This is a genomic window from Brucella sp. IR068 (assembly GCF_049065885.1).
Classification (GTDB): Bacteria; Pseudomonadota; Alphaproteobacteria; order Rhizobiales; family Rhizobiaceae; genus Brucella; species Brucella intermedia.
Window position 1 is genome coordinate 230,687 of record NZ_JBAKHE010000004.1, and the last position, 57,671, is coordinate 288,357.

The following is a 57,671-nucleotide window of genomic DNA, read 5'->3' on the forward strand; positions in this document are numbered from 1 at the left end:
TTGCCGTTGATTGAGATGTCCCCGGAAGTGATGGGCTCAAGCCCAGCAATCGTGTTGAGCAGCGTGGACTTGCCGCAGCCGGACGGCCCGACGAGAACCAGAAAACCGCCTTCGTCGATCTCGATATTGATATCCTTCAAAACCGAAACATTGCCGTAGGACTTGTAGAGGTCGGATATTTTCAGAAAAGACATTTGCAACTTATCCCTTAACGGCGCCGGACATCAGGCCTCGTACAAAATAGCGGCCGGAAACAATGTAGACGATCAGCGTCGGCAGAGCAGCGAGGATGGCTGCTGCAAAATGGACGTTGTACTCCTTGACGCCGGTGGAGGAGGAAACCAGATTGTTGAGTGCTACCGTCATCGGGGTAGAATTCGCACCCGAGAAGGAAGCACCAAACAGGAAGTCATTCCAGATATTGGTGAACTGCCAGATCACGGAAACGACAATGATCGGTCCTGAGGATGGCAGCAAAATCCGCCAGAATATCTGGAAAAAGCTTGCCCCGTCGATCTGGGCTGCGCGAACCAGTTCCGTTGGAAAAGCCTCGTAGTAGTTGCGGAAATAAAGCGTCGTGAACCCGATACCGTACACCACGTGCACGAGGATCAGCCCCCAGATCGTGCCGGCAATTCCCAGGAAACCAAGAACGCGCGCCATAGGAATGAGCACGATCTGAAATGGGATAAAGCACGACAACAACAGCAGGCTGAAGAAGATATCTGAGCCGCGAAATTGCCATTTGGTCAGTACGTAGCCGTTCAACGCGCCAACAATGGTCGAAATAGCAACCGCCGGCACGACCATAAGGATCGAGTTGATGAAGAACGGCTTCAACCCGGTAGGCTGCACCCCGATCTGGGCAGTGGACCAGGCCGATAGCCATGGCTCGATGGTCCACTGTTGCGGCAGGTTCAACATTCCCCCTTGACGGATTTCCTCGAGGGGTTTGAACGAGTTAACCAGCATCACATAGAGCGGCAGCAGATAGTAGAAAGCGAAGACCAGCAACGCGGTATAGATCAGCGCCCGTGTCAGCTTTCCACTGCTGATGGCATTGTCTTGCGATTGGGCGCTCATGACCGCGACCCTCCGCGAATTTCCGAATAAAGGTAAGGGATGATGATCGAGAAGATCATGACCAGCATGATAATAGCGGACGACGCGCCGATACCCATCTGGTTCCGCGTGAAGGTGTAGGAATACATGAAAGTTGCTGGCAGTTCCGTGGCCTGTCCCGGTCCACCGCCGGTCAACGCGATAACAAGGTCATATGCCTTGATCGCAAGATGAGCGAGAACCACGAAAGCGGATAGAAACACCGGGCGCATCAACGGAATGATGATGCGGCGATAGATTGTTCCGGTTGACGCACCGTCGATCTGGGCTGCCTTGATGATTTCGTTATCTACCCCACGCAAGCCCGCGAGAAACATCGCCATCACAAATCCGGAGGACTGCCACACCGCAGCAATCACCAGACAGTAGATTGCCATGGTATTGCTCTTGATCCAGTTGAAGGAGAAACTCTCCCAACCCCATAAATGCATTGTGTTTTCCAGTCCAATGCCTGGGTCGAGGAACCACTTCCATGCCGTTCCGGTAACGATGAAGGACAGGGCCATCGGGTAGAGGTAGATCGGCCTAAGGATGCCTTCGCCGCGTATCTTCTGGTCAAGAAGGATCGCCAGAAATAATCCGATCACCGAACAGATAATGATGTAGAGCGAGGCAAAAATCGCAAGATTGGTGATCGCACGCCACCAATGGGGCAAAGCCCATAATTTGGTATAATTCGCAAGTCCGACGAAACCAAAGGACGGCAGCATTCGGCTATTGGTGAGGGAAAGGATGCCGGTATAGATTATGAAACCGTAGACGAACACGAGCACTATCAAAAAGCTCGGTCCCAGAACCAGCTTTGGCACCAGTTCCTGTAATCGGCTGTTACGCTGCATATTTGCGCCACCCTGTTTACGTCGCCCGCTTAGCCCACATCAGCAGGCTGTCCGTCCGGACGTCTGTTTGATCAGCATTCCAACGCGTCAGCATTATGCGCAACAGAATGCACCCGATAAGCTCAGTCTGCCGCCGTCTCCGATGGAAACATGCAGACGTCCATCATGCAATTATTGTTTTGATTTCCGGCTCTTGCTGCCACCGCTTCCAACATCTGGAGCACGGAGATAATGGCGTCCGGGAACACTCCCGGACGCTCTCGCTGTTATTTCGCAGCTTCAACTGCCGATACGAGTTCCTTGACAGCGTCTTCAGATGAGAGCTGGCCGTTGAACTGACGTGTGACGACGTCATAGATGGCGTTCTTGACCGCAGCCGGGTTGGCGTAGCCGTGTGCCATGGAACCCAGCATCGTACCCTTTTCGCTCGCTTCCCTCTCGTCAGCGATGGCCTTCTTGCCGCAAGCATCGAAGTCGGTATCAGGTACATCGGTACGGGCTGGGGCAGAGCCCTTCACCACGTTAAAGGCCGATTGGAATGTCGGGCTTTCGATCGCGGACGCCATTTCCAGCTGCGCCGGGACCTTGTCATCCGAAATCTTGAACATTGCAAACATATCGGAATTGAAGGTGATCGCGCCCTGCGTGCCTGGATAGCGGATGCAGACGAAGTCTTCACCCGGCTTCTTGCCAGCCTTGACAAACTCGCCCTTTGCCCAGTCACCCATGAACTGAAGACCGGCCTTGCCTTCAATAACCATAGCGGAAGCAAGGTTCCAGTCGCGGCCAGAGAAGTTGTCGTCAACATAGGAACGAAGCTTCGTCATACGGTCGAAAGCCTGCTTCATCGTATCGCTGCCGAGCGTGTCGGGATCAAGATCGACGAAAGCTTTCTTGTAGAAGTCCGTACCGAAGGAAAGTACGACGGCATCGAAAATTGTCGCGTCCTGCCACGGCTGACCACCGTGAGCGACAGGCGTGATCCCGTGTTCCTTGAACTTGTCAAGCAGCGCGATCAGTTCGTCCCAGTTTGCAGGCTCCTTGCCGCCAGCCTTGTCGAGCGCGGCCTTGTTGATCCACATCCAGTTGGTGGAGTGGACGTTGACAGGCGCCGCAATCCAATGGCCGTCATACTTTGCGAATTCCTGCAGAGGAGCCGGAATAACTTTTTCCCATCCTTCCTTGGTGGCGATCTCGTCAAGATTGCCAAGAGCACCCTGCTCTGCCCAGTCGCGAATATCGAATCCGAGCATCTGCACAGCCGTCGGCGCGTTGCCTGCCGTGACACGTGCGCGCAACACCGTCATAGCTTCCGTGCCGCCGCCGCCAGCCACCGGCATATCGGTCCAGCTGATGCCCTTCTTTTCAAGATCCTTCTTGAGAACGTCGAGCGCGGCGGCTTCACCGCCGGCGGTCCACCAGTGCAGAACTTCAACATTCTGCTTATCTTGGGCGTTGGAAATCGGCGACATTCCAGCGAGCAAAGCGCAGGCGGCCGTACCCATCGCAGCGAGCTTCAAAAGTTTATGCATATCTACCTCCCGTAGAAACCAACAAAACTAACTAACGGATATCCGGGCAGGCTCTCGCTTCTGCGCGGCGATCCATCGCGTCATTCCCATCCGGGCCTCCTCGGCACGGATCCGAAACCGGCTGCTTCGCATATCCGGTTCCTCGCTTTTCCACTGCCGCAACAAAATGCGAAAGCTGCCGCTTTCGCCTGCGCCCAGCCACCCTCACGACGTACTAACCGAGATCCTCCATCTTACTCTTACGCCGCTTCACCCGAATTGACAACGTTGTCTTTATGGGACGCGAAGGTATCCCCAAGACAAGCTGTGACGCACAGGATAGGCCCAAACCCCATCGGCGTGTCAATATGCTCGAAAGATAAAACGGGAGAAATTCAATCGAATAAACCATGGGTAGCACTCCCTGCCTAGAAACTCCCTAGAAATTCAAGGATTAATTGCTTGAGACGCTGCAATTTTCCAAGGCGGATTCGACCATGAAATAACAGCGCGGAAATTTCTCACGCCATACTGGACAAGACCGCGAGGAGATCATAATTTCAGGCCGCTCGCACAATGGTGTGCGGGCTTGTTCTCGGGGCGGGGTGAAACTCCCCACCGGCGGTATGAAGCGATAGTTTCGAGCCCGCGAGCGCCTGAACACATGCCGATTCGGTTATGGTTCAGGGTCAGCAGATCCGGTGAGATGCCGGAGCCGACGGTTAAAGTCCGGATGGAAGAGAGCGATTGAACGTCAGGATCGTGTCATTCCGGCACTGTCCATGCGTTCTGTTGTGCGCCCTGATTCTAGTTTCGTGAGGACCTATGAACCAGAGCTATCCGAACAAGACTTCATTCAAAATTGCATTTATTCAAGCCCGTTGGCACTCCGATGTTGTCGATGAGGCCCGCAAAAGCTTTATTGCCGAACTCTCGGCAAAAGCTGGTGCCAATGTGGAAGTCGAAATTTTCGACGTTCCCGGCGCCTATGAAATCCCCCTTCATGCCAAAACCCTGGCCAAGACTGGAAAATACGCCGCTATCGTCGGTGCGGCTTTCGTGGTGGACGGCGGCATTTACCGGCATGATTTCGTGGCAACTGCCGTCATTAACGGCATGATGCAAGTTGGGCTGGAGACTGAAGTTCCAGTGCTCAGCGTGGTCCTGACGCCGCATCATTTCCATGAAAGCAAGGAGCACCACGATTTCTTCCATGCCCACTTCAAGATCAAGGGCGTGGAAGCAGCGAATGCTGCTTTGCAACTTGTGAGTGAGCGTAGCCGTATTGCTGCGTTAGCGTAACGTGCGCTGACCGGCCTTTAAGAAAAGGCCGGTCCTTCTCCAATGATGCGCTCACGATGCGCATAAAGGTCGAAGTCGTCACCACGCACCAGTGCAACAAGCGTCAGGTTCGCTTCATCAGCCGTCCGAATGGCCAAAGCGGTTGGCGCAGAGATCGCAGCCAGAACAGGCGCGCCGAACATAACGGCTTTCTGCACCATTTCCACAGAAACGCGACTGGTAATTACAACGATACCGTCTTCTGGCGAGCACCCGATAAGCAAAACAGCCCCCACAAGTTTGTCCAATGCGTTGTGGCGCCCGACATCCTCGCGAACGGCGATAAGCCCATTGCCAGGAACATAAAAACCCGCCGCATGAACGGCATGGGTCTGAGAGTTCAATCGCTGCTCGTCTGCCAGAGATCCGACAGCTTGCGAAATATCGTGGGGAGAAAATGTTCGACCGCTTTGCTCCAAGGCCTGTAGGGACCGCAACGCATGGTCAATCGAGTCTATCCCGCAAAGACCACAGCCAACGGGGCCAGCCATGAACCTGCGTCGCGCGGCAAGCCTCTGTTCAGGCCGTTCAGACAATCTAATCTGTATGTCGATGCCCTTCTCAAATGCCACGACCTCGACGGTTTCAATCTCGGAAATATCGTCCACAATATTTTCGGTAAGGGTGAAACCGATCCCGAAGTCCTCAAGATTATCGGGGGTAGCCATCATCACGGCCTGGGTAGAACCGTTATAGCTCACCGCCACGGGCACTTCCTCCGGCACCACTCGCTCACCCTCATGGAAGCCCGACGCACGGTGGGCGATACGTGGAGTACTCCGGCTAACTTTGTGGATCGTCATCTCAACCGCTCTCCCGTCACCGCGCCCATTTTTCCCGGCAGTTTCATGTGGCATGAAAACAACTTTAATGTAAGTTGCCACCGGACAAGCCGTCGCAAGTTGGGCGGCAAGCGAGGAAAACATGGATATTCGCCAGATAGACGACAATTATTCGGTTTCAGGGCAAATCGAACCCGACGATGTGCGCGACATCGCTGCAGAGGGATTTCGCACGATCATCTGCAACCGGCCCGATGGCGAGGGAGGCCCCCAGCAGCCCGAATTCAGCGAAATTGCACGCGTCGCAGAAAAAGCAGGACTTGCAACCTATTATATTCCGGTCGTCGGCGGTCAGTTGACGCAAGAAGATGTGGATGCGATGGCAGCAGCACTGGACGAAGCCGAAGGGCCCATCCTTAGCTACTGCCGATCAGGTGCACGCTCTACGAATGTTTACGGGATAGTGCAGAGCCAAAAGCGCGGATAAAGAACGAGCGCAGGCTATGTGGGCGGTGGAGCCGCAAAGGCATTTCGAGGGTCTTTGCAAACATGGCGATCACCGTCCCGAAAGCCGGGCGCGACCCGAATGGACGGCGCGCGATGTGTGGGCACAGTACTGGCGATAATAGCTCATGCCGGTACGTGTGACAGTCGCGACAACGCCGCCGAGAACCAAAAGCCAACCAATTGCCTGCGGCCAGTTGAAGCTTTCAATTCCGCCGCTCAGCGCGACAATGAAGATACCGGCCCAGAGCAACGCTGCCGTCCGGCGCCAGAATACAGGGTTAAGCTCGTCGAACACGGCCTTCCACAGCGAGTGAACAAGGCAGGCGAAGAAAAGGGCAGCGGCCAGACCGATATTGAGCAACTCGACCGGAAGCCATTGTTGCGAGGTGAGCATCGTTTCCATCATCCACTTGACTAAATTCGTATCCAAGAAATCCGCCAGAACGTTTCTTGCGATCCGAGTACTATTACTGTTCGTCCTATTCAGCTTTCGCTTTGTGGCCGCAACGTGTTACAAGCATGGAAAGCTCCCCCGGATAAATTCACTTATTATTGCGTTCACGCGAAATATCGTGTTGAAAACATTGCCCTATTCTGGGTGCTATGCCAGATCAAGGACTACGCAACCCCTTCCATTGCTTAACGAATTTGCGGTTCCGAGCCGTCGGCGCTTCGCTGCAATGTTCCGTTCACAATCGCATCAGATAACAGCTTTGTAACAATTCGGCACAGCAAGGCAGCCTTTAGAAATAGCGAAACCTCGCGGTTATTCACAAGGATCGGGCTTCTTAGCTGGCTTTTACTTGCCCCACAGCCGTTTTGTTGAGGCAGCGCGACGGGTCGATTGGAGCGGGCGCATTAGCCGGCCGGCCGAAAAGAAAGCCTTGAACCTGTTCACAGCCCTCTTCGATCACCATGCGGTGCTGGTCAAAGGTTTCGATCCCCTCGGCCACGACCGGCAGATCGAGACTGCGACCAAGCCCGACAATGGCTCGTACAATTGCTCTGGCGCTGACATCCGTTTCCATGCTGGTGATGAAGCTGCGGTCAATCTTGATCTTGTCGAATGGAAAACTTTGAAGATTGCTGAGCGATGAATAACCGGTCCCGAAATCGTCCATAACAATGCGAACTCCCGACTTCTTCATTCGACGCAGCAGTTCAAGAGTCGTCAGTCGATCCTTCATCAAAGCGGATTCGGTTACCTCCAGTTCCAGTCTCGTCGGATCAAGCCCGGTCTCTGCGATAACCGACCTGACGGTATCCGGCAGGCTGACGAGCCGGAACTGGACGGGAGACAGATTTACAGCGATGGACAGATGGCTCTCCCATTCGGCGGCCGTGCGGCAAGCCTCACGCAGAACCCATTCGCCCAGCGCCACGATTGTTCCCGTTTCCTCGGCAATAGGGATGAACACGTCCGGTGGTATCTGCCCGCGTTCCGGATGATTCCAGCGGACCAATGCCTCATAACCCGTACAACGCCCGTCAGACGTCGCAAACAAAGGTTGATAGGCGATACCGATCTGTCCCCGCACCATCGCGTGACGCAAATCCGCTTCTAGCTGGCGCCGCTCTCTTATCTCCTGATCCATTTCCGGGGAATAGAATGCAAATAATCCGCGCCCTTCCGTCTTCGCCCGATAGAGCGCGATATCTGCCGCATGCCGGATGGCTTCCGCATCCTTGCCATCATTTGGATATAGGGCAACGCCAATACTGACGCCGACAGCGGTCGGATCAAGCACGGTATTCAGCTCCAAGCGGAAGGCTTCCAGAATCTTCTCGCTCAGCTTCCGGGCACCTCTAGGCTGCGGGACGCCCACTTGCAGAATAATAAACTCGTCACCGCCGATGCGTGCGGCAGTATCTATGCCATTTACGCAGCGCTTCAGGATGCTGGAAACCGTCTTCAATACCCGGTCGCCTTCGGCGTGACCGAAAATGTCGTTCACAGCCTTGAACCGGTCCAGATCGAGTGCCAGCACGGCGAAAGGCTCGCGGCTGGGACGCGCAACGGCATTCGCCAACCTTTCCTCAAAAAACATGCGGTTGGGCAGATCGGTGAGCGCGTCATGACGCGCCATGTGCTCAATCTGGCGTTGAGCTGCGCGTTTTTCGGTAAGATCGCGTACGGCGAGCACCTCGCAAGGACGTCCCTGATATTCGATGGCATGGACCGCAAGCTCAAAAATGCGTTCATCATTGGGAAACCTTGGAGCCGCCTCGATAGCCTCGGCACGGCGAGCACAGACCGGAAGCCCGTCAGCCGCCAATAACAAAGTATCGGGTTCAATACCCATCAGCGACTTTTCGCTTCTCCGCATGAGCTCAGAGAACCGGGCATTCATCTCGACTATCCCGCCATCCCGTATAACGACCAAACCGTCTAATGTGGCGTTTGCAAACCCCTTCAAGTCCGTCATGTAACGGTCTATAAACACGGCAGAAATTGTCGCCAGCGCCACGCTACACACCACTGCCGCGATGGCAACAACGAGCCAGAGGCGTCCGATCCCAAGCGGATCGGCCGCGGGAAGAGTGGGGTTTGGGACCAGTTCAGTCGAGGCAACCGCGGTGAAATGGAGTGTGCAAACAGCGAGTATGCCTCCTACGGTCGGAAGCAGAATACGTGACCAGCCGGAAGCATTCGTCACAAACCAGAAAGCGGCCAGCAAAATCAGGACCGAGATTGCGCCGCCCACGAAGATCGGTGGAAGATCATAGTGTATGTCAGCCGCTGCTTTGATCGCACTCATGCCTGTGAAATGCATTGCGGCTATCGATAGCGTCGCCGAAATGGCCGCCATCAGAGCATATTTCAGCGCAGCACCCTTAAGTAGATGTAGGCTCAACCAAAAACCGAGAACAGCCGTCGCCGCCGAAAGAACGGTGGCGGTAAAATCAAACTCGATTGCTACGGTGCCGCTGTAAGCGAGCATCGCCACAAAGTGGGTTGCCCACACGCCAACTCCACCGGCAAAAGCACTGATTGCGAGCCAGTTGTCACGGCGGCTCCTGGTGCATTCGCGCGCGCGGGCCAGCAACAGGAAAAATGCAAACATGCTTGCAAATGAAATGGATGCAGCCAGAACCACAAAAGGCTGATCGTGCTGTACAGTCACGCATTCCAGAACTTTGAACATGCAGCCCCCTGCCCCGCCTAAGGTGCAGTTCTTGTTAAATACAACCAGAAGCACTATCCCGACTGTGCTTGGTTCCCCGAATAAAAGTATCGATAACTATTTAAGCAATCCTGAATTATCGATTTTGTCACCTGTTGTTGCTGTTAATGGCAGGAGATTAAACACGCTTACCGAAGCGCCTACCGACACGCGCAAGCAATATCACCGGTAAAATTCCGACCGTCACGATGGCGAGGGCGGCAAGGGAGGCTTCTTCGTATGTTCCGCGTGCGGCCTCGCCATAAAGATGCGTTGCGAAAGTCTCGACGTTGAGGGGGCGCAGCAGAAGTGTTGCAGGCAGTTCTTTCACACAGTCTACGAATACGAGGAGACCCGCCGCCACGATGGCTGTTTTCGATAGTGGCAAATGAACTGCGCAAAACGTTTCGGTAACGCCACGCCCGAGCGTGCGCGAAGCATGATCCAGTGACACGGGTATGCGCTCCAGCCCGGAATCGATGCCACCTGCGGAGATGGCCAGAAATCGAACGACATAGGCATAGATGACCGCCGCGCCTGTCCCGATCAGCACCAGCCCTGCCGAATAACCGAAGACATGCGATGTGAACAGATTGAAAAATTGATCGAAGCTACCGGCCACCACCAAAATGCCGATGGCGATAACGGTCCCCGGAGCCGCATATCCCATCGTGGACACGCGATACGACCAGCGTGAAACAGCCCCCGGGAAAAGCCGGACAGCATATGCAACAAATATTCCGCATATCAGCACCAACGCTGTAGCCACTGACGCGAGCACAACGGTATTGAAAGCTTCGCCAACCAATCGCGGAGAGATACCGGCAAAACGGGCGCGCTTCACCGCTTCCACGACCAGATAAATTGCCGGCAGAACAAATCCAATGACGACTGGAAGGGAGCAGAGACAGAACAACCAGACGCCCCGCCCGTTCCTGACGCTCAATGGTTCGAAGCCACGCGAATGACGGATGTTGGAAGCAAAACGTTGCTTGCGTCGCCCCCAGCGTTCAATCGAAACAAGAGCAACCACCAGAAACAGGAGAGCGAGGGCCAATTGCGCAGCGCCTGGCAAATCCGAGCGCGTAATCCATGTGGTGTAAATCGAAACAGTCAATGTGCGCACGCCCAGGAATTCGGCGGCGCCTACATCATTCAGCGTTTCCATTAAAGCGAGACTGACCCCAACCGCTACGGCAGGCCGCGCGAGCGGCAATGCAACACGCCAGAAAATGCCCTTGCGGCTAACGCCCAAAGTTCTTGCCGCTTCGATAAGGCTGGCGGACTGAGTTAGAAACATTGCCCGTGTAGGGATATAGACATAGGGGTAGAGAACGAAGCCGAGAAGAATAATACATCCGGCCATTGAACGAATATCGGGCAAGCGGAACTGGCGCGGACTATCGTATCCCAGCATGAATCGCACCGCTCCCTGCACCGGACCAATAGGGTGCAGGATATCGAGATAGGCATAGGCAACGATGTAGGTCGGTACGGCCAAGGGCAGCAAAAGCGCCCATTCAAGCAGGCGCCGCCCGCGAAAATCATATGCCGTCACCAGCCATGCCGTTGACGTTCCTATGAAAGCGGCAATGATGCCGACACCGATAAGCAGAATTACCGTTTCGAGAAAAGCTGTCGCTAGATTGGTGGCGAGAAGGTGCGCCCAGAGCCCCGCAGATCCTTGTATGGCTTCAAAGGCAAGGGCAAGAACCGGAAGTAAAACCAGAACTGCAACCAATGCCGAGAGCCTTAGCCAGTTGCGTCCCGCTTTTGCGGGTCGCAAAACTCGTTTCCGGGTGGCTGCAAAAGCTTCCATTGGTCTCTCTATAGAGCATTTCCTGTTAGATCTTCGGAAATGCTCTATCCATTTGTTTTAATGCACGTCTTTGCCCGAACTAGCATCCGCTCTCGGGAGACGCGCTCTAGTACAACGCCGGCGCATGAAATGCACCGGCGCTGGTCTGGTTAGTTCATTCGGCTTTTAGTTATCAAAACCGACTTTGTCGACCAGTTCGCTTGCCTGCTTGCGATGGCTCACAATTTCCGAAAGCGGAACACTGTCGATCTTCAGTTCACCGAACGATTCCACGATTGGATCAAGCGGAGCGCCCGGCTTTACCGGATACTCGAAATTGGCCTTGGCGTAGAGCTGCTGGGCTTCGTCGGACACCAGATATTCGAGCAGCTTGACTGCTGCGTCCTTGTGCGGTGCATTCTTTGCAACGGCTGCGCCACTGATGTTGACCTGGGTTCCGCCATCCTTGAATGTCGGCAGCAGAACCTTGATGCCTTCGCCCCAGGTCTTCTGCTCGTCACCGCCCTTACCCGAACGCATCAGGCCGACATAATAGGAATTGGCAACGGCTATATCGCAAATGCCGCCTACGATATCCTTGGCACCATCACGATCGCCACCGGCAGCCTTGCGCGCAAGATTATCCTTGAGCCCCTTCAACCATTCTTCGGTCTTTTCCGGACCGTAATGCGCGATATAGTCCGCGAAGAGTGCTGTATTGTAAGGATGCTGGCCCGCACGGATGCAGATTTTGCCCTTCCACTTCGGATCGGACAGGTCCTCATAGTTGATCTTGTCGAGCTCGAGGTCTTTCGCGGCATAGACGATGCGAGCGCGCATGGACAATGCGAACCAGTTATCCTTGGCGTCGCGGAGCTGTTCCGGAACAGCTTCTTTCAGCACCTTGGAATCAACAGGCTGGGTGAGTCCCTTGTCGACGAGATCGACCAGGTTCCCGGCGTCGACCGTCATAAGAATGTCGGCGGGCGAGTTGGCGCCCTCAGAAGCTACGCGTTCTGCCAGACCGTCCTTCAGGAAAACCGTATTGACGGTAATTCCGGTAGACGATTTGAAAGCATCGAGCAGGGGCTGAATGAGGCCCGGTTCACGCGTCGTGTAAATGTTCACTTCATCTGCGTGGGCAGCTCCTGCAAAGAACGTTACTGCGGCGAGAGCAAGGCCAGAACGCGCGAACTTGGACATTTTACCTCCAGATGGACCTGTTTCATATTAAATTATGAGTTACGCAATCAAGTTATACGGTGCAGCGCACCGACGGTCAATTGCTGCAACACTTCGACAGCGGATATTTTCAGTCACTTGGGGAAAATCAGCGCCTTATCCCAATGCGGGCGTAGCACTATATCGTTGGAAGAAGCCGGAAGCCGCAGTTCGGTGCGTACACGCAGGCGCGGAGCCGCATCTGTTACCCGCACGACCAGTTCTTCGATTTCACCGAGAAAGGTGCGGGCTTCAATATGACCACGCAATGAAGCTTCGCCAGTCTCACTATCGGTCACAATCGTAAAGTCACGCGGACGCAGATAGGCAAACGCTTCAGCGTCGGGTCCAAACTGTGCACTTATGGCAATTTTCCCAAAGGGAGTTACCAGCCCATTACCCTCGACTTTTCCGGGTATCACATTGAAGTCACAGAAAAAATCCGCTGCATACCGGTTCACGGGCTGGTCATGAAGCTCGCGTGCCGGGCCATTCTGAACAACTTCGCCAGATCGCATCAATACGACACGATCTCCGGTCGACAGCGCCTCTTCGGCTTCGTGCGTTACGATAATCGCCGTTGTGCCAAGCTCCCTCAGCAAAGCCACTGTCTCACGGCGAACCCGGGCGCGCAGTCCTCTGTCAAGGTTCGAAAACGGCTCGTCCATCAGCAGAAGCTGTGGTTTCGGAGCAAGGGCCCGGATAAGTGCCACACGTTGCTGCTCGCCACCTGACAGCATGTGCGGATAGCGATCCGCCATGTGCGAGAGCGACACCAGTTCGAGAAGCTCTCCTGTCCGCGCATCCGCCGCGTGGCGGGGCATTCTTCGCAATCCGAACAGGATGTTTTCTCTTACCGTCAGGTGCGGAAACAAAGCGTAGTCCTGGAAGACGACACCCACGTTCCGTTTTTCAGGCTCAATAAAGACGGATGGGCCGACCAGCGCCTGCCCCCCCATGGTGAGTGTTCCACTGTCTGGAACATCGATGCCCGCGATAATGCGCAGCAGGGAAGTCTTACCGCAGCCGGAATGGCCGACCAGGCAAATTATCTCGCCCTCGTGAACATCGAGAGAGACATCATTGAGCGCACGCACAGCGCCAAACTGGCGGGTAATACCGGACAGAGTCAGTGCTGGGCCGGATTGCCCGAATACCTGTCTTTTATCATGCGGGTTGCGTGCTGCGTCCATAAGCAAGATCGCGTGTCCAGATTGCAGTTCAGGCGGATATAGAGACACATTCTCCAGAAAGCTACAAAAACAGGATGGATTATCTCAGGAATATCGCAACTAAGTATTGTGTAACAGGTTATCCGGTTGATCGTGAACAAAAAGCGAGCCATGTTCACTGTGCTTCCATATGCTCAAATCACCCAATCGCATTGCAGGAGAATACCGAAATGGGGCCGGTCACGGATAAGGTGGCGACAGCTGACAGCTTGCCGCAGGAAACCAAAATTGCCATCATCGGCGGCGGCGTCATCGGTGTTTCCACTGCCCTTTTTCTGGCCGAACGCGGCATTCCTGTCACTCTCCTTGAAAAGGGGGAGATCGCGGGGGAACAATCCAGCCGCAATTGGGGGTGGTGCCGCCGTACCGGGCGCGACAGCCGGGAAATGCCCCTCATCGTCGAAAGCATGCGACTATGGGAAGGCATGAATGAGCGAACGGGGCGCGAAACCGGTTTCCGTGTGACCGGAATTGCCTACACAGCTGAAAAAGAAGAGCAAATGGCTCTTTATGCGGAGTGGATCAGGATAGCTCGGGAACACGGCATTGGGACGGAACTTCTCAATGCAAATCAGGTCGCAGCATTGGCACCCGGCATCAATCGTCGGCTCGCAGGCGGCATGATAACGCCGCGCGACGGACGGGCCGAACCGCAAAAGGCGGTTCCGGCTTTTGCCGCAAAAGCGCAAGAGAATGGCGCCATCATTCTACAAAACTGTGCCGTGCGCGGTATAGAGACGACCAATGGCCGGGTCACGGCAGTCCTTACCGAAAAAGGCCGTCTGTGCTGCGAGGCAGTGATCGTCGCGGGCGGAGCCTGGTCAAGACTTATCGTTTCGAGCTTCAAGGCCCACCTGCCGCAGTTGAAGGTGCGTTCTTCCGTATTCCGCACGGCTCCCATTGATGCCGGTGTCGAACCTGCAATTGCGTTTTCGGACTTTGCCCTGCGCAAGAGGCTTGATGGCGGATACACGGTTGCAAGCCTCGGTGGCTCTATCGCGGATATCGTGCCCGACAGTTTCCGGTTCTTTCGGGATTTCATACCCTCGCTTTCAACCGAGTGGCGGTCGTTGCGCTTCCGGTTCGGCGAGCGCTTCTTCGAAGAAGCTTTCCAATGGAAACTCCGGCCTGCCGACGAGATATCCATTTTCGAAAAAATTCGCACGCTCGATCCTGCTCCGCACAAGGCCGCCAACGCTCAGGTGCTGACGAAGCTCAGGCAGGCAATCCCCTCTTTCGCCCAGGCAACGATAGAGCAGGAATGGGCAGGGCTCATCGACACGATGCCGGACGTCATCCCGGTCATCTCGCCACTCCCGGGCATTGAAGGCTTGATCGTAGCAACAGGCTTTTCGGGGCATGGCTTCGGGATTGGTCCCGGCGCGGGCAAGCTCGTTGCCGATATGGTTACAGGTGAAACGCCGGTCGTCGATCCTTCGGCGTTTCACATTTCCCGGTTTTCCGATGGTTCCAAGATTCGCATCGAAAACTGGGGATAGCGATTATTGGATGACCCCGCAGGCGAACCGAGCGCCGCCACCGCCAAGCGGCTTGGGTTTATCAGAGTAGTTATCTCCTCCCACGTGAACCATCAAGGCTCGCCCCTTGATTTCATCCAGCGACCTGAGCCGCGGGGCCGTCACGCTTTGAGTCACGTTACCCTGTGCGTCGGCTTCGAGCAGAGGCAAGTCACCAAGATGCCCCTCACCTTCCGGTCCCATGTGGTGCTTGGAATGCGACGGATCGTAATGCCCGCCGGCAGATTGCGCCGGGACAGTTTTTCCATCCTGTTCAGCCGGTGCGCAGCTGCCTTTCTCATGCACATGAAAGCCGTGCTCACCAGCAGGAAGGCCTCTCAAATTGGTCTTGAATAACAATCCAGCATCCATCTGCGAGATGGTGACGGTGCCAATTTCCTTTCCCTGGCCTGTTGGCAGAGCTTCATAAAGTTTGACGCTCATATCCGCGGCAATGGCTGGAACTGCCAGAAGCATCATTGCTGAAGCAATCAAAAACGGCTGCATTGTTTCCTCCTGATCGCGATCCTTCGTGATGAGACGACAACGCACACCGCTCGAAATTGTTCGAAAATAAAATGCCGGAGCGACCGCGTGACAAACACTGTCACGCGGTCAGAGGCGGATTATACCGTTATGAATTGAGCCATCATGCCCACATCTTCATGTTCCAGCACGTGGCAATGAAACATGAATGGATGGCTTTTCGCCGCTTCACGGTCGAAATGAACCAATATTTCAGCCTTCCCATCAATCAAAGCCGTATCCTTCCAGCCCGCTTGATGTGCGGGGGGCGCTTTGCCATTCTGGGAAAGAATGCGAAACGACGCCCCATGGATATGGAATGGATGCGGCATCTCCTTCGTTGTAAGTTCCCAGATTTCCCAGGACCCAAGCTTGGCCTCGACATCGATACGACCCATGTCGAACGGTTTGCCTGCGATCGCCATCGTTACGCCTGACGACAAGGCGTCAAGCGCCGGACCTGCATCGGCAGAACTTCTGGCCCCGTGCATCTCATGATCCATAGCGCCAGACTGCATGGAGCTCATGTCCATACTGCCCATGTTATGCCCGGCATGAGGATCGGTGGACGGTTTTGCCATCATCAGCCTCATATTTTCCGTCATTCGCTCGTCAAAGAAGAACGAGCGGCGTTTTACGGAAAGGTTTTCGTCCGGGACGCCTGGCCCATCCAGACGATCTGGAAAGGACTTGATTTTCGCTTGCAAGGCGCTGTCCACCTCAAACCGCATCAAATGCAGATCATCGCCACCGCTGTCATTTTCGTAGGTCAGCAAATCGACTGCCCTGCCTTGGGAAAAATCCACCAGAACCTCGTAGCGCTCACCGGGACTTATGGACAACCTTTTGACCGGTTCCGGCTTTCCGATGAAACCGCCATCCGACGCGATGACAAATAAGGGGCGATTATCACCGAGACGAACATGAAAGTTTCGCGCATTGGCACCGTTCAGGATGCGCAGACGGACAATGGACTGAGGGACCCGCGCTTCCGGTGAAACTATCCCGTTCACGATAAGCTTGTCGCCACGGAAACCATGCATCAAGTCCATAATGTCAGGCTGATAAATCCTGTCCCCCTCAATCACCCGACGATCCTGAAGCACCAGCGGAATATCATCTATACCGTAGTCTTCGGGCAGCCCGCGTGCAGCATCCTTGCCATCAGTCACGACCATGAGACCGGCAATGCCGAGATGCGCCTGACGGGCGGTATTTCCATGCAGATGCGGATGGAACCAGTTGAACGAGGCTGGCTGATTGACCGTGATTTTCGGTTTCCATTCCGCGCCCGGCGCAATCACATTATGGGGGCCGCCGTCGAGTATGGAGGGGACGAAAAGCCCGTGCCAATGAAGCGTAGTCTCATCATCCATGCCGTTTTCTACGGAAAGGGTGACTGTTTCACCATTCTTCAAGCGCACGAGCGGACCAAGATAGGCACCGTTGACGCCAGCCGATGCTGCTTCGCTTCCTTCTTCAAAACTGTGCCACCCTGCCTGCACCTTGAGTTTGACGACACCCGACGCATCCGGTTCGATCAGAGGCGGGAGAGGCAAAGGCCGTCCAGCAGTCGGGGTCCACAAGGCCCCCGCGCCGTGGGCCATATGCTGATGAGCGTCTTGAGCAAAGCTGTCAATTGGGCGGATGGTCGTGGCAAAGGCCGCCCCGGTCGCCAGAGCGAACAGGCGGCGGCGTGTAATTCCAGTCATGGTAAGTCTCCAGACAATAATCGTGATAGCCGCCAAATTTCGGCGGCGATTTCCAAGATCAAGCCTGAAGCGATATGGGCGGTCGCAGGTCGCTGTTCGGGGATTTGCCGTTCAGCGCTGCAACGAGCGGCGGCAAACCAAAATCCTGTACAGGAACATCCGCGCGCAAATCCGTTGCCAATTGAACAACACAGCCGCACGTCATCATCACACAAGCATTCGGTGTTTTGCCGCCGTGATCCTTCGGCGCAGTTTTGCCCGCATCCGCCGAGACCGATGTGTCGTCCATCTGATGCGACATGTTCACATGACAATCAGAAACCGTCTGCACAGAGGGCGCCTCATGCGCCATGGCGTAACAAAGTTGCGCGGAAACAAGAAACAGGATTGCAAGCAACGTCACGAGCCCACGGGAAGGCAAGCGCAGGACCGCATGGTCCCGGGCTGCCCCCCTCAAGCCGATATCGTACTTTGCTCGAAACATGTTTACTTTCGTACAGATGACACAGGAAATTTAATCAGCCCTTGCGGCAAATGAAAGATCAGAACGCGCGCTGACAGGAATTTTATCCACTTTCGCTTTTGTTTCCAAAACAGCCCATCCGAAATCACAAAATTGCTTAAAAGCCCTTTTCCGCTTGCGATTCTATATTCGCCGGCTTTAAAGAAGCCACATCTTGGGCTCCCTCCCCTAAAAAGACGGCCCGCAATATTGGAACTGAAACAATGACAGTCGCTGTAGCGGTTGCTCCGCAGAAAAACTCCGCGCGCCGAGTTCTGGCCGCAAGCATGATCGGCACCACGATCGAATTTTTTGACTTCTATATTTACGCGACCGCCGCGGTGATCGTGTTCCCCCATCTGTTCTTCCCGGCAAGCGACGGCAACTCCGCGCTTCTCCAGTCTTTGGCAACCTTTGCGATTGCATTCTTTGCACGCCCCATCGGCGGAGCATTGTTCGGCCACTTCGGAGACAAGGTCGGACGCAAGGCTACGCTGGTCGCAGCGCTCATGACCATGGGTATTTCCACGGTCGCCATCGGTTTCCTGCCAACCTACGACTCCATAGGCGTCTGGGCAGCTCTTCTGCTGGCTCTGTGCCGTCTGGGCCAGGGGCTTGGTCTCGGTGGCGAGTGGGGCGGCGCGGTGCTGCTTGCAACTGAAAACGCGCCCGAAGGCAAGCGGACATGGTACGGCATGTTCCCGCAGCTCGGCGCTCCGGTTGGCTTCATTCTGGCGACGGGCATCTTCCTCATTCTGGCCGAGGCTCTTACCGAAGAACAATTTTTTGCTTTCGGCTGGCGCATTCCTTTCATAGCCAGCGCTCTTCTGGTCGGTGTGGGTTTGTTCATCCGTCTGAAGATCGCCGAAACGCCTGAATTCCAGAAAGCAATCGACAAGGCTGAACGCGTCGAAGTACCGGTCGCAACCTTGTTCAAGCAGCACAAGATGAGCCTTCTCCTAGGCACCATCGGTGCGGTTGCAACCTTCGTCCTGTTCTATCTGATGACGGTCTTTTCGCTGGGCTGGGGCACACGCGCCCTTGGCTATAGCCGCGAGGAATTCCTTATTCTTCAGATGATCGGCGTGGTCTTCTTCGGCTTGATGATCCCTGTGGCTGCGCTGCTGTCCGACCGTTTCGGCATGCGCCCGGTCATGATTATCGTCACCGTCCTGATCGGCCTCTACGGCTTCATCATGGCGCCCTTGTTCATGGCGGGCACTGCTGGCGTCCTCGCATTCCTCATCATCGGCTTCGGTCTGATGGGTCTTACCTATGGCCCGATCGGTGCCGCGCTCGCCGAACCATTCCCAACCTCTGTCCGTTACACCGGCGCCTCGCTGACCTTCAATCTGGCAGGTATTCTGGGTGCCTCGGTCGCACCCTACATCGCGACCTGGCTCGCAACGCACTATAGCTTCGACTATGTCGGTTATTACATGGTCGCAGCCGCCGTGGTTTCGCTGATTGGCTTTACCTTCATTTCGTTCAAGCGCGGCGAATAGTAAACTGTACGAAGCAAAAAGCCCGCGTGGAGCGATCCGCGCGGGCTTTTCCTTGTGAGGCGCGAGGGCCCTATTCCGTGTCGGCAGCTTCCAATGCGATAGCCACCGACTGGATGATCGATGCAAAGCGGACAGCCGTCTGGATCGCTTCCGACGACACATTGGCCTTGCGCAGCACATCCTCATGCGCATCGATGCACATGCCGCAGCCATTGATGGCAGATACCGCCAGCGACCAGAGCTCGAAGTCAACCTTGTCGACGCCCGGATTACCGATCACATTCATGCGCAGCTTTGCCGGCATGGTACGGTAGTCTTTATTGGTAGCGAGATGTACGAAGCGGTAATAGACATTGTTCATGCCCATGATCGACGCAGCCGACTTCGCGGCTTGAATGACGGAAGCGTCGACTTTGGCGGTGGCTTCGCCAACAAACGCCTTACGCACGTCGGCGTTGCGAGAGGCAATGCCGCACGCAACGAACAGGCCGTATTTCTGCTGTGGCGTCAGTGTTTCATCGCTTGCCATGGACGAAAGATTGAGACGGACGTCCTTGGCGAAATCCGGGATTTTTGACTTCAGGTCATCAATGGACATGGAACCCTCTTTATCTGCCATTCGGGATATCAAAGCATTTCCAGCAAAAATGCGGTGCGGTCTTGCATGGGAGAATGCGTAAAAACAAAGAGATAGAGCAGTTCCGATGTCCATGTTGGGCTGGAACCGCTTCAGATAAAAGAAAGGCGGGCCTTGACCCGCCTTTCCGCACTCAATCAGGACCTATCAAGCTGCCTTGAGCGTTTCGCCACCGACTTCGCGGTTGCACGGGCAAAGTTCATCGGTCTGCAGCGCATCGAGAACACGCAGCGTATCCTTCGGAGCACGGCCAACGTTGAGGTTGGTTGCGTAAACGTGCTGGATTGTGTTGTCCGGATCGACAACAAAGGTATAGCGATACGCGACGCCATCCGGCGAGCGAACGCCCAAGCCATCGACCAGCGAGCCGTTGGTGTCGGCAAACGACCAGATCGGCAGCTTGTCGAGATCCTTGTGATCACGACGCCATGCGAGCTTCACGAATTCATTGTCGGTCGAACCACCCAGAACGACTGCGTCACGGTCTTCGAAATCAGATGCAAGACGGGCAAACTCAGCGATTTCCGTCGGGCAAACGAAGGTGAAATCCTTCGGGTAGAAGAAGATAACCTTCCACTTGCCAGCAAAGCTTGCTTCGGTGATTTCTTCAAACGCCGAAACGCCGTTTTCTTCGTGATGGTTGAAGCCGGGCTTTACGCCGGTGACCTTGAAGGAGGGGAGCTTGTCGCCGATACCGAGCATCTTATACCTACCTTTAAAATTCGATGGTTATGCGGAATTTTCTGAATTTTCAGAATTTTCCGTTCTGCGAGTCATATATAGGGTTTCTTGCCAAATCGGTCAAAGCGATTATATCGATAAATTCCATCGATTATAACGATGGAACAAGGACTTAAGATTCGATGCTCAACATCAGTGTCCGTCAACTCCACTATTTCATGGCCCTCGTCAAAGCGGGCTCCTTTTCACGAGCCGCCGAAGTCGTGGGCGTAACCCAATCAACCTTGAGTGCCGCCATTCAGTCCCTCGAGGCGGAACTCGGCGTAACGCTGATCGATCGCTCAGGCCGACGAATGCAGCTTCTGCCTGCCGGCGAAGATTTTCTGGAGCGAGCCCGCACTATCGTAGCTCTCATCGAAGAACTACCTGAACATGCGCGGCAGGCAGAACGCCCGCTGACGACCAGATTGCGGATGGGAGTCATTCCGTCGATAGCGCCTTTTTTGTTACCCAAAATTCTGCCTGCGACCTCCAGGGCCTTTCCCGAACTGCAGCTTACCATTCGCGAAGGCCTCACGCGCTCCCTGCTGGACAGCTTGCGTTCAGGATCCCTCGATGTTGCGCTCGTCGCCCATCCATACGATCTCGATGAATTTGAAGTATCAGAGCTTGGTCACGATATCTTCTATCTGGCGGTGCGGCGCGATCATGCCCTGGCCAATCGCGACCGGGTCGATGCTGACGATTTGCAGGATCAGCCCTTTCTCCTGCTGGAAACAGGGCATTGTCTTCGCGAACACGTCATGGCCGCCATAGGTTCCACACCGGCGCAAGCAAGCGGCGATGTCCATGCCACATCGATCACGACACTGGTGCAGCTTGTCGATTTCGGAATGGGCGTCACCCTTCTGCCGGAGGTGGCGGTCAAAGCGGGTGTCACGCGAGGAACGGAACTAAGCGTCGTTCCTTACGAGGGCAAGAACAATTACCGATCGCTGGTTCTGGTCTGGCGCTCCAATGCTGCCCGCCGCAACGAGTTCGAGCTTTTCGCGGATCATCTGCGCCGCAAATGCATGAAGCTGATCTAGAGAACTCCCCAGGCCCGAAACCGCCCGCGTCCGGTGATCTCTCTCAAATTGAGTTCCGAAATCAGTTTCAGCGCCCCTTGCTGCGTGACCTGCAATTCCTTTTCCACCATCTGGCTGGAAATGACCGGGCTGCGCAGCACCATCTCCATCAGTTCCGGCAAGCGCGAATTGGACCTGCGCCCTTTGAGCTTACGTTGCATTTGTTCACGCGCCAGAAGCAACCGGTCATGCTCCTTCATGGAAAGGTCGGCAGCTTCTTCAATGCTTTCAAAAAACGTTCTGAGCCTGATCACACGGTTGGACGAGCGACGTTCATCGGGCCGTTTCGCACGCAGGCCGAGACTGATTGTCGGCAGATGGCCCGTTGCAAGACCGCTTTGGCGCAGGAGTGCGGCCGTCAGAAGCCGGCCTATCCACGATGACCGCTGCACAACCTCCAGCGAAAACCAGGCGTCATGGATCAATGCGGCTCGCATCAGCGGTGGCAGATGCCTCGTGCCGGCAAGACAATCGCGCCATTCCTGCAAACGCGCATCCTCATCCCAGTCATCGTCATAAAGCAGCGTGTCACGCGGCGTCGTTTCCGGCTTGGGTCTGACGGGAGCCACGCCTTCCAGAAGAGCACCCGTCCGCGCAAGCAGACTGTCAATGTCATTGAGCAACGGGTCGAAATCATCATCCGTAGCTTGGCGCGGTTCGACTTCCGAAGGGGTGAGATCGATGGATCGGCCGAGCAATTGCTGGATACCAGCGGGTCCGAGGGCCCAGTCTGCTGATTTTCCGGCAATCTGTCTGCGCATGCGCAAAACCGCATGCGCTATCGTCAAGGCATGGCTTGGCATCCGGTTGTCCATCAAGGCATCATGCAAGACCAGGTCTTCCATATGCACCAGTTCGCCCTCAAGCCACATCGAAGCGACGGCATCGTGCATATGCAACCGTTCGATCATGCCATCGTGAATAGGTGAGCGCGAAAGCCGCTCGTCGAGTCGAACCAAGGCCGCCGTAGCATTGCTCACGGGCACAAAAAACTCTTCGAACGGTAAATCATCGATCTCGTAGGCCATGTCCCGCATATCGCAGCCGATTGCGATAAAAGGCAAACGAAATTACCGTATTACCCTAGGACCTCCGCAACCTTGACGGTCCGACCTTCCTTGACCGAACGAAGAGCAGCTTCAGCCAATGCCAAGGCCTGCAACCCGTCTTCTGCTGAAGGATAGGGCGCCTTTCCTGTATCAAGTGCATCGATAAACGAAGCGATTTCCGCTGCATAAGCAGCCGTGTAGCGCGTCATGAAAAAATCGTGCAGAGGCGGACGGTTATAACCGTCCCTGGAAGCGATTTCTATCGAAACCGGACGTTGATTTTCCGCCGAAACAGCCCCGAGTGATCCATGGACTTCAATGCGCTGGTCGTAGCCATAGGAAGCTCGTCGTGAGTTGGAAATGACGCACTGTCGGCCGGAGGCGGTCGTCAGGATGACGCTCGCACTATCGTAATCACCGAGTTCCCCGATTTTTGGATCGACAAGAACCGAGGCCGACGCCGATACGCTCTCGATTTCTTCCCCAAGCAGAAAACGCGCCATATCGAAATCGTGGATCGTCATGTCGCGAAAAATGCCGCCGGATACCTTGATATATTCCGCCGGTGGCGCGCCGGGATCGCGGCTGGTGATCGTCACCATTTCAACATTGCCGATGCGTCCGTCTTTAATGGTTTTGCGTACTGCAGCAAAATGCGGATCGAACCGGCGATTGAAACCCAGCATCACCTTCGCGCCGGCTTCGCGGATAACTGCGAGGCAGGCGCGGACGCGCGCAATATCGAGATCAATGGGCTTTTCACAGAAAACGGCCTTGCCGGCGCGCGAAAACCGTTCAATAAGATCGGCGTGGGTATTGGTCGGCGTGCATATCAGCACAGCATCAATGTCGTCTGCCTTTTCGATAGCGTCGATGCTGCGAACTTCGGCCCCGGCAGAGTCGGCAATTGCGCGTGCTGCCGCTTCATTGGCATCCGCAACGGCAACCAGCCTGGCCCGCCTGTCCGCAGCGATTGCGCCCGCATGCACCTTGCCGATACGGCCCGCACCGAGTAACGCCAGACGTGTCACCATTGCCTCATCCTCCCCAGGAAACAGCCATCTTCATTCACCTGAAGATACGCTGTAGAATATTTATTCTATTTTGCTAGAATGTGACATAAAGATTGTCAAGAGACCATATTGAAAGGCCAATGATGGATTCCCCTGCCCCGTCACCGATCAGCGTTCCGGCAAATATCAAGGAATTCGAAGCGAAGCTGCTGGAGGTGTCCGACCGCTTGCCAAAGAGGCTCAAGCAGTGCGCCGATTTCGTTGCCGCCAATCAGGATCGTATCGCCGTGTCGACTGTCGCAGAGATGGCCGAAGGGGCAGGCGTGCAGAGTTCCGCCTTCATGCGGTTCTGCCAGATCATGGGCTTCTCCGGCTTTTCCGAAATGCAGAAGCTGTTCCGGGATTCCTATGCGGGTGGCTGGCCTGATTACTCGACCCGGTTGCAGCATTTGCGAGAAACCGCAACGGGTAGCGCCCCTGCCCTTCTTGCGGAGTTTGCCGAGGCCGGGCGCACCTCCCTCGAAGGTTTGCTGAAGACCATTGATCCAGAAGCACTCGAAAAGGCTGTTCAGCTTTTGGCGAGCGCGCATACAATCCATATCGTCGGAATCCGTCGCGCCTTTCCGGTCGCGAGCTATCTGGCTTACGCGCTGGAGAAAATGCACGTTCCCGCCATGCTGCACAGTGCCGTGGGCAAACTGGAAAACCTGCACGCTATTCGCGAAGGCGATGTGCTTCTGGCAATTACCTTTTCCCCCTACTCGCCGGAAACGGTCGCCATGGCTGAAACCGTCGCCGCGCGGGGCATTGACGTCGTCGGTATCACAGACACCTTTGTCAGCCCCATGAGCAAATCCGCCAAGCAGACACTGCTGGTTTCCGAAGTGGATTTCGGTGCATTTCGTTCGCTCTCCGCAACGCTTTGCCTGGCTATCGCACTTGCCGTCGCCGTAGGGACACTAAGGCAAAGCGACTGACCTTCCCCTGCACATTCCATTTTTCAGTTGAAATAGAATAATAAATCCATTTTAATCAAAAATGGAATAACTGCTATGTGTCATGATTCATGCACAGCCATGCAGCAATAAGAAAATACCGAGGGAGGATGGAGTGAAACGGCTCGACTTGATCACGATTGGCCGATCTTCGGTGGACCTGTATGGCGCGCAAGTGGGCGGCCTTCTGGAAGACATGGCCTCCTTCAACAAATATGTCGGTGGCTCCCCCACCAATATTGCAACCGGAACCGCGCGGCTTGGTCTCAAATCGGCGGTGATCACGCGTGTCGGCGATGAGCATATGGGGCGTTTTCTGCTGCGGGAACTGGAGCGGGAGGGCGTGGACACTCGGGGCATCGTTACCGACCCAGAGCGCCTGACTGCCCTGGTTATTCTCGGCATTCGCGACCAGCAGCATTTTCCCTTGATCTTCTATCGCGAAAATTGCGCCGACATGGCTTTATGCGAGGACGATATCGATCCGGATTTCATCGCCGAAGCGGGCTGTGTGTTGGCAACCGGCACACATTTATCCCATCCGAAGACGGAAGCGGCGGTCCTGAAGGCAATTCGCCTCGCCCGTGGCAATGGCAGCCGCACGGCGCTTGATATAGACTATCGCCCCAATCTCTGGGGACTTTCCGGCCACGGTGACGGCGAAAACCGTTTCATCGAATCCGCAGCCGTCACAGCCAAGCTGCAATCGACGCTTCATCTGTTTGATCTTGTCGTTGGAACAGAAGAGGAGTTCCATATCGCAGGCGGTTCGACTGATACGCTACAGGCACTGAAGGCGGTGCGTGATGTAACGAACGCAGCACTGGTCTGCAAACGCGGTCCGATGGGAGCGGTGGTTTTTGAAGGCGCGATTCCCGACAGTCTCGACGAGGGACAGAGCGGCGAAGGTTTTCCGATTGATGTTTTCAATGTGCTTGGGGCAGGCGACGGGTTCATGTCCGGACTTCTGCGCGGTTGGCTGAAGGACGAGGACTGGCCTACCAGCCTCAAATTCGCCAATGCCTGCGGCGCCTTTGCAGTCTCGCGGCATGGATGCACGCCAGCCTATCCGAGCTGGGAAGAGCTTCAGTATTTTTTCCGCACTGGCATTCGCAACAAGGCTTTGCGCAAGGATGCGGCCCTGGAGCAGATACATTGGTCCACCAACCGGAGCGGCGGCTGGCCTCACATGCGCGTCTTTGCGTTCGACCACCGCATCCAGCTTGAAGAAATGGCCGCCGAAGCGGGTGTTTCAAGCGAAAAGATCGGAGAATTCAAACAGCTGTGCTTGGATGCTGCCTTGCAGGTGGCTGACGGGGCCAAGGGCTACGGCATATTATGCGATGGGCGGCTGGGCCGCGATGCTCTTTACAGGGCAGCAGGCACGGGCTTGTGGATCGGGCGCCCGACTGAATGGCCCGGTTCGCGTCCACTTAAACTGGAGCCGGAACTGGGACCCGACTGCGGCGGACTTGTGGAGTGGCCTGTCGAGAATGTCGTAAAATTACTATGCTTCTATCATCCAGATGACACGGCTGAGTTCAAGGCGCAGCAGGAAGAAACTGTTTCACGTCTTTTCGCAGCCGCCCGGCGTAACCGACTGGAATTCCTGCTCGAAATCATCCCGTCAAAAGCAGGAGCAGTCGATGACGATACGACAGCTCGTGTGATCGAGCGGTTCTACGAAATCGGGGTTTATCCCGACTGGTGGAAGCTCGAGCCTATGAAAACCAAAGCGGCCTGGGCCAATGCCTGTGACGCAATCACACGCAACGACCCACACACACGCGGCATCGTCGTCCTGGGACTGGACGCACCCGCCGAAGAACTGGAAGCCAGCCTTGCTATCGCTGCCGACTTCGACCTTGTCAAAGGTTTTGCGGTGGGGCGCACCATCTTTGGTGACGCGGCACGCAAATGGCTGAATGGTTCGATCAGCGACGATGAAGCAATTGCCGACATGGCTACGCGCTATCGCAGCCTTTGCAACGTTTGGGACAGCGTGCGCAAATATTGAGTTCGTTCTGCCGGGAGGACGCTGGAGGAGCTATGAAAACTATTCGATTGACCGCCGCACAAGCATTGGTGCGCTATCTCGCAAACCAGCTGACGCCGGAAGGGGAGACTTTTATCGCGGGTGTCTGGGCTATTTTCGGCCATGGGAATGTGGCCGGGCTTGGAGAAGCACTCCATGGCATTCGCGAAGAATTACCCACGTGGCGAGGCCACAATGAACAGACAATGGCCCATGCAGCCATTGCCTATACCAAGCAGCTTGGCCGCAAACGCGCTTGCGCTGTCACCTCCTCCATCGGCCCCGGAGCGACGAATATGGTCACGGCAGCTGCCCTTGCCCATGTAAATCGCCTGCCCGTCCTTCTCATTCCCGGTGATGTCTTTGCCAATCGCGGCCCTGATCCCGTCTTGCAGCAGATCGAAGACTTCAACGACGGCACCATGACCGTGAATGACTGTTTTCGTCCGGTTAGCCGCTATTTCGACAGGATCACCCGGCCGGAACAGCTTCTCACCGCCCTGCCTCGTGCGTTCCGCACAATGACCGATCCTGCCGATTGCGGGCCGGTGACGCTCGCCTTTTGCCAGGATGTACAGACGGAAGCCTATGACTGGCCGGAAGAATTCTTTGAACAGAAAGTCTGGCACTGGCGTCGTCCGCCACCGGACGAAAACGAACTGAACAGCGCAGCCACGGCGATCCAGGCAGCGCTTAAACCTATTATCGTCGCAGGCGGTGGTGTACATTATTCCGGCGCCCACGAAGCGTTGCGCAATTTTGCCGAAGCGCACGGCATTCCGGTCATCGAAACGCAGGCTGGCAAATCGGCCCTGCCGTGGGATCACCCGCTCAATTTCGGCCCGGTCGGCGTAACCGGGGCAGACAGCGCCAATGCGATCGCGGCCGAAGCCGATCTCGTGATCGGTGTCGGCACGCGCTTTCAGGATTTCACAACCGGATCATGGGCGCTGTTCAAGCACCCCGGCCACAAGCTCCTCTCGCTCAATGTCCAGCCCTATGATGGCTCCAAGCATGGTTCGCTTCCATTGGTTGCCGATGCAAGGATCGGCCTTGAAACGCTCTCGAAGGCAATCGGCAGCTATAAGCGCCAACCCGTCAATGCCGCATTGAAAGAGAAATGGTTTGCCGCAGCAGACAATTTCACTGCTGCCCCCAGCGACGGCAATGCCTTGCCGACCGATATGCAGGTGATTGGCGCGGTACAGCGTCAGGCACGGGAAAACACTGTCGTCATGTGTGCGGCCGGAACGATGCCCGGAGAGCTCCATCAACTCTGGAAGGCTGGTCGCCCCATGTCCTATCATATGGAATACGGTTTCTCCTGCATGGGTTATGAAATTGCTGGCGGCCTTGGCATCAAGATGGCCGAACCGGACCGCGACGTCATCGTGATGGTTGGCGACGGCTCCTACATGATGGCCAATTCCGAACTCGCCACAGCCGTCATGATGGGGCAGAAGATCACTGTCGTGATCACAGACAATCGCGGTTTCGGCTGCATCAACCGGCTTCAGATGGCGACCGGCGGCGCCGAGTTCAACAACCTGCTCGACCATGCCGCGCATGTTAATCCATCGAAGATCGATTTCGCTGCCCACGCCGGAGCGATGGGCGCGGATACGAAGAAAGCAGGATCGATCCGCGAGCTGGAACATGCCCTTGCCGAAGCCCGCAACAGTCCGCGCACGACAGTCGTCATTATCGACACCGACCCCTACCCGACGCCTGAAACCGGTGGATGGTGGTGGGATGTTGCCGTGCCGGAAGTCTCGGAGCGCGAACAGGTGCGCGCTGCCCGTAAAGATTACGAAGCCAAGCTCAAAGAAAGAAACTGACCGATGATCCTCTATGGCACCAATCCAATTGCCTGGTCGAACGACGATGATCGCAGCCTCGGCGCGTACATCACCCTGGATCAATGCCTCGATGAAACCACCAAAATCGGCTTCGACGGGATCGAGAAAGGTCATAAGTTTCCGCAGGAAGCCGACGCTCTTAAAGCCGTGCTCGAGCCCCGCAGGCTTCGCTACGTATCGGGCTGGCATTCACTCAATCTGTTGGTGAATTCCGTCGAAGAAGAAAAGAAGGCCATGCAGCCTGCGCTCGATCTTCTGAAGGCGATGGGTTCGAAGGTCATCATCGTTTGCGAAACCTCGAACGCCATTCATGGTGACAACGACAAGCCGCTATCCGAGCGTCCGGTCCTGGAAGAAGCGCGCTGGGAAGAATTTGGGACGGGCGTCGAAGCACTGGCAGAATTTGCCGCGGCCCAAGGTATCGCGCTTGTCTACCATCATCACATGGGAACGGTAGTGCAGAGCGAAGACGAGATTGATCTTCTGATGCAGCATACCGGGCCGCACACGAAGCTCCTTCTCGATACCGGCCATTGCCTGTTCGGCGGTGGTGATCCGGAACAGGTTGCCAAAAAGCATATGGGCCGCGTCGGTCATATCCACGCCAAGAACGTTCGTCCGGCGATAGCTACCGAGGTACGGGACCAGAGCTTGTCTTTTCTGGAGGGAGTTCGTCGCGGTGTATTCACTGTTCCCGGCGATGCAGAGGGCGGCGTAGACTTCACGTCTGTGCTGAAAGTCGCGGCTGACAAAGCCTATCAGGGCTGGCTGGTGATCGAAGCCGAACAGGACCCGGAAGTTCGCAATCCATACCAGTATCAGTCACTCGGGTTGAAATCACTGAAATCATTCGCACGTGAAGCAGGGCTCGACAAAGGAGACTGAGACATGGCCAATTTGTTGCGCAAGCCCAAGGGCACGCATGGAAAGGTCCACGACATCCCCCCTGAAAGTGCCGAATGGGGGTATGTCGGATTCGGGCTCTATCGTCTAAAGCCCGGTGAGAGTGCATCCGAAAAGACCGGATCGACCGAAGTGATCCTGGTCCTTGTGGAAGGCAAAGCGAAGATTTCCGCCTCCGGCGAGGATTTCGGTGAGATAGGCGAACGCATGAATGTGTTCGAGAAACTGCCGCCGCACTGCCTCTATGTGCCTGCTGAAAGCGACTGGCGCGCGACTGCCACGACAGATTGCGTTCTGGCGATCTGCACCGCGCCGGGCAAACCCGGCCGCAAGGCACAGAAGCTTGGGCCGGAAAGTCTGACACTGGAGCAGCGCGGAAAAGGCGCCAACACCCGCTTCATCCACAATATTGCGATGGAAGACCGGGATGTTGCCGACAGCCTTCTTGTTACCGAGGTCTTCACACCACAGGGAAACTGGTCATCCTATCCTCCCCACAGACATGACGAAGACAATTTTCCCGACATGACCTATCTGGAAGAGACCTATTATCACCGTCTCAATCCGGCGCAGGGTTTTGGCTTCCAGCGTGTCTTCACCGAAGACGGAAGCCTTGATGAAACCATGGCGGTCGCGGATGGAGATGTCGTGCTTGTTCCAAAAGGCCATCACCCATGTGGCGCACCCTACGGCTATGAGATGTATTATCTCAATGTGATGGCCGGTCCCTTGCGCAAATGGCGGTTCAAGAACCACCCCGATCATGACTGGATTTTCCAACGGGACAACTCCTGATCCTCCTTAGGAAACTGACCGACTCGTGTAAGCTTTCGGCAAGTCCGTAGAAGACTTGCCGATTTGTTTTTGGAGGAGATCCCATTGAGTGGGCGTGTCCGTTTTCAGCTTTCGTCCGCTGTCTTTGTCATTCTGGCGCGCGGAGCAGAAATCTGCATGTTGCAGCGGAAAGCGACGGGATGGATGGACGGTTCATTCAGCCTTCCTGCAGGGGGACTTGATGGGGGCGAAACAATCCGCGCCGCAGCCATTCGCGAAGCGTTTGAGGAGACGGGCGTGGTCATCGCGCCGGAATCTCTGAAATCAGTCCACACCTTGCATAGCCTGACGGCTGGCAGCCCGTGGATAGGCCATTTCTTCCGCACCGAGGAATGGGCAGGCACCCCCGCGCTATGCGAGCCGGACAAGCACGCCAATCTCCAATGGAAACATCTGGACAATCTCCCGGAAAACACCATTCCCTATGTCCGGCAGGCGCTTCTCAGCGCCGCCGGAGGCGAACCCTATTCAGAATATGGCTGGGAATAAGCGCCAATACGCCGGGACTATCAGTCAGAGACCGGCCACTTTCTTGAGATCATCAACCGCACCGGGTGCAGCCACGAAAACCTTGTTGCCCTTGGTAAGCTTTTCTCCATCGACTGGGAAAGGATGCGCATAACCGCCGGCCTCACGCACGAGGCAAAACCCAGCCATGCAATCCCAGGCATGCATGTAGGGTTCATAATAGCCCACCAACCGGCCAGCCGCGACATAGGCTATCATCAGCGCGCCCGAACCATTGCGAATAAAGGTCCCACCCGCCTCCAGCAGATCTTCCACGATTTTGGCCACGAGTTGCGGCGTCACATAGTTGTTGGCACCGATACCCGTCACCGAATTGCGGATCGTGCGGCTTGGATCGAGAACCAGCTTCTTGCCATCAAGTGTTGCGCCCAAGCCTTTTGCCGAGGCATAGAGTTCGTCAAAGCACGGGGCTTGGATTACGCCGATGACGGGCTCTCCGTCTTTCAGAACGGCAATGGAAACGCACCAGTTCGGCATGCCGTTGACAAAAGGGCTGGTGCCATCAATCGGGTCGACGACCCAGGTGTAACCTGACGTACCCTCGTTCAGCCCGTATTCCTCTCCCAGAAAGCCATCTTGCGGAAAGATTTCCGACACACGGGTGCGAATGAGCTTTTCGACGTCCCTGTCAGCAATCGATACCACATCCTGAGGGTCGCGCTTGGTTTCGATAACCAGCGTTTCACGTCGTTTGAAATAGTCGAGAGCCTTGGCGCCCGCTTCGCGCGCTATCTTTTCGGCAAGCGCCAGCCGCGCTTCTAGTTCCGGTCCGGGATGGGAAGTCATGTTGGTTTTCCGATGAGAGATAAGGAGAGGCGCGACGTTTCTGCGCCTATTGATTGATAATGGCAAGCCCGCGCGATTTGAACTCGATAGAGACATCGGTTTGTGGCGGCAGAGCCTCTTCGACCGCCGGATCGACAATGAAAAGCTTGCCGTGCTCGGTCTCGATTTCATATTCAATATGATCGCCAAGATAGGCTGAATGCGCGACACGTCCCGGGAAGCCGCCGCCGGCCCGCGGCTGTAAGCTCACGGCATTGGGACGGATTGCGAGCTGCGCCGGCCCCGGCCGGGCGTTGGGGGCAGCGACGCGGTGGATCAGGCCACCCACACGAATGACCGCTTCACCTCCATCCGCCGTCACTACCTCACATGGCACAACATTCGCCTCCCCCATGAAGTCCGCGATGAAAGCGGAGGCCGGTGTTTCATAGAGATCACGCGGGCTTCCCTTCTGGGCGATGTTGCCTTCCTTCATGACGATGATCGTGTCGGAAACGGCAAGCGCCTCGTCCTGATCGTGTGTCACATAGACGGCAGTAAAGCCGAGCCGCTGCTGCAACTCCCGAATTTCGGTCCGCACCCGGCGCCGCAACCGGGCGTCGAGGTTTGAAAGCGGTTCATCCAGAAGCAGAACCTGTGGTTCCAGCACGAGAGCGCGGGCCACGGCCACGCGCTGCTGCTGCCCACCCGAGAGTTCGGCAGGTAGGCGATGCCCCATTCCTGCAAGACCGACGAGCTTGAGCCCCTCTTCCGCACGTTCGCGCGCTTCGGCCTTTTTCAAGCCCGAGGACTCCAGGCCGTAGGCCACATTGTCGAGCGAACTCATATGCGGGAAGAGTGCATAGGACTGGAAGACCATCGAAACGTCGCGCTCGTTGGCCGGCAGATTGGTCACGTCCTTGCCGCCGATCAGGATACGGCCGGACGTTGGGTGTTCGAGTCCGGCCAGCAGCCGCAATGTCGTCGTCTTGCCGCAACCGGACGGGCCCAGGAGCGTCACTAACGTTCCCGGCTCGACAGTCAGGGACAGATCGGGCAAGGCAGTAAAATTACCGAACTTCTTGGTGACATTTTCAAATGTAACGGAGCCGGGACGGATCGCAGTCATGCGGCTTTCTCCTGACGAATAGTTTTGACGGGGGTGACGGCTGCAACGCGGTTCTCGCGCCTGAGCTTGCGTTCACCCACGAGAAGCTGAAAGCTGGTGATGACGACGATCATGACCACGATCAGCATCGATGAATATGCGATGGCCACACCGAACTGGCCGTTCTCGACCAGGCCGACGATATAGGACGTCGCCATATTGTACTCTGCCGATACAAGGAAGATGACCGCGCTGATGGAGGTGATTGCGCGTACGAAGGAATAGACCAACGCCGCAGTGATCGCCGGGCGCAGCAGCGGCAGAATGACCTTGCGGATCGTGCGGAAGCTGTTTGCCCGCAGCGTCAGGGAGGCTTCATCTAGGCTCTTGTCGAGCTGGCTCATGGCTGCGACCCCCCCACGCACGCCCACCGGCATGTTGCGGAACACGAAACATGCAATCAGGATCAGCGCTGTGCCGGTCATTTCAAGCGGCGGCAAGTTGAAGGCCATGACATAGCTGACGCCGATTACCGTTCCGGGGATGGCAAAACTCAGCATCAGGGCAAATTCGAAAACATTGCGTCCGACAAAACGCTGACGAACGATCAGATAAGCCGTCAGCAGACCGACTGCCGCAGTGAGTGGTGCCGATAGCAGTGAAATTTCCATGGTCGTCCAGAACGAGTTCCACGCCACGCCGGTCCATGCAATGCCGTTCTCGGTCCAATTGATAGAAAAGGCCCGTGCGTAATGTTCGACCGTCAGCGTATTATCGAGCCCCCACTGTCGCACGAAGCCGCCGATGAGGATCATCGCATAAACAACGACAGTGAAAACCATCCAAGGGATGACAAGGGCATAAACGCCGATTTTTAGCCCGCGTGGCAAGCCGGCATGCATTCCGGAATCACCCTTGCCGGTCACCGTGGCGAAGTTCTTGCCGGAAAGCCATACGCGTTGAATGAGAAACGCGGTCAATGTAAAGCACAGCAACACGATAGCGAGAACCGCCGCACGCGAGGGATCGTTTTGGGCGCCCACCACGGCAAAGAATATTTCTGTCGAGAGCACGCCATTGCTGCCGCCGAGCACCATCGGATTGCCGAAATCCGCCATGCTTTCTATGAAGGCGATGAGAAACGCATTGGCAAGGCCCGGCGCCATCAGAGGCAATGAAACCTTGCGGAACGTCCGCCAGCGATCGGCACGCAGGGTTTGCGATGCCTCTTCCATTGACGGGGACACACCTTCGACAACGCCGATTAGCACGAGGAAGGAAATGGGCGTAAACGACAGGACCTGAGCGATCCATATGCCAATGAGGCCGTAGAGCCACCGTCCGGGCTCGATGCCGAATATGCTGGATAACTGCTCCGTCACGACCCCCGCGCGGCCAAAAAGCAGCGTCAAAGCAAGCCCGACGACGAAGGGCGGCGTGATGATCGGCAATATGGTGAGAAGCCGCAATCCCTTCTTGAAAGGAAAACCCGTGCGGGTAGCGACCAGTGCAAAGGCGAGGCCCAGCACTGTGGACCCCGTCGCCGTCATCAGCGCCAGCCACAATGTGCGCCATGCGACGCCACACCGTCCTTCCCCGACAAGACAGGCCAGGCTCCAGATCGAGGAATCCTGAATATTGTCAATAAACCCTTCAGGCTTGAACGAGCCATCGAAATCCTGCACCGACCCGGCAAACATGCTGATGACAGGATAGAAGACAAATACAGCTACCAGCGCGACAAGCAGGGTGATGGAAGAGACGACGAAAGCGTCCCCCTTCATCACGCCGCGTTCCGCCAGACCAAACGAAAAAATGAGCAGAAAGCATAGGCCTGTCAGGATCGCTCCTGCGCCGAAGGCCGGCTGACCGTCTGCGAGCGTGCCGAACAGATTTTCGCTGATCGTCCAGTTCCAGCCGGAAAAGCCGATAGCCAGCCCTTGCAGCGCCAGAAATATCACACCAAGGAGACTTGCCCAGACTAAAACACCGCTACGACGCTCTACAGGCAATATGAAACGGGCAGAGGCGCAGAGAAGCATCAACACGGCGATAGCGCCAAGCCACGGACGCCCGAAGAAGGCCATTTGCCAGAAGCCCGGCGCCGTTGCACCGTCGCCATACATTCCGTCCAGCCAACCGAAACTCAGAAAGCCGTCTTCAATGCGGTACCAAGGCAGCAAGACAAATGCTGCCAACGCCAGCATAAGAACAATATTCAGTCTGCGATTATGCTGTTTCATGAATGTCCGTGTCCTCCCCATGGAGATTCCAAGGAATGACCAGCGCTCCGGCTCCTGCATTCTTCAGGAATACCGCTGGCAGCTCCGCCATTTGGAAATGGTGCGTCGCACAACAGGAGCGGCGCACCCGGATTTCAAGCTAACGAAAGATCAGTTGGCGTGCGCGCCGATTTCCTTATCCCAGCGCTCGAGCAATTCCTTGCGCTTGGCCGGTTCGCCATATGTCTTGAAGTCATAATCAATGAGCTTGATGTCCTCGAAGCGCGGCGATTCCTTTGGCACTTCAGCCGACTTGTTCGACGGCAACTGGAAGGACTTCGCATCCTTCATGTGCGACTGCACTTCGGCGGTCAGCGCCCAGTCATACCACTTCTTGGCGTTCTCAAGATTCTTGGCACCCTTTATGATGGACATTGAGCCAATTTCATAACCAGTGCCTTCGCACGGTGCGACTGACTTGATCGGGAAGCCTTCCGCCGTCATCGAAACCGCATCGTGCATGAAGACGATGCCGATACCTGTCTCCCCTCGCGCCGCCGACTTGACCGGGGCCGAGCCTGATTTGGTGTACTGCGATACGTTCTCGTTGAGCTTCTTCAAATATTCATAGGCCTTGTCTTCGCCCATGATCTGCACGAGCGTAGCCAACGCCGTATAGGCCGTGCCTGAAGAGTTCGGGTTGGCCATCTGGATTTCGCCCTTGTAGGATGCGTCGAGCAAATCAGCCCAGCATTTCGGCTCTTTCAGGTTTTTCTTGGCCAGAATATCAGTATTGTAACCCCAACCGAGCGCACCGGCATAAACCCCGACCGTGCGGAATCCGGAGCTTTCGGCCTGCTTCTTGGCCCAATCATTCAGTTGCTCGAGCATCGGCGACTTATACTCAAGCGTCAGCCCTTCGGAAGCTGCCTGCAGGTGCGGATCGCCCGTGCCGGCCCACCAGATGTCGGTTTTCGGATTGCGCGCTTCGGCCCGTATCTTGGCGTAGGTTTCACCGGAAGAAAGCCGGACCATGTTGACCTTGATGCCGGTATCCTTCTCGAACATGTTCTTCATCTGCTCGCAGATGACCACATCCGCCGAACAAATGAGATTGAGATTGCCTGCGGCCTGCGCAGAAAAAGCAAATGAAGATACGCCCGCAGCGAGCGCAGCAACGAAAAATGCCGAACGCATTGTTTTCCTCCCTTTATGCGGCGCCTCCACGCCGACGCTTTTGCAAGCGTGTGCATAGTCTTTGCTTTTTATAAAAGCCTGTCAATGCCTTTGTAAATTTTATTCTGAAACCATAAAAAATAATCCAATAATTCTGTTTTAGAGCATTTCCAGCAAAAGTGTGAAACGGTTTTGGGATGGATAATGCGCTAAAACAAACACTTAGAGCGGTTCCGGCGATTCTGTTAGAACAGGAACCGCTCCAGGTTATCGGTGCACAGCCATGCAAGACCGACCGAAAAAGAAAAAGGCGGCCGCAGCCGCCTTTTTTGGGTCAGCCGATTGCCATCAGGCTGGCATTGCCACCCGCAGCCGTGGTGTTGATCGAGGTCGAAACTTCTTCCAGAAGCCAATTGAGGCAATAGGCGTCCGGGTTGTTTGCCAGTTCTTCCGAGGAAGCCGCCTGCGTCAGAACCAACGGCCCGGGGAGCGTCGCGATCTTCTTATTGATCTCCACGATGCGTTCAGCGTCGCCTTCAATCAGAGCACCGGCAAATGGCGCATCGGATTCCCAGTTATTGGTCCAGATCGTACGCGCTGCCACGGAAGCCGGAATATCTTTCAGAACATTCCGCAAGCCCGAAGTCTCGTCAATATAGACGGTATTACCCGTGGCAAGGGCAGCAGTCATCTGGCGATAAAGGCCTGTTTCCGTCTGCGGAACCAGCAGGATATTTCCACGCGCATGCAACGCATAAAGATTGCGCTCACCGACCGGGCCCGGCAATTCCAGATCAAGGCCGAGCGCCGAGGCGCTGCCGGTATCGCGGGCAGCTTGTGCCAGATCATTCATGCCACGATTGCCAAGCCACTTGGCAAAGTCCTTAAGCGCCGGATCGGTGTGAACCGAGCTGTGGCGCGGCGGGATCGGCGCTGCTTCCACCAAACGTCCAAGGTAGAGTGGGCCACCAGCCTTGGGTCCGGTGCCGGACAGGCCGCGCCCGCCGAAAGGCTGCACGCCGACAATGGCGCCGATAACATTGCGATTGATATAGATATTGCCGACACGGATACGATCCGCAACGTTGGCGATGGTTTCGTCAAGGCGTGTATGCAGGCCGAAAGTAAGCCCGTAACCCGTCGCGTTAATGTCGTCGATCAGACGCTCCATATCATCGCGCTTGTAGCGCACGACATGCAATACCGGGCCGAAGACTTCCCGTTTCAGATCGCGAAGCGAATTGATCTCGATGATGGTCGGCGCAACAAAAGTGCCCTTCTCGGTTTCAGCCCCAAGCGGCAGCTGTTCGACCTTGCGGCCGAGATCGCGCATAGCCTGAACGTGCTTTTCGATTATGGTCTTGGCTTCATCGGTGATGACCGGGCCAATATCGACGTTCAGCCGGTCGGTACGACCGATCGAAAGTTCCTTCAGTGCGCCCTTGAGCATGGTCAGGATGCGGTCAGCGACGTCTTCCTGGAGGCAGAGAACACGCAGCGCTGAACAACGCTGACCGGCGCTATCAAATGCCGATGCAATCACGTCGAAAACGACCTGCTCGGCGAGCGCAGAAGAATCCACGATCATTGCATTCTGACCGCCGGTTTCAGCAATGAGCGGAATAGGCTTTCCATTTGGCAACAGACAGGAGGCAAGCTGCGCCTGAATGAGACGCGCCACTTCGGTCGAGCCTGTGAACATCACGCCGCATGTTTCTTCGGCAGCAACCAACGCGGCCCCAATGCGGCCATCGCCCGGCAGAAGCTGCAGCGCATCAGCGGGAATGCCAGCCTCATGCAGGATACGAACGCCCTGTGCTGCAATAAGCGGGGTTTCTTCGGCAGGCTTTGCCAGCACCGGATTGCCGGCGACAAGCGCTGCCGCAATCTGGCCGGTGAAGATCGCCAGCGGAAAGTTCCACGGGCTGATGCAGACGATAGGCCCCAGCGCCTTATGGCCAACGCCCAGCGTACGCCGGGTCTGTTCCGCATAATAGCGCAGGAAGTCGATGGCTTCGCGTACTTCGGCAATCGCGTTTGGCATGGATTTGCCAGCTTCGCGCATGATGAGGCCCAGTAGAACCGGCATATCACGCTGCATGATGTCAGCGGCACGTTCCAGACAGGCTGCACGCTCAGCAGGCGCGACCACCGACCAGCTCGCCGTTGCCTTCTTTGCTGCCTTCATGGCCTTGGCTACGTCTGCCTCGGCAATCTCCGTCACCTGGCCTACAACATCGCTGTGATCGCCGGGATTGAGCACCGGACGGCTGGTTCCCTTCACCTTGGCGCCAGCAACCTGCGGCTCCGATGTCCATGCACGAGTGGCGCTGTCTTTCAGAATTTTGCTCAGTTCAGCAAGCGTAGTCTCGTTCGACAGATCGAAACCATCGGAATTCTTGCGCGCGCCATAGAGATTTTCCGGCAGGGCAATCTGATCATGGCGTGCCCCGACAACAGCCATGGAGCGAACGACTTCAACCGGATCGGCGATCAGCTCATCAACGGAAACATTTTCGTCACCGATACGGTTGACGAAGGAGGAATTCGCGCCGTTTTCAAGAAGGCGGCGGACGAGATAAGCCAGCAGCGTTTCATGCGTGCCGACAGGCGCATAAATGCGGGCCGGACGGCCAAGCTTGTCAGCGCCGACAACTTCATCATAAAGCGGCTCACCCATGCCATGCAGGCACTGGAACTCAAACTTGCCGGTTTTAAAATCCGGCCCAGCCAAATGATAGATGGTGGCCAGCGTCTGCGCATTGTGGGTTGCAAATTGCGGGAAAACGGCATCGGTCGCAGCCAGAAGCTTGCGGGCGCAGGCTATGTAGGAAACATCGGTATGTACCTTGCGCGTATAAACCGGGAAATCTTCCAGTCCATCCACCTGCGCACGCTTGATCTCGGCATCCCAGTAAGCGCCCTTGACCAGACGAACCATCACGCGGCGTTTGTTCTGCCGCGCCAGATCAATGATGAAATCGAGCACAAACGGACAACGCTTGCCATAGGCCTGCACCACAAAGCCGATGCCTTCCCAATCCGCCAACTCCGGGTCTTCGATGAGGCTCTGCAACAGATCGAGCGACAGTTCCAGACGGTCAGCTTCTTCGGCATCGATATTGAGGCCGATATTATAAGACTTGGCGATGACAGCGAGCGCCTTCACCTTGGGCAGAAGCTCTCCCATCACGCGGTCGCTCTGTGAGCGGACGTAACGCGGATGCAGAGCAGAAAGCTTGATGGAAATGCCGGGGCCCTCATAAATGCCCCGACCAGCCGATGCACGACCAATGGCGTGGATCGCGGTCTCGTAATCCTTGTAATAGCGCTCGGCGTCAGCAGCAGTCGTCGCGGCTTCACCCAGCATGTCGTAGGAATAGCGGAAACCGCGTTCTTCCAACGGCTTGGCGCGTTTCAACGCCTCGTCGATGGTTTCGCCGGTGACGAACTGTTCGCCCATCATGCGCATGGCCATGTCAACGCCACGGCGAATGACAGGCTCGCCGCAACGCGCGATCAGGCGCGTCAGAGCGGCTGACAGGCCGCGATCATTGACTGTATTCGTCAGCTTGCCGGTGACCACAAGGCCCCAGGTTGCCGCGTTGACGAAAAGCGAACGCCCGCCGCCGATATGGGACTTCCAGTCGCCATTGGAAATCTTGTCGCGGATCAGCGCGTCGCGCGTCGCCATGTCGGGGATACGCAGCAGCGCTTCGGCAAGGCACATCAGCGCCACGCCTTCCTGGCTCGACAGCGAATATTCATGCACCAGACCTTCGACGCCTGTGCCCTTGTGCTTGGCGCGCAACGCTTCGATCAGCTTGCGGGCCGTGGCACGGATCTGCTTGGCCGTTTCTTCCGGCAAAGCAGCCTGCGCAGCCAATGCGGAAACGCATTCGGCTTCAGGACGACGATAAGCGGCGGTGATCGCCTGCCTCATCGCGTTTTGCTCGCGGATCGGCGGCGCAAAAGTCTGGAAAACCGGATTGGTGGGGACGGGTATGGTGTCGGTCATGGTGCAATGCTCGCAAATGAAAACAGCCCCGAGCGTCTCTGCCCAGTTTAGCTCTGCTTTATGTGGGCGCACACTAACATTTGTCCAAATTGCATTCTGCCTTCATTTGCTTCATATGAAGGATTATCGATCTTATTATTGGCTCGAATGAAGGCAAAAAGAATGCGAAAGATAGATTCTTTAGACGATCTGGATCAGTTTGATCGACGCATTCTGGAAGTCCTGAGCGAAGATGGGCGCATTCCGGTGACCGAACTCTCGAAAAAGGTCGGCCTATCCAAGACCCCTTGCCAGGCGAGGCTGAAAAGACTGGTCGATGAAGGCTATATTGTCGGCTTCCGCGCGGAAATCGATCCCGAAAAACTTGGTCTCGATCACATCGCCTTCACGACAGTTAAATTGTCCGACACACGCGAAGCCGCACTTGAAGCATTCAACACGGCGGTGCGCAAAATACGCGAAGTCGAAGAATGCCACATGATTGCCAGCTCTTTCGACTATCTTCTGAAAGTGCGAACGCCCAACATCCGGCGTTACCGCGAGGTGCTGGGCGAAAAGATTTCGAGCTTGCCCAATGTGGCGAGCACATCCACTTTTGTGGTCATGGAGTCGGTCAAGGACAATCGTCCGGTCAGGGTCTATCCGGGCGCATTGTAATTTGGTTATAGCGGGTCACCTGCCAGATACCGCTCGAGCGTTTTAACAGTCCCATCCTGCCAGATGCGTAGAAGCGCGGACGAGAACGCCGTGACATAGGCTGAATTTGAGGCAAGCGAGCCAAAGATGTCTTCCATTGCAAGCCAGGCCGACGGATTACTTTTCGCGAGTGCCGCCTGTCGAGCCAGGCGATCCCACGACGGATCGTTAGGTTCGATGATCGCGCCGCTATCGGTTCTGCCATAGCAATAGCGGCACCAGAATGCGGAAACGAGCGCCAATCCTGTCACAGACTTGCCTTCAGCCACTCGATCAGAAGCTGTTGGCAGAATGAATTTCGGCTGGCGGTTGGAACCGTCGAGGCATAGCCTGCGAATTGTATCGCCGATGCTTGGATTGGCGAAGCGCTTGTCAATGAGAAGCCGATAGGCCTCCAGATCGGTATCAGGCACCGGCGGCACTTCAGGGATGATCTCTTCCGTGGTGAGCTTTTCCAGATAGCGCCGGATCAACGGGTGCTCCATGGCCTCATGCACGAAATGTATGTCGAGCAAACCGCCCGGATAAGCGATAGCCGCATGGCCGCCGTTCAGAATACGGATCTTCATCAATTCATAAGCGGCGACCTGATCGGTAAACGTGACGCCAACCTTCTCCAGCGCGGGACGTCCAGCAGGAAAATTGTCTTCCACCACCCATTGCTTGAAACCTTCACAGAAGACTGGCCAGCCATCTTCGATCCCGAACTCCTTCGCTGCGAACTCGCGTTCACGCGCGCCGGTGGCCGGCGTAATGCGGTCCACCATGGAATTTGGAAAAGCGACATGGGCTGAAATCCAATCGGCAAAGGCGGGATCATCCAGTTTCGCGAGACCGACGACAGCATCTTCGGTCACATGCCCATTGCCCGGAATGTTATCACACGACATCACGGTGAAGGGCTGCACACCAGCCGCCTTACGCAATTTCAGCGCCTGCACAATCAGACCGAAGACGGTGTTCGGTTGATTTGGATGGGCGGCATCCGCCACAATATCGGGGTGGGCAGGATCAAAGGTCTGACTTGCCGGATCGATGTAATAACCACCTTCGGTGATCGTCATGGAAACGATGCGAGTATCAGGTGATGTAAGGTAGGCCATCAAAGCCTTTCGCCCCTCCTCTGTCGATAGGGTTACATAATCGACCATGGAAGCGGTAATCCTTGCCCCCGCATAATCAGCTTCTTGTTCGACAACTGTGGTAAGCCAGTCTTGCGCCATGAGCGTATCACGCATGGCGTCGTCACTGCCACGCACCCCGGCCCCGACCAACGCCCAGTCGTACCCCTCGCCCATTCCAAACAGATCATCCAGGTAGACAGCCTGATGGGCACGGTGAAAATTCCCCACACCGAAATGCACGATGCCCGGTTTCAAACAAGTTGGGTCGTAGCCGGGTTTATGGACATTATCAAAGCCCTGAAGCGTTACGCGGGACAGCTTTGTCATGACGATTTCCTTCAATTCAATCGGGTACGAACTGGACTTTCATCGTGGCTGGATCACCGCCATGTTTGGTGAAGTGAGGCAGCATCTCCCTAAGGGGCAGCTGGTGCGATACAAGGCGTGCCATTTCGCCTTGGTCCTGCTTCAGGATTTCCAGGGCCTGCGGAATGTTGCGATTGAGCGAATGTGACCCTGCAATTCGAATCTGACGGCGGAAGATTTCAAAAGGCGCGACCGAAATCCGGGCCTCCGGTGCACAAACGCCAAACATCAGAACCGTCCCGCCATCAGCCGCGTAGCTCACCATGCTTTCAACGACCTGGGTAATACCGGTGGCATCCGCGACAAAATCAAAGCTGCGTTTAGGCTTATCCAGCATTTCCGAGCCCGAAACGACTGGCTCAAGCCCCAGGCCCTCCGCAAATGCCAGCCGGTGTTCGTTGATATCGGCTACAGCAACGTGCTTTACACCTCGTGCCTTCAGCGACAACGCAAGCAACAATCCTATAGGCCCGGCACCGAAGACGAGCGCGGTTTCGGTTCCGTATGGACCAGTCTTGAGATCTGCTGCGCCAAGTCCGTTGAGGACACAGGCAAGCGGTTCCGCGAGGGCCGCTACATTGAAAGGCAGATCCCCGATGGAATGGAGATGGCTTGCCTCGACAAGACTCATACTCGCAAAGCCACCATTGTGCGTTACGCCATAAGCTTTCAAATCCGAACAGAGATTGGTCAGCCCCTTGAGGCAGGCACGGCAATAACCGCATGGAATATTCGGATCGACCGCAACGCGGTCGCCCACCTTCACATTGGTTACGTCTTCTGCCACGGCGACCACAATGCCCGCATATTCGTGACCCGGCACCAACGGAAATGCGCTGGAACCGTAGCGGCCATGCAGGACATCAATGTCGGTATGACAGAGACCTGACGCCTTGACGTCGATCAAGGCGTGCCCAGGCTGCAATGCCGGTTCCGGTAAGTCGGTCAGGCCTGCTTCGCCGTGGCCGGTAAAATAGATCGCTTTCATTTTATGTCTCGGCCCCACCGCCTCATGCCATCCAGTTGCCGCCATCAACACCGAAAGTCTGGGCTAAGATATAGTCGCTGTCAGATGACGCGAGGAACACCGCCATGCCAGTAATATCTTCAGGCGTCGCAAACCGACCGATCGGCACAGATTTTGCCACCGCAGCCTTTTTCTCACCCGGTTTCAAACCTTCCCATTTCGCAAAGTTCGCATCCACCACATCCCAGTGCTCGCCATCGACCACGCCGGGGGCAATCGCATTCACGTTGATACCGTATTTGACCAGAGCAAGAGCGGCCGACTGCGTAGCGGAAATGATGGCCGCCTTCGATGCGCAATAGAGCGTCACGAGCGCCTCGCCGCGACGCCCTGCCTGGCTGGCCATATTGATGATCTTGCCGCCGCGTCCGCGCTTGATCATCACATTTGAAACCGCTTTCATCATGAAAAGCGGTCCCTTGAGGTTGATACCCAACACACGCTCGTAGCTGTCTTCGGTCAATTCGTTGACGGGAGCCATGTCGAAGATCGCGGCATTGTTGACCAGAATATCGATACCGCCATAATCCGCGTCGATTTTCGCGACCACATCGTCGATCTGGCGAAGGTCAGTCACATCAAGCTTTACCGCCTTGACCGATGTACCGATACTGCGCGCGGCTTCTTCCGCCCGGTCAATGTTGATGTCGGCGATGACGACCTTCGCGCCCTCGCGCGCGTAGGCTTCGGCAAATCCAAGCCCAATACCGCGCGCCGCACCAGTGATGAGGGCCACCTTGTCTTTCAGTCTCATGGGGATACTCCGGGATATTGCAGCCTGCTCCTACAGGTGCGTTTTCTTTTCCGTCAGCAATAATGGATGCCGTTCAAAGCGCTCCAGAGCCTTGCCGTCAGGTGTAAACAAATGCGCATCGGTCGGGTCAAAACCCAGCTTGGCCGTTTCGTGTGCACGTGCCTCGCTGCCCCCGCCTGCCTCCGCAACAACCAGTCCGGTTGCGCTTTCATTTTGTACATAGAGATAAGTCTCACCGCCAAGGCGTTCTACAACCATGATCTCTCCCTCGAGAATACCATCAGAGGTCGGGTGAAGATGTTCCGGACGAATGCCGAGAACCAAGGGCGCACCCGCGTTTACTCCTACGCCTTTGACGGGCGCTTTGACCGAACGGCCATTGGCGAGTTGGACTGTGACCCCATCGGCATCGACTATGCTGGCGTTGACTTCGATGAAGTTCATGGTCGGTGAACCGATAAAGCCGGCCACAAACCGATTGACCGGATGGTGGTAAAGCTCCAGCGGCGATCCCACCTGCTCCACCTTGCCATCACGGAGAACCACGATCTTGTGCGCAAGCGTCATGGCTTCCACCTGATCGTGCGTGACATAGATCATTGTTGCATTGAGGCGGTCGTGCAGACGCGCCAACTCGATACGCATCTGCACGCGCAGCGCTGCATCGAGATTGGACAGCGGCTCGTCGAACAGGAATATCTTCGGTTCGCGCACCATCGCGCGTCCGATGGCAACGCGCTGGCGCTGCCCCCCCGAAAGCTGTTTCGGCTTGCGGTCGAGCAACTGATCGAGTTGCAGCGTTTTTGCAACTTCTTCAACCTTGCTCTCACGTTCAGCCTTGGCGACACCGGCGAGTTTCAGCGCAAAACCCATATTGTCGCGAACGTTCATATGCGGGTAGAGCGCATAGGTCTGGAAAACCATGGCAAGACCGCGCTCGTCCGGCGGCGTATCGTTGATACGCTGCCCGTCAATGGTGAGATCACCTCCAGTAATTTCCTCGAGCCCGGCGATCATGCGCAGAAGCGTTGACTTGCCCGAACCGGACGGCCCAACGAAAACCACAAATTCACGGTCGGCAATATCCAGATCGACCCCTTTGATAACATCAATATTGCCGAAGGACTTGGTGGCGTTTTTAAATGAAAGTGTAGCCATTTCATTTCCTCTATTTCACGGCGCCGAAGGTGAGGCCGCGCACCAACTGGCGCTGCGTGATCCACCCGAAGACAAGTATCGGCGCGATGGCGAGCGTGGACGCTGCCGAGAGTTTTGCCCAGAACAATCCTTCCGGGGATGAGAAGGAGGCGATGAAGGCGGTGAGCGGGCCCGCTTGCGAAGCCGTAAGGTTGAGGCTCCAGAACGCTTCGTTCCAGCATAGAATGATGGAAAGAAGCGCGGTCGACGCTATACCCGGAAGGCTTAGTGGTAAAAGCAGATAGCGTATCTGCTGGCCGACTTTCGCCCCGTCCATGCGGCTTGCTTCCAGGATTTCTCCCGGCACTTCCTTGAAAAAGGAATAGAGCATCCAGACGACAATCGGCAGATTGGACAGGGTGAAGATGATGATAAGGCCCGTGCGCGTATCGAGAAGTCCGCTATCACGCGCGAGAAGATAGATTGGCACCAATACGCCGACGGCGGGCAGCATCTTGGTGGAAAGCATCCACAAGAGAAGGTCTTTAGTGCGCTTGCCGGGGAAGAATGCCGCGGCATAAGCGGCTGGCACCGCGATAATAAGCGAGAGAATGGTCGCACCAAGACTTTCAACGATGCTGTTCATGGCATAGCGGAAATAATCGGCTCGCTGATTGACCGCTACGAAATTCTCCAGTGTCGGCTCAAAGAATAGTCTTGGGGGCGCCACCGCGTCGATTTCCGTCTTGAATGCAGCGAGCAGCATCCAGAGAATCGGGAAGAACATCAGTAGCGCCACAATCCAGCCGATAACCCCAGCCGAGACCGCGGCCTTGTTGATCCTGCGTTTTGCAGCCATCGGTCAGCCCCCTAACTATCCAGATTTCGTGCAACGGTCCGGATCAGGAACGCTGCAACGATGTTGGCCAGGATGATTGCGATAACGCCAGCTGCGGAAGCGCCGCCGATATCCCACTGAAGAAGTGCTTTAAGATAGATGAAATAGGTAAGCGTCGTTGTGGCGATACCCGGCCCCCCTGAAGTGGTGACGAGAATTTCCGCGAAGACTGAAAGAAGGAAAATCGTCTGGATCATTATGACGACCGAAATCGGGCGCAGCAGGTGCGGCAACACGATGTAAAAAAACATGACCGGCCCCTTGGCACCGTCAAGTCGCGCGGCCTCCATCTGTTCCCGATCAAGGGACTGCATTGCCGTCATCAGGATCAGCGTCGCAAACGGCACCCATTGCCAGGACACGATCAAGACGATGGATGCCATTGGAAACTGTGAAAACCAGTCGATGACCGGCAATCCGAAACTGCGCGAGATGAAGGCGAACAGCCCATTCACCGGATGCATCAACAGGTTTTTCCAGATGAGCGCCGACACGGTCGGCATAACGAAGAACGGTGCGATGACCAGAAGCCTCGCTATGTTTTTTCCCCAGAATTCCTGATCGAAGATGACGGCGAAGAGTACGCCGCAAACGACAGATATCACCAGAACAGAAACAACGAGAATAAGCGTCTTGGCGATCGCCGACCAAAGCGTGGGATCGGACAGCAGGAAGGAATAGTTCGAGAAACCGGCAAAGCCGGTAATGAACGGGTTGATAAGATTGTAGTACTGGAACGAGAACCACAGTGTCATCGACAGCGGGACGATCATCCAGAGCAGAAGCAGTATGACTGCCGGAGCGAGCAGTGGTCCCGTGCGGACACTGCGACGCGACTTGACGGCAAAGCGTGACTTTGTGCCTGCGGCCAACGTTTGGTTTGCTGGCATTCGAACCAATCCTCCCCTTCCCGTTTCGGATTCGCCACGGCGAACGTCTACGAAAATCAGACCAGTCGTTTCTCCTCCTACCGAAGACGACAGGCCGCTAGAGCATCTCCAGCAAAAGCATGAACGATTTTGCGTACGGGAAATGCGCAAAGCAAACAGTCAGAGCGGTTCCAACGGATAACGTCAGAACCGCTCTTTTGGCCGTTACTTGATGTAACCCGCTTGCGTCATGATCTGTTCGACCTGACGCTGCGCGCCATCGAGCGCTGCATCCACGCTCTGCTGACCGGCGACAGCCGACGAAATCGCCTGACCAACCAATGTCCCGATTGCCTGAAATTCAGGAATGGCTACGAACTGGATGCCGGTATAGGGAACCGGGTCCTTGGTCGGCTTGGTCGGATCGGCAGATTCGATAGCTTTCAGTACTGTGTCCGCAAACGGAGCTGCCTTCTTGTATTCCTCATTGGCATAGGTGGACTGGCGCGTGCCCGGAGGAACGGCAACCCAACCTTCGGACTTGCCTACGAGCTCAACGTACTCTTTCGACGTCGCCCATTTCAGGAACGATTTTGCAGCATCGACCTTCTTGCTCGATGCCGGAATTGCAAGGTTCCAGGACCAAGCCCAGGACGAACCATTCGGCGTTGCCTCTACCGGTGCCTTGGTGAAGGCAACCTTGTCCGCAACCTGGCTCTGCTTAGGATCATAAATCCGGCCTGCCGCCGAAGTGGCGTCAATCCACATGGCGCAATGGCCAGTCGAGAAAAGCGCCTGATTTTCATTGAAACCGTTCGAGGTAATTCCGGGAGGTCCAGCTTCCTTCATCAGGTCGACATAGAAGTTGATTGCCTTCTTCCATTCGTCTGAATTGATCTGTGGCTTCCAGTTTTCATCGAACCATCGGCCTCCGAAAGTGTTGATCAGCGTACCGAGATAGGCCATGTTTTCGCCCCAGCCCGGCTTTCCGCGCAGGCAGAGACCATATTGTTCTTTCGACTTGTCAGTAAGCTTGGTCGCGAAGTCTTTTATTTCCGCATAGGTTGGCGCATCGGGCATCTTGAGCCCAGCCGCATCGAACAGGTCCTTGCGGTATAGCGTAAACGAACTTTCGGCGTAGAACGGAACCGCGTAGAGCTTGCCATCAACCGTCAGACCGGCGCGAACCGGCTTGATGAGATCGTCATAACCGTAATCCTCGCCAAGATCGTCGACCGATAGGAGCCATCCCGCCTTGCCCCAGATCGGGGTTTCGTAGCCGCCAATGGTCAGGATATCGAACTGGCCGCTCTTGGTAGCAATATCGGTCGTCACGCGCTGACGCAGCACGTTTTCCTCAAGAACAACCCAGTTGATTTTATTGCCGGTCGCTTTCTCCCACTCCGGCGACAGTTTCTGCATGATGATCATATCACCATTATTGACTGTGGCCACGGTGAGCTCTTCCGCCCACGCAGTTCCAGCCATAAGTGCGACCCCTGCAGCAGACGCGATAAGCCCTGCAACATAAGATTTGGTCCGCATTTCGTCTCCTCCTTTACGAATGCATAGCAAAATTCTTACATATGTAAAATTTATGGCGCGAGCTTTCACGCCTTGTCAAGCACGGTTTTCAATTTTGCGTTGTGAGGAGAAACGACCGCGGTGTGAAGAGGGGGCTAAGGCTGAAAAAGCGGACATTTCACCTACCAAATTCACGAGTTACTGTTTTAGCATACTGGAATAGCCATGGCATCATTCTCGGCAAAGACATTTGTCGGCTTGACGTTTTGCCCTGCCTTTGACAGTTTGACCGGATATCGCCTGAGCGAGAATGAAGGCGAACAGAGCTGGAGGAACATCCTGAAATCGTTGATGAAGCAGCAATCAGGATCAGATTCTGTCCTGAGAAATCAGCGCGTTCCATTTGCATTGCCGCTTCGCCAAAAGCAGCCTTGCCGCATGCAGCCAAACCTACGACGATTGACGAACAGGACATAGAGACGTGCGCAAGACGATACGCACCATGGAAGATTTTTCGGAATTCGTAGGGCTTTCGCGTCCGACGGTGTCGAAATACTTCAGCGATCCATCGTCCGTTCGACCCAAGACCCGGGAGCTGATAGAAGCGGCAATCAAACAATCGGGTTTTCGTCCCAATCTTTTCGCAGTGAACCTCAATCGGCGTCGCACGACAATTCTGGGTATAATCATCCCCAACCAGCTCGACCATTTCTACATGGCGATGACAAAACGGTTGCAATCCCTCGCGGAACAACGCGGCTATCTGGCAATTGTTCTCTCTTCCGATGGCAAGCCCGAACTTGAGAAGCAGGCGATCGAAACCTTGCGATCTCTGAATGTCGCCGGCGCCATTATTGCGCCGCTCGGTGAAGCATCGCAGCATTCAACGTTGGCGCGCCTCGCCGAAGATGTTCCGATTGTATATGTCGACTCTCCGCTCGACAGCACCTCACCCTTTGTTGGGACCGATAATCTCAAATCCTTCCACCTAATTGTCGATTACCTTTGCCGCTCGGGCAGCGAGCCGTGTTATTTTTCCATGCCCATGGTCAATAATAATGCTGTCAAGCGGCAGGAAGCCTATCGTCTGGCAATGGAAAAGCTCGGTTATGAGCCGCGCATCATCGATCTGGAGGAAAGCCGCAGCTGGGATTTCGAACGTTATGCATTCGAGCAGACCGCAAGAATTCTGCGCGAAAAGGGCAGACTTCCGACCAGCACCGTTCTGTGCTCAAACGACCGCATCGCCTTCGGCGTAACTAGCGGCCTCTGGCAGGCCGGCCTTAAAATCGGCAGGCTCAAGGATTGTGACGTTCGCGTCGCGGGTCACGATAACAATCCGCTGTCGGAATATACCTGCCCTCCACTCACAACGGTGGCTCAGGACTATAACGAGATCGGACGTCTGGCGATTGAACTCTTGTTTCGGACGCTGGGCGAAACAACAGATGACCGGCTGGAACTGCCGGAAACCCAGCGCGTCCTGCTGAATGCAGAAATCAAGCTGCGCATGAGCGCATGAAATGGCGGGTTACCCCGCCATTTCAATTCTCTATTCTCAATTCAGGCCGAGCGTGCCGCGCAGGGTGGAGAGATCTTCGGCAAGCGTTGTTACCGGACCAGCCAACGCCTTCCGATCATCTTCCGACAGCTTGTCGTAGGACTCGTAGCCGTCGCCCTTCTTGTACTTGGCGAGAATGTCATCGACCGTCTTGAAGTTGATTTCCACCTTCTTCACGAGGTCCGGATTTTCCTTTTCCAGCAATGGCTTGAAAAGCTCGACAATCTTTTGGGCACCGTCGACATTGGCCTTGAAATCCCAGAGGTCGGTGTGACTGTAACGATCCTCCTCACCGGAGATCTTGGTTGCCGCCACTTCTTCGAGCAAGGCAGCAGCACCGCCAACCACCTTCTCTGGCGGCACGGTGAGGTCTTTCACCCGCTTCTGAAGTTCCAGCACATCAGCATAGAGCTTGTCTGCAATGGGCGCGAGATCTTCGGTCGAATTCTGCGCGAACAGGCCGTATTCGATACGGTGGAATCCGGTGAAGTCTTCCGACTTCTCACCATTTTCATGGTCATCCGCACGACTGTCGATCGAAGCGTCGAGATCAGCGAAGAGTTCGGCAATCGGTTCGATCTTTTCGTAGGAGACACGGGTGGAGGGATAAAGCGCCTTAGCCTTTTCCAGATCGCCTGCCTTGACCGCATCGGTAAACGCCTTGGTGTCCTTGACCAGAACGTCGAGGTTTTCCTGCACATAGACCTTGTAATCAGCGATCGGCTGAACGAGGTCCAGCGGTGAAACTTCGGCCTTCGCAGCGCCGAAGCTGAGCGTAAGGGCAACGGCACATGCCGATGCAAGCAATGGCAGACGATACTTCATATTTTGCCTCTCCACGTGGGACGCATTTCAAAAAATGCGCGTAAAATCAAAATGTTCTGGTAGTTTCCTTACCCGCGGGCATTTTGCGGACCGCTGGCCTCCAAAAGTGCGCGCGCGTAGTAGTCCTTGTGATCCTCAACACCTGGCAGCGCGAAGAAATACCCACCCCCGATCGGCTTCAGATATTCTTCCAGCGGCTCACCGTTGAGCCGGTTCTGAACCGTGATGAAGCCCTTTTCCAGATCGGCCTGATAGGCGATGAAAAGCAGACCCATATCAAGCTGGCCCGATTTGCTGACGCCATTGGAATAGTTGAACGGACGACGCAGAATGAGGTGCTGCTCGGCATTTGCATCGCGCGGATTTGCCAGGCGGATATGCGAGTCGAGCGGCGTGATTTTGCCGTCGGCGTCCTTCGCATAATTGGGAACATCGGTTTCGGTTTTTCCGTCGAATGGCGCTCCGCTATCCTTGCGCCGTCCGAAAATCGCTTCCTGTTCCTGTAGCGGCGTACGATCCCAGCGTTCGACAAAGTTCCGTATGATGCGCACCGCCATATAGCTGCCATTGGTTGCCCAATCCGGCTCCGCATTTTTTTCGCCCACCCAGACGATGCGGTTCATCAATGCCTCATCAGATGGATCGGGATTGGCAGACCCGTCGCGGAAGCCCAGGAAATTCCGCGCACTTTCTTTCGCCTTCGGCGAATGCGGCGGCTGCACAGGAACCGTCCCTTCCTGTTTCCAGCGCACCAACAAAAGGTCGGGCATGTTCTTCATGATGTCGCGCAGGGCGTGAATGTTCGTGTCCGGCGTATTTGAACAGAACTGAATTACGAGGTCCCCGTGGCAAATGTCCTTTTGCAGGGCATCGTTGGGAAAACTCGTCATGCGCTGCAGAAGTTTCGGCTTCAACGGTTTCAGGCCAAAACGGTCATCGAACAGAGACGAACCAAGCGCAACCGTAACAGTGAGATTGTCGGGTGTGACGACCGGGCCAAGAATGCCGGAATCGGAGGGCGGAAATTTTGCATCGAGTTCCGGCGGCGTCCCGCCTTTCATCAGAAATTCGGTCCTCTCGGTGAGCAGCCGGAACATGCGCTCAAGTTCGGAGCGGTCCCGTGCCAAAACGTCGAAAGAAGCAACGAGCCCGGCCGCGGGACGCGGCGTGACGATGCCTGGCTGGTGCTTTCCGTAAAAAGCCTGGCTTTCGTGAAGCTTCTCGCTCTCAGGCGCATTGGTCACGTTCTCAGAAGAAAGCGCTTGTGCTGCCTGAGGTGCAAGCACGCTTCCAACAGTTCCGGCAACACCGGCGGCTCCCGCACCCAGCAGCAATGCGCGCCGAGCGGACGAAACAGGTTCTTCAGACGTTATCGTATCGTTTTTAAAAAATTTTCTGGTCATCAATCTACTCCCAGCTGATCGCGGAGTTTCGTAAATTGCGCAGCAAGTTGTGCCGCGCCGTCCTTGAATTTCGCCTTTTCATCAGGCGACAGTGCGTCATACGCCTTGAAACCATTGCCCTGAGCGTCCGCACCGAGCAGCGACTTGATCGAAGCAGCGTCCTTGTCGATGCCTTCGAATGCCTTTTGATCAACCTTTTCGACAATGGGGCGCAGGACATTGGCAGTCTTGGCGGCGCCTTCGAGAAGGCCCGACAAAGCCTGCAGATCAGTATGTGCATAGCGGTCCTCACCTTCATCCGACGCTGTTGAAGCGAAACGGTTAAGGGCGGAAGCAGTGCCCGCCATCATGCGGTCCGGTGAAATGCGAAGTCCGCGAATGCGTTCTTTCAAGACGGTGGCGTCCTGCTCAAGCTTGCCAGCCACAGCTGCCAGTCCATCGACGGATTTCTGTTCGAACAGACCATATTCGACACGGTGCAAACCACCGAAGCCTGCGTCCTTCTCGCGCTTTTCGAAATAATCGGCACGGGCATTAATGGCCGTATCGAGATCGGAAAATGCTTCCGAGACGGGCGCAATGCGCGCATAGGCGGCGCGCGCCGGACCATAGGCGGCTTGTGCGGCTTCCAGATTACCGCTCGCTATTGCGGCGGAAAGCGCCGCAACAGCTTTCTGGAATTCAGCAACCTCGGTTGTGAGATAAATCTGATATTCAGCCAGTGCACCGATAAAAGCTGTAAGGGGCAGTTTGCTCTTTTCCGCTTCGCTGGCAGCGGTCGCAGTTACGGTCAGCTTGCCCCGAGGATTGGAAAGAAGCCCGCAGGTAATCTGGTATTCGCCTGGCGCCAGCTTCGCTGTGATTGTCTGCTTGAAGCCCGGCGCAATATTCTCGCGCTCTTCGAGAACCATCACACCATCGAGGATTTCCCACTCGACCGTGCGATCCGACTTGTTGATGATTTCAAAAACCGAGCGCCCGGCCGGGACGGTCAATTCGTTCGGCTCGCAGCTTTTTGCATTGATCGCGACTTGTATCTTGTCGCCAGCTCCTGCATGCCGCGCTTTGTCCGATACACGGGATGCATAATAAAATGCCCCACCGGCAGCGAGCAGCAGCAGCACGGCGACGGCCAGTCCTATGCGGACCAGATTGCGCGACATCGGTTCTGTAGGCTTCGGGTTCGTCATGAAAATCTCTTTTATTGTGCGCTTGTCTTGATCTGGCTTGCGGCCACTGATCCGCTCGCTGGCATGAGGAACAGGATGAGTGCCGGAACGAGGAAAGCCACATAGGCGACCACTTCGCTGACAGTCGGCGTTGCGATATATCCGAAAACCCCAGCCAGAACTGAGCCGAGCGTACTGTCTAGCGGGAGAATGTCGCTCGCGTCGAAAACGACTGCCTGGAAGTGGTTCCAGATACCTGCCTCATGCAGCGCCATGACAGAATTGGCCAGAATGCCCGCCGCGATGATCAGGATGAAAACGCCCGTCCAGCGAAAGAAGCGGCGGAGGTTCAACTTCAAGCCGCCTTTAAAGATGCCGTATCCAACCGCCGCTGCAAGCAAAACGCCGAGCAGCGCGCCCACAGGCGCCGCCGGGCCTTCGCTCTGCTGGAAAGCAGCCAGCAAAAAGAAAACGGATTCAAGCCCTTCACGCGCCACCGCAAAGAAGACCATGAGAATAAGACCAAAGCCCTTGTGCGTCGGGGTTTGGAACGCCGCATCGATGGAATGATGCAGTTCCACCTTGATGGAGCGCGCCGCCTTGCGCATCCAGAACACCATTGAAGTGAGGACGAAAACCGCAATCAGACCAATAATGGCCTCGAAAAGCTCCTGCGCTTTCTGAGGAAATTCCGCGCTCAGAAGCTGCAGGATAGCGCCAACAGTCAGCGACATGGCCAAAGCCAGCAGAATGCCAATCCAGACCACAGGCATCCAGGCGCTACGCCCGGTTTGATGGAGATAAGTGGCAATAATCCCGACGATCAGCGCAGCTTCCACGCCTTCGCGGAACATGATGAGAAAAGGTACAAGCATTCCGACTATCCAAAAGACAGAGAAATCGGCCTGTCCGATGGTCGCTTCTCTTCAAACCCGGCATGAAGCCTTCGTCATTTGGTCATCTTTTATATCCGCACTGCCAGCCCTGCAAGTTAAATGAAGTTGACCAGCGCAGGAATGTTTTAGAATTATTCTAACCATTTCAGAAGCTTATAACTGTGACTGGATGATAGAATTGTATAAGGCATTGAAAATGCACCTAAGTCATCTCCGCGTAACCGGATAGCAGATGCAGTGGGCAGAGATAAACTGGCCTCGATCCGGAGCAGGCCACGGATCACGACTTCCTCTCTCCCTTTCGCCCAACCTTTATCTCTTCGAGATTGAGATTGGTATCGTCGTCGTTTTTGCGATCCCGGTGGTAATTCGCGTCGAGATGAAGCGATGCTATCGTTTGTTGTGTGATCGCTCCCAAGAAGCTTCGAGCCTCGGAATCGATCTTGGAGTCGAGCGAGACCACCACGACGAAAGATTGTTTCGATTTGAAGCACGACTTGTCCGTTGAGGAACACAAATATTGACCAATGACCCGCTGGGAACGGTCAAAATGGGAAAAGTTTCAGAATTTTCCGAAATGGTCAAAAATTTCGTGTTTCAGGGGTTGAAGATTGGAGCAAGGTGATACATATCACAGTCACTTACCGCTGTGCCTCCTCCCATTGCGCGCGGTAAGTGTTCCCCTCTGGAGGTTTGCCTATAAGGCACCTTCATAACTTAGCCGGACTTCCCAGTCCGGCTCTTTTTTTGCCTGAAATCCGGCTAGCGTCTCATTTCACCGCATAGATGCAACCAGCACATCTTTCTGTTTTAAAAGAACAATCCGGGAGAGACGCCTCGACCCGAGCGGCTTTCCAAGCAGATTAACTGAAATCCAGTTAATCAATAAATTCTGCCTGTCCATGCGCAAAAAAAGCGCCGCGTTTCCGCGGCGCTTCTTGTCGGCAAAACTGCGCTTCAACTTATCCGTAGGCAGCTACAGGCGGGCATGAGCAGATGAGATTTCTGTCACCGCCCACATTATCCACGCGGCTGACCGGTGGCCAATATTTTGCTGTCGCGTCGAAATCGCCATTGATAGCGCTTGCCGGGAACACTGCTTCCTCACGGGTGTAAGGATGTGTCCATTCGCTCGCCAGCGTATCGCCTGCCGTGTGCGGTGCATTGGCAAGAGGATTGTCGTCCGCAGGCCAGACACCATCGGCAACCTTTTTCGCCTCAGTTGCAATGGCAATCATCGCATCGCAAAGACGGTCGATTTCCGACTTCGGTTCAGACTCGGTCGGCTCGATCATCAGCGTACCGGCAACCGGCCAGGACATGGTCGGCGCATGGAAACCGTAGTCGATGAGGCGCTTGGCCACGTCTTCCACAGTCACGCCAGCGCTATCCTTCAGAACTCGCGTATCAACAATGCACTCATGCGCCACACGATTATGTGCGCCGGTATAAAGGATCGGATAAGCGTCCTTCAAACGATGCGCAATGTAGTTGGCATTGAGGATCGCAGCCTCGGTCGCCTTCTTGAGACCAGCGCCGCCCATCATGCGGATATACATCCACGTGATGACCAGAATGGATGCGCTACCGAAAGGCGCCGCCGAAACAGCGTGCTTGGAACCGATATCCACATGGCCCGGCAAATAAGGCACCAGATGCTTGGCAACGCCAATCGGGCCAACGCCCGGACCGCCACCGCCATGCGGGATGCAGAAGGTCTTGTGCAGGTTCATGTGACAGACGTCAGCGCCAATGTCGCAAGGACGGGCGAGCCCAACCAGCGCATTGAGGTTCGCACCGTCGAAATAGACCTGACCGCCATTTTCATGGACGATTTCGCAGAACGCCTTGATGCCTTCTTCGAACACGCCATAGGTCGAAGGATAGGTGATCATGAAGGCAGCGAGATTATCACGATGCTTCTCGGCCTTGGCTTTCAGATCGTCGATGTCGATATCGCCATCTGGACGGCAATTGACCACGACAACGCTCATGCCAGCCATCGAGGCGCTGGCCGGATTGGTGCCATGTGCAGACGATGGAATAAGGCAGATGTTGCGATGACCTTCGCCCCGCGACTGGTGATAGTGGCGAATTGCCAGCAGACCAGCATATTCGCCCTGGCTACCTGCATTTGGCTGTAGCGAAACGCCAGCAAAGCCGGTGACTTCACAAAGCCAAGCTTCGACATCCGCCGTCATCCTGGCATAGCCTTCGGTCTGTGCCGCAGGCGCAAACGGATGCAGATTAGCAACCGTGTTCCAGCTCACCGGCATCATTTCTGCTGCCGCATTGAGCTTCATGGTGCATGAGCCAAGCGGGATCATTGCGCGGTCAAGCGCCAGATCCTTGTCGGCCAGACGACGCAGGAAGCGCATCATCTCGGTTTCGGAACGATGCGAATGGAATACTTCCTGCGTGAGGAAGCCTTCACCGCGTCCCTTGCCGGGCACGAGAACCTTGTCACCGTCGACCAGCTTGGCACCAAACAGAACGGCAAGCGCTGCAAGATCTTCCTCGGTCGAGGTTTCATCGAAGGTTACGCCGACCGTGTCCGCATCGATGACACGAAGCAGACGACCGCCCTTGTCAGCTTCGTCAGCAATGGCCTTCGCCTTTCCGGCAACCTTGATGCTGACCGTATCGAACAGGCTATCGCCTGCGATTTCGACACCCGCGGCCTTGAGGCCGGAAGCAAAGCGGGCAGCAAGACCGGCAACGCGGGTGGCAATCGCCTGCAAGCCTGCCGGGCCATGCCAGATCGCGAAGGATGCGGCCATATTGGCAAGCAGGGCCTGCGCAGTGCAGATGTTGGAGGTCGCCTTGTCGCGACGGATATGCTGCTCACGGGTCTGGAGCGCCAGACGATAGGCCGCACGGCCATGCGCATCGACCGACTGGCCGACGATGCGGCCGGGAATGATGCGAGTCAGAGGTTCCGACACAGCCAGATATGCTGCATGTGGGCCCCCAAAGCCCATCGGTACGCCGTAACGCTGCATGGAGCCAACAGCCATGTCCGCGCCCCACGTCGCAGGCGCTTCCATGATCGTCAGCGCCAGCGGATCGGCAACGGCAATAACGAGTGCGCCCTTGGCCTTCGCATCGGCAATCACCTTGCTGAAGTCGCCGTAGACGCCGCGTGTATCCGGCCACGGCACGACGATGGCAGCAGTATTTTCATCGAGAGTGCT

The 57,671-nt window shown here is 55.7% G+C and carries 47 protein-coding genes and 1 riboswitch (2 of these 48 running past the window's edge); of the genes, 13 read left to right on the forward strand and 34 right to left on the reverse strand.

Features of this window, described 5'->3' with window-relative positions:
• The 4 genes from ACOWVS_RS08900 to ACOWVS_RS08915 form a co-directional block, all read right to left on the reverse strand.
• A protein-coding gene (locus ACOWVS_RS08900; RefSeq protein ID WP_006472655.1) for an ABC transporter ATP-binding protein crosses the window boundary here: on the reverse strand, positions 1–194 show its 5' end (the start). It extends 922 nt beyond the left edge of the window; the window shows 194 of its 1,116 coding nt (coding positions 1–194); it begins with the start codon at positions 192–194; its stop codon lies beyond the left edge, outside the window.
• 7 nt (positions 195–201) lie between these two features.
• Positions 202–1,083 (reverse strand): carbohydrate ABC transporter permease, encoded by an 882-nt coding sequence (locus tag ACOWVS_RS08905; protein ID WP_075041860.1) that lies wholly within the window; start codon positions 1,081–1,083, stop codon positions 202–204.
• Complete coding sequence (locus ACOWVS_RS08910; RefSeq protein ID WP_006469069.1) at positions 1,080–1,961, reverse strand: carbohydrate ABC transporter permease; 882 nt, start codon at positions 1,959–1,961, stop codon at positions 1,080–1,082. Before ACOWVS_RS08910 ends, ACOWVS_RS08905 begins: the two co-directional genes overlap by 4 nt.
• 266 nt (positions 1,962–2,227) lie before the next feature.
• Positions 2,228–3,493, reverse strand: a complete 1,266-nt coding sequence (locus tag ACOWVS_RS08915) for an ABC transporter substrate-binding protein (RefSeq protein ID WP_075041859.1) — start codon at positions 3,491–3,493, stop codon at positions 2,228–2,230.
• A 566-nt stretch (positions 3,494–4,059) separates the two neighbouring features.
• Positions 4,060–4,221: riboswitch (FMN riboswitch) on the forward strand.
• 76 nt (positions 4,222–4,297) lie between these two features.
• Here ACOWVS_RS08915 and ACOWVS_RS08920 point away from each other — a divergent pair.
• Entirely contained in the window at positions 4,298–4,774 is a 477-nt protein-coding gene (locus ACOWVS_RS08920; protein WP_006469073.1) for a 6,7-dimethyl-8-ribityllumazine synthase, read from the forward strand.
• 17 nt (positions 4,775–4,791) lie between these two features.
• On the opposite strand, the gene fdhD is transcribed toward ACOWVS_RS08920, so the two are convergent.
• Positions 4,792–5,616 (reverse strand): formate dehydrogenase accessory sulfurtransferase FdhD, encoded by an 825-nt coding sequence (gene fdhD / locus ACOWVS_RS08925; RefSeq protein ID WP_031346983.1) that lies wholly within the window; start codon positions 5,614–5,616, stop codon positions 4,792–4,794.
• Positions 5,617–5,737: 121 nt separating this feature from the next.
• On the opposite strand from fdhD, the gene ACOWVS_RS08930 reads away from it, so the two are divergent.
• On the forward strand, positions 5,738–6,082 hold the full coding sequence (locus tag ACOWVS_RS08930) for a TIGR01244 family sulfur transferase (RefSeq protein ID WP_006469075.1): 345 nt from the start codon (positions 5,738–5,740) through the stop codon (positions 6,080–6,082).
• A 69-nt stretch (positions 6,083–6,151) separates the two neighbouring features.
• Here the strand turns inward: ACOWVS_RS08930 and ACOWVS_RS08935 are convergent, their stop codons facing one another.
• From ACOWVS_RS08935 to ACOWVS_RS08955, 5 genes are all read right to left on the reverse strand, one after another.
• Positions 6,152–6,508, reverse strand: coding sequence for a hypothetical protein (locus ACOWVS_RS08935; protein WP_021587277.1), 357 nt, complete (start codon positions 6,506–6,508; stop codon positions 6,152–6,154).
• Between the two features lie 382 nt (positions 6,509–6,890).
• Positions 6,891–9,248: a bifunctional diguanylate cyclase/phosphodiesterase gene (locus ACOWVS_RS08940; RefSeq protein ID WP_075041858.1), complete on the reverse strand. Its 2,358-nt coding sequence runs from the start codon at positions 9,246–9,248 to the stop codon at positions 6,891–6,893.
• 157 nt (positions 9,249–9,405) lie between these two features.
• On the reverse strand, positions 9,406–11,085 hold the full coding sequence (locus tag ACOWVS_RS08945) for an ABC transporter permease (protein ID WP_075041857.1): 1,680 nt from the start codon (positions 11,083–11,085) through the stop codon (positions 9,406–9,408).
• Positions 11,086–11,250: 165 nt separating this feature from the next.
• Positions 11,251–12,267, reverse strand: a complete 1,017-nt coding sequence (locus ACOWVS_RS08950) for a Fe(3+) ABC transporter substrate-binding protein (RefSeq protein WP_006469080.1) — start codon at positions 12,265–12,267, stop codon at positions 11,251–11,253.
• Between the two features lie 113 nt (positions 12,268–12,380).
• On the reverse strand, positions 12,381–13,478 hold the full coding sequence (locus tag ACOWVS_RS08955) for an ABC transporter ATP-binding protein (RefSeq protein ID WP_006472659.1): 1,098 nt from the start codon (positions 13,476–13,478) through the stop codon (positions 12,381–12,383).
• Between the two features lie 209 nt (positions 13,479–13,687).
• On the opposite strand from ACOWVS_RS08955, the gene ACOWVS_RS08960 reads away from it, so the two are divergent.
• A complete protein-coding gene (locus ACOWVS_RS08960; RefSeq protein WP_006472660.1) occupies positions 13,688–15,016 on the forward strand; it encodes an NAD(P)/FAD-dependent oxidoreductase in 1,329 nt (442 codons plus the stop codon).
• Positions 15,017–15,019: 3 nt separating this feature from the next.
• On the opposite strand, the gene sodC is transcribed toward ACOWVS_RS08960, so the two are convergent.
• The 3 genes from sodC to ACOWVS_RS08975 all read right to left on the reverse strand — a co-directional run bounded on the left by sodC (position 15,020) and on the right by ACOWVS_RS08975 (position 17,755).
• Positions 15,020–15,541, reverse strand: coding sequence for a superoxide dismutase family protein (gene sodC, locus ACOWVS_RS08965; protein ID WP_006472661.1), 522 nt, complete (start codon positions 15,539–15,541; stop codon positions 15,020–15,022).
• A gap of 119 nt (positions 15,542–15,660) precedes the next feature.
• Positions 15,661–17,271 (reverse strand): multicopper oxidase CueO, encoded by a 1,611-nt coding sequence (cueO, locus tag ACOWVS_RS08970; protein ID WP_006472662.1) that lies wholly within the window; start codon positions 17,269–17,271, stop codon positions 15,661–15,663.
• Positions 17,272–17,329: 58 nt separating this feature from the next.
• Positions 17,330–17,755, reverse strand: a complete 426-nt coding sequence (locus ACOWVS_RS08975; protein WP_006469084.1) for a hypothetical protein — start codon at positions 17,753–17,755, stop codon at positions 17,330–17,332.
• 242 nt (positions 17,756–17,997) lie between these two features.
• Between ACOWVS_RS08975 and ACOWVS_RS08980 the strand changes: the two genes are divergently transcribed.
• Positions 17,998–19,278, forward strand: a complete 1,281-nt coding sequence (locus tag ACOWVS_RS08980) for an MFS transporter (RefSeq protein ID WP_006469085.1) — start codon at positions 17,998–18,000, stop codon at positions 19,276–19,278.
• A gap of 70 nt (positions 19,279–19,348) precedes the next feature.
• On the opposite strand, the gene ACOWVS_RS08985 is transcribed toward ACOWVS_RS08980, so the two are convergent.
• Entirely contained in the window at positions 19,349–19,876 is a 528-nt protein-coding gene (locus ACOWVS_RS08985) for a carboxymuconolactone decarboxylase family protein (protein ID WP_006472664.1), read from the reverse strand.
• A gap of 186 nt (positions 19,877–20,062) precedes the next feature.
• Positions 20,063–20,617, reverse strand: coding sequence for a peroxiredoxin (locus tag ACOWVS_RS08990; protein WP_006469087.1), 555 nt, complete (start codon positions 20,615–20,617; stop codon positions 20,063–20,065).
• 161 nt (positions 20,618–20,778) lie between these two features.
• Here ACOWVS_RS08990 and ACOWVS_RS08995 point away from each other — a divergent pair, with 161 nt between their 5' ends.
• The gene (locus tag ACOWVS_RS08995) at positions 20,779–21,684 is read left to right on the forward strand and encodes a hydrogen peroxide-inducible genes activator (protein ID WP_006469089.1); all 906 of its coding nucleotides are present in this window, start codon (positions 20,779–20,781) and stop codon (positions 21,682–21,684) included.
• Here ACOWVS_RS08995 and ACOWVS_RS09000 read toward each other — a convergent pair.
• Both ACOWVS_RS09000 and iolG read right to left on the reverse strand, forming a co-directional pair.
• Complete coding sequence (locus ACOWVS_RS09000) at positions 21,681–22,751, reverse strand: RHE_PE00001 family protein (protein WP_006472665.1); 1,071 nt, start codon at positions 22,749–22,751, stop codon at positions 21,681–21,683. The two genes, ACOWVS_RS08995 and ACOWVS_RS09000, sit on opposite strands and share 4 nt — an antisense overlap.
• Before the next feature lie 50 nt (positions 22,752–22,801).
• Positions 22,802–23,806, reverse strand: a complete 1,005-nt coding sequence (gene iolG, locus ACOWVS_RS09005) for an inositol 2-dehydrogenase (protein ID WP_006472666.1) — start codon at positions 23,804–23,806, stop codon at positions 22,802–22,804.
• Between the two features lie 122 nt (positions 23,807–23,928).
• Between iolG and ACOWVS_RS09010 the strand changes: the two genes are divergently transcribed.
• From ACOWVS_RS09010 to ACOWVS_RS09035, 6 genes are all read left to right on the forward strand, one after another.
• Positions 23,929–24,762: a MurR/RpiR family transcriptional regulator gene (locus ACOWVS_RS09010; protein WP_006472667.1), complete on the forward strand. Its 834-nt coding sequence runs from the start codon at positions 23,929–23,931 to the stop codon at positions 24,760–24,762.
• An 82-nt stretch (positions 24,763–24,844) separates the two neighbouring features.
• Entirely contained in the window at positions 24,845–26,797 is a 1,953-nt protein-coding gene (locus tag ACOWVS_RS09015) for a bifunctional 5-dehydro-2-deoxygluconokinase/5-dehydro-2-deoxyphosphogluconate aldolase (protein WP_052018875.1), read from the forward strand.
• A 32-nt stretch (positions 26,798–26,829) separates the two neighbouring features.
• Positions 26,830–28,653 (forward strand): 3D-(3,5/4)-trihydroxycyclohexane-1,2-dione acylhydrolase (decyclizing), encoded by a 1,824-nt coding sequence (gene iolD / locus ACOWVS_RS09020; RefSeq protein ID WP_006471547.1) that lies wholly within the window; start codon positions 26,830–26,832, stop codon positions 28,651–28,653.
• 3 nt (positions 28,654–28,656) lie between these two features.
• Complete coding sequence (iolE, locus tag ACOWVS_RS09025) at positions 28,657–29,559, forward strand: myo-inosose-2 dehydratase (protein ID WP_006469095.1); 903 nt, start codon at positions 28,657–28,659, stop codon at positions 29,557–29,559.
• Between the two features lie 3 nt (positions 29,560–29,562).
• Positions 29,563–30,372 (forward strand): 5-deoxy-glucuronate isomerase, encoded by an 810-nt coding sequence (iolB, locus tag ACOWVS_RS09030; protein WP_006469096.1) that lies wholly within the window; start codon positions 29,563–29,565, stop codon positions 30,370–30,372.
• Between the two features lie 84 nt (positions 30,373–30,456).
• Positions 30,457–30,900 carry an NUDIX hydrolase gene (locus tag ACOWVS_RS09035; protein ID WP_006471546.1) on the forward strand — a complete coding sequence of 148 codons (444 nt, stop codon included), beginning with the start codon at positions 30,457–30,459 and terminating at the stop codon, positions 30,898–30,900.
• Between the two features lie 24 nt (positions 30,901–30,924).
• Here ACOWVS_RS09035 and ACOWVS_RS09040 read toward each other — a convergent pair whose 3' ends face one another.
• The 5 genes from ACOWVS_RS09040 to putA form a co-directional block, all read right to left on the reverse strand.
• A complete protein-coding gene (locus ACOWVS_RS09040; protein WP_006471545.1) occupies positions 30,925–31,725 on the reverse strand; it encodes an inositol monophosphatase family protein in 801 nt (266 codons plus the stop codon).
• A gap of 46 nt (positions 31,726–31,771) precedes the next feature.
• Entirely contained in the window at positions 31,772–32,833 is a 1,062-nt protein-coding gene (locus ACOWVS_RS09045) for an ABC transporter ATP-binding protein (RefSeq protein ID WP_063621094.1), read from the reverse strand.
• Positions 32,830–35,055: an ABC transporter permease gene (locus ACOWVS_RS09050; RefSeq protein ID WP_006471544.1), complete on the reverse strand. Its 2,226-nt coding sequence runs from the start codon at positions 35,053–35,055 to the stop codon at positions 32,830–32,832. Before ACOWVS_RS09050 ends, ACOWVS_RS09045 begins: the two co-directional genes overlap by 4 nt.
• 150 nt (positions 35,056–35,205) lie before the next feature.
• A complete protein-coding gene (locus ACOWVS_RS09055; RefSeq protein ID WP_006471543.1) occupies positions 35,206–36,231 on the reverse strand; it encodes an ABC transporter substrate-binding protein in 1,026 nt (341 codons plus the stop codon).
• Between the two features lie 313 nt (positions 36,232–36,544).
• Entirely contained in the window at positions 36,545–40,228 is a 3,684-nt protein-coding gene (putA, locus tag ACOWVS_RS09060; protein WP_075041856.1) for a trifunctional transcriptional regulator/proline dehydrogenase/L-glutamate gamma-semialdehyde dehydrogenase, read from the reverse strand.
• A gap of 162 nt (positions 40,229–40,390) precedes the next feature.
• Between putA and ACOWVS_RS09065 the strand changes: the two genes are divergently transcribed.
• Positions 40,391–40,885 (forward strand): Lrp/AsnC family transcriptional regulator, encoded by a 495-nt coding sequence (locus ACOWVS_RS09065; RefSeq protein ID WP_006471541.1) that lies wholly within the window; start codon positions 40,391–40,393, stop codon positions 40,883–40,885.
• Between the two features lie 5 nt (positions 40,886–40,890).
• Here the strand turns inward: ACOWVS_RS09065 and ACOWVS_RS09070 are convergent, their stop codons facing one another.
• The 7 genes from ACOWVS_RS09070 to ACOWVS_RS09100 form a co-directional block, all read right to left on the reverse strand.
• Positions 40,891–42,375: a mannitol dehydrogenase family protein gene (locus ACOWVS_RS09070; protein ID WP_006471540.1), complete on the reverse strand. Its 1,485-nt coding sequence runs from the start codon at positions 42,373–42,375 to the stop codon at positions 40,891–40,893.
• Between the two features lie 16 nt (positions 42,376–42,391).
• Entirely contained in the window at positions 42,392–43,402 is a 1,011-nt protein-coding gene (locus ACOWVS_RS09075) for a zinc-dependent alcohol dehydrogenase family protein (protein WP_006471538.1), read from the reverse strand.
• 22 nt (positions 43,403–43,424) lie between these two features.
• On the reverse strand, positions 43,425–44,195 hold the full coding sequence (locus ACOWVS_RS09080; RefSeq protein WP_006469111.1) for an L-iditol 2-dehydrogenase: 771 nt from the start codon (positions 44,193–44,195) through the stop codon (positions 43,425–43,427).
• Between the two features lie 30 nt (positions 44,196–44,225).
• A complete protein-coding gene (locus ACOWVS_RS09085; RefSeq protein WP_006469112.1) occupies positions 44,226–45,353 on the reverse strand; it encodes an ABC transporter ATP-binding protein in 1,128 nt (375 codons plus the stop codon).
• A gap of 10 nt (positions 45,354–45,363) precedes the next feature.
• Positions 45,364–46,191, reverse strand: coding sequence for a carbohydrate ABC transporter permease (locus tag ACOWVS_RS09090; RefSeq protein ID WP_006469113.1), 828 nt, complete (start codon positions 46,189–46,191; stop codon positions 45,364–45,366).
• Positions 46,192–46,202: 11 nt separating this feature from the next.
• Positions 46,203–47,120 (reverse strand): carbohydrate ABC transporter permease, encoded by a 918-nt coding sequence (locus ACOWVS_RS09095; RefSeq protein WP_021587282.1) that lies wholly within the window; start codon positions 47,118–47,120, stop codon positions 46,203–46,205.
• 204 nt (positions 47,121–47,324) lie between these two features.
• The gene (locus ACOWVS_RS09100; protein WP_063621096.1) at positions 47,325–48,644 is read right to left on the reverse strand and encodes an ABC transporter substrate-binding protein; all 1,320 of its coding nucleotides are present in this window, start codon (positions 48,642–48,644) and stop codon (positions 47,325–47,327) included.
• Between the two features lie 481 nt (positions 48,645–49,125).
• On the opposite strand from ACOWVS_RS09100, the gene ACOWVS_RS09105 reads away from it, so the two are divergent.
• Positions 49,126–50,145: a LacI family DNA-binding transcriptional regulator gene (locus ACOWVS_RS09105; protein WP_006471994.1), complete on the forward strand. Its 1,020-nt coding sequence runs from the start codon at positions 49,126–49,128 to the stop codon at positions 50,143–50,145.
• Between the two features lie 36 nt (positions 50,146–50,181).
• Here the strand turns inward: ACOWVS_RS09105 and efeO (ACOWVS_RS09110) are convergent, their stop codons facing one another.
• The 5 genes from efeO (ACOWVS_RS09110) to gcvP form a co-directional block, all read right to left on the reverse strand.
• Positions 50,182–51,009, reverse strand: coding sequence for an iron uptake system protein EfeO (gene efeO / locus ACOWVS_RS09110; RefSeq protein WP_006471993.1), 828 nt, complete (start codon positions 51,007–51,009; stop codon positions 50,182–50,184).
• A 68-nt stretch (positions 51,010–51,077) separates the two neighbouring features.
• Positions 51,078–52,412 carry an iron uptake transporter deferrochelatase/peroxidase subunit gene (gene efeB / locus ACOWVS_RS09115; RefSeq protein ID WP_021587283.1) on the reverse strand — a complete coding sequence of 445 codons (1,335 nt, stop codon included), beginning with the start codon at positions 52,410–52,412 and terminating at the stop codon, positions 51,078–51,080.
• Positions 52,412–53,602: an iron uptake system protein EfeO gene (efeO, locus tag ACOWVS_RS09120; RefSeq protein ID WP_031346991.1), complete on the reverse strand. Its 1,191-nt coding sequence runs from the start codon at positions 53,600–53,602 to the stop codon at positions 52,412–52,414. Before efeO (ACOWVS_RS09120) ends, efeB begins: the two co-directional genes overlap by 1 nt.
• A gap of 11 nt (positions 53,603–53,613) precedes the next feature.
• A complete protein-coding gene (gene efeU, locus ACOWVS_RS09125; RefSeq protein ID WP_006469121.1) occupies positions 53,614–54,456 on the reverse strand; it encodes an iron uptake transporter permease EfeU in 843 nt (280 codons plus the stop codon).
• Positions 54,457–55,439: 983 nt separating this feature from the next.
• Positions 55,440–57,671 carry the 3' portion of an aminomethyl-transferring glycine dehydrogenase gene (gcvP, locus tag ACOWVS_RS09130; protein WP_075041855.1) on the reverse strand. The gene runs 582 nt beyond the window's last position, so the window shows 2,232 of its 2,814 coding nt (coding positions 583–2,814); the start codon falls outside the window, past its right edge; it ends in the stop codon at positions 55,440–55,442.

Bases quoted from the DNA above. Each gene is read 5' to 3' on its own strand.
- ACOWVS_RS09080 (WP_006469111.1), bottom strand. From the start codon at position 44,195: ATGAGACTGAAAGACAAGGTGGCCCTCATCACTGGTGCGGCGCGCGGT.
- iolG (WP_006472666.1), bottom strand. From the start codon at position 23,806: ATGGTGACACGTCTGGCGTTACTCGGTGCGGGCCGTATCGGCAAGGTG.
- ACOWVS_RS08980 (WP_006469085.1), top strand. From the start codon at position 17,998: ATGACAGTCGCTGTAGCGGTTGCTCCGCAGAAAAACTCCGCGCGCCGA.
- efeO (WP_006471993.1), bottom strand. From the start codon at position 51,009: ATGAAGTATCGTCTGCCATTGCTTGCATCGGCATGTGCCGTTGCCCTT.
- ACOWVS_RS09070 (WP_006471540.1), bottom strand. From the start codon at position 42,375: ATGACAAAGCTGTCCCGCGTAACGCTTCAGGGCTTTGATAATGTCCAT.
- sodC (WP_006472661.1), bottom strand. From the start codon at position 15,541: ATGCAGCCGTTTTTGATTGCTTCAGCAATGATGCTTCTGGCAGTTCCA.
- ACOWVS_RS09105 (WP_006471994.1), top strand. From the start codon at position 49,126: ATGGAAGATTTTTCGGAATTCGTAGGGCTTTCGCGTCCGACGGTGTCG.
- ACOWVS_RS08995 (WP_006469089.1), top strand. From the start codon at position 20,779: ATGCTCAACATCAGTGTCCGTCAACTCCACTATTTCATGGCCCTCGTC.
- ACOWVS_RS09000 (WP_006472665.1), bottom strand. From the start codon at position 22,751: ATGGCCTACGAGATCGATGATTTACCGTTCGAAGAGTTTTTTGTGCCC.
- ACOWVS_RS08945 (WP_075041857.1), bottom strand. From the start codon at position 11,085: ATGGAAGCTTTTGCAGCCACCCGGAAACGAGTTTTGCGACCCGCAAAA.
- efeU (WP_006469121.1), bottom strand. From the start codon at position 54,456: ATGCTTGTACCTTTTCTCATCATGTTCCGCGAAGGCGTGGAAGCTGCG.
- ACOWVS_RS08975 (WP_006469084.1), bottom strand. From the start codon at position 17,755: ATGTTTCGAGCAAAGTACGATATCGGCTTGAGGGGGGCAGCCCGGGAC.
- ACOWVS_RS09095 (WP_021587282.1), bottom strand. From the start codon at position 47,120: ATGCCAGCAAACCAAACGTTGGCCGCAGGCACAAAGTCACGCTTTGCC.
- iolD (WP_006471547.1), top strand. From the start codon at position 26,830: ATGAAAACTATTCGATTGACCGCCGCACAAGCATTGGTGCGCTATCTC.
- ACOWVS_RS09015 (WP_052018875.1), top strand. From the start codon at position 24,845: ATGATTCATGCACAGCCATGCAGCAATAAGAAAATACCGAGGGAGGAT.
- iolB (WP_006469096.1), top strand. From the start codon at position 29,563: ATGGCCAATTTGTTGCGCAAGCCCAAGGGCACGCATGGAAAGGTCCAC.
- fdhD (WP_031346983.1), bottom strand. From the start codon at position 5,616: ATGACGATCCACAAAGTTAGCCGGAGTACTCCACGTATCGCCCACCGT.
- ACOWVS_RS08950 (WP_006469080.1), bottom strand. From the start codon at position 12,267: ATGTCCAAGTTCGCGCGTTCTGGCCTTGCTCTCGCCGCAGTAACGTTC.
- ACOWVS_RS09055 (WP_006471543.1), bottom strand. From the start codon at position 36,231: ATGCGTTCGGCATTTTTCGTTGCTGCGCTCGCTGCGGGCGTATCTTCA.
- efeO (WP_031346991.1), bottom strand. From the start codon at position 53,602: ATGACGAACCCGAAGCCTACAGAACCGATGTCGCGCAATCTGGTCCGC.
- ACOWVS_RS09065 (WP_006471541.1), top strand. From the start codon at position 40,391: ATGCGAAAGATAGATTCTTTAGACGATCTGGATCAGTTTGATCGACGC.
- iolE (WP_006469095.1), top strand. From the start codon at position 28,657: ATGATCCTCTATGGCACCAATCCAATTGCCTGGTCGAACGACGATGAT.
- putA (WP_075041856.1), bottom strand. From the start codon at position 40,228: ATGACCGACACCATACCCGTCCCCACCAATCCGGTTTTCCAGACTTTT.
- ACOWVS_RS09040 (WP_006471545.1), bottom strand. From the start codon at position 31,725: ATGACTTCCCATCCCGGACCGGAACTAGAAGCGCGGCTGGCGCTTGCC.
- ACOWVS_RS08940 (WP_075041858.1), bottom strand. From the start codon at position 9,248: ATGTTCAAAGTTCTGGAATGCGTGACTGTACAGCACGATCAGCCTTTT.
- ACOWVS_RS08990 (WP_006469087.1), bottom strand. From the start codon at position 20,617: ATGCTCGGTATCGGCGACAAGCTCCCCTCCTTCAAGGTCACCGGCGTA.
- ACOWVS_RS08920 (WP_006469073.1), top strand. From the start codon at position 4,298: ATGAACCAGAGCTATCCGAACAAGACTTCATTCAAAATTGCATTTATT.
- ACOWVS_RS08960 (WP_006472660.1), top strand. From the start codon at position 13,688: ATGGGGCCGGTCACGGATAAGGTGGCGACAGCTGACAGCTTGCCGCAG.
- ACOWVS_RS08930 (WP_006469075.1), top strand. From the start codon at position 5,738: ATGGATATTCGCCAGATAGACGACAATTATTCGGTTTCAGGGCAAATC.
- ACOWVS_RS09085 (WP_006469112.1), bottom strand. From the start codon at position 45,353: ATGGCTACACTTTCATTTAAAAACGCCACCAAGTCCTTCGGCAATATT.
- cueO (WP_006472662.1), bottom strand. From the start codon at position 17,271: ATGACTGGAATTACACGCCGCCGCCTGTTCGCTCTGGCGACCGGGGCG.
- ACOWVS_RS08910 (WP_006469069.1), bottom strand. From the start codon at position 1,961: ATGCAGCGTAACAGCCGATTACAGGAACTGGTGCCAAAGCTGGTTCTG.
- ACOWVS_RS09075 (WP_006471538.1), bottom strand. From the start codon at position 43,402: ATGAAAGCGATCTATTTTACCGGCCACGGCGAAGCAGGCCTGACCGAC.
- efeB (WP_021587283.1), bottom strand. From the start codon at position 52,412: ATGACCAGAAAATTTTTTAAAAACGATACGATAACGTCTGAAGAACCT.
- ACOWVS_RS08905 (WP_075041860.1), bottom strand. From the start codon at position 1,083: ATGAGCGCCCAATCGCAAGACAATGCCATCAGCAGTGGAAAGCTGACA.
- ACOWVS_RS09050 (WP_006471544.1), bottom strand. From the start codon at position 35,055: ATGAAACAGCATAATCGCAGACTGAATATTGTTCTTATGCTGGCGTTG.
- ACOWVS_RS09100 (WP_063621096.1), bottom strand. From the start codon at position 48,644: ATGCGGACCAAATCTTATGTTGCAGGGCTTATCGCGTCTGCTGCAGGG.
- ACOWVS_RS08915 (WP_075041859.1), bottom strand. From the start codon at position 3,493: ATGCATAAACTTTTGAAGCTCGCTGCGATGGGTACGGCCGCCTGCGCT.
- ACOWVS_RS09090 (WP_006469113.1), bottom strand. From the start codon at position 46,191: ATGGCTGCAAAACGCAGGATCAACAAGGCCGCGGTCTCGGCTGGGGTT.
- ACOWVS_RS09045 (WP_063621094.1), bottom strand. From the start codon at position 32,833: ATGACTGCGATCCGTCCCGGCTCCGTTACATTTGAAAATGTCACCAAG.
- ACOWVS_RS09010 (WP_006472667.1), top strand. From the start codon at position 23,929: ATGGATTCCCCTGCCCCGTCACCGATCAGCGTTCCGGCAAATATCAAG.
- ACOWVS_RS08955 (WP_006472659.1), bottom strand. From the start codon at position 13,478: ATGGACGCAGCACGCAACCCGCATGATAAAAGACAGGTATTCGGGCAA.
- ACOWVS_RS08935 (WP_021587277.1), bottom strand. From the start codon at position 6,508: ATGATGGAAACGATGCTCACCTCGCAACAATGGCTTCCGGTCGAGTTG.
- ACOWVS_RS08985 (WP_006472664.1), bottom strand. From the start codon at position 19,876: ATGTCCATTGATGACCTGAAGTCAAAAATCCCGGATTTCGCCAAGGAC.